The 57,671-nt window shown below is 61.9% G+C and carries 45 protein-coding genes, 1 tRNA gene and 1 pseudogene (2 of these 47 only partly in view); 29 read left to right on the top strand and 18 right to left on the bottom strand.

Going from position 1 to position 57,671, the window contains the following annotated elements:
* On the top strand, window positions 1–1,011 hold the 3' portion of the coding sequence (locus tag AC0Z5Z_RS04880) for a lactonase family protein (protein WP_485610785.1). 123 nt of this gene lie to the left of the window's left edge; 1,011 of the gene's 1,134 nt are visible here — the last part of the coding sequence; the start codon falls outside the window, past its left edge; its stop codon occupies window positions 1,009–1,011.
* A gap of 118 nt (window positions 1,012–1,129) precedes the next feature.
* Window positions 1,130–2,371: an MFS transporter gene (locus AC0Z5Z_RS04875; RefSeq protein WP_485610784.1), complete on the top strand. Its 1,242-nt coding sequence runs from the start codon at window positions 1,130–1,132 to the stop codon at window positions 2,369–2,371.
* A gap of 1 nt (window position 2,372) precedes the next feature.
* Here AC0Z5Z_RS04875 and AC0Z5Z_RS04870 read toward each other — a convergent pair whose 3' ends face one another.
* Together AC0Z5Z_RS04870 and rclC are read right to left on the bottom strand one after the other, a co-directional pair.
* On the bottom strand, window positions 2,373–2,600 hold the full coding sequence (locus AC0Z5Z_RS04870) for a DUF2790 domain-containing protein (RefSeq protein ID WP_130901253.1): 228 nt from the start codon (window positions 2,598–2,600) through the stop codon (window positions 2,373–2,375).
* A gap of 30 nt (window positions 2,601–2,630) precedes the next feature.
* Window positions 2,631–3,206, bottom strand: a complete 576-nt coding sequence (rclC, locus tag AC0Z5Z_RS04865; RefSeq protein ID WP_485610783.1) for a reactive chlorine resistance membrane protein RclC — start codon at window positions 3,204–3,206, stop codon at window positions 2,631–2,633.
* Between the two features lie 125 nt (window positions 3,207–3,331).
* Here rclC and AC0Z5Z_RS04860 point away from each other — a divergent pair, with 125 nt between their 5' ends.
* Window positions 3,332–4,237 carry an AraC family transcriptional regulator gene (locus tag AC0Z5Z_RS04860; protein WP_485610782.1) on the top strand — a complete coding sequence of 302 codons (906 nt, stop codon included), beginning with the start codon at window positions 3,332–3,334 and terminating at the stop codon, window positions 4,235–4,237.
* A gap of 155 nt (window positions 4,238–4,392) precedes the next feature.
* Window positions 4,393–5,169, top strand: coding sequence for an alpha/beta fold hydrolase (locus AC0Z5Z_RS04855; RefSeq protein ID WP_485610781.1), 777 nt, complete (start codon window positions 4,393–4,395; stop codon window positions 5,167–5,169).
* A gap of 27 nt (window positions 5,170–5,196) precedes the next feature.
* Here the strand turns inward: AC0Z5Z_RS04855 and AC0Z5Z_RS04850 are convergent, their stop codons facing one another.
* Both AC0Z5Z_RS04850 and AC0Z5Z_RS04845 read right to left on the bottom strand, forming a co-directional pair.
* Complete coding sequence (locus AC0Z5Z_RS04850; protein ID WP_016774781.1) at window positions 5,197–6,117, bottom strand: LysR family transcriptional regulator; 921 nt, start codon at window positions 6,115–6,117, stop codon at window positions 5,197–5,199.
* A gap of 368 nt (window positions 6,118–6,485) precedes the next feature.
* Window positions 6,486–7,115, bottom strand: coding sequence for a glutathione S-transferase family protein (locus tag AC0Z5Z_RS04845; RefSeq protein WP_252886230.1), 630 nt, complete (start codon window positions 7,113–7,115; stop codon window positions 6,486–6,488).
* Between the two features lie 285 nt (window positions 7,116–7,400).
* Here AC0Z5Z_RS04845 and AC0Z5Z_RS04840 point away from each other — a divergent pair, with 285 nt between their 5' ends.
* Both AC0Z5Z_RS04840 and AC0Z5Z_RS04835 read left to right on the top strand, forming a co-directional pair.
* Complete coding sequence (locus tag AC0Z5Z_RS04840; protein WP_460095368.1) at window positions 7,401–9,452, top strand: 2Fe-2S iron-sulfur cluster-binding protein; 2,052 nt, start codon at window positions 7,401–7,403, stop codon at window positions 9,450–9,452.
* 18 nt (window positions 9,453–9,470) lie between these two features.
* Window positions 9,471–9,683: a hypothetical protein gene (locus AC0Z5Z_RS04835; RefSeq protein ID WP_041480326.1), complete on the top strand. Its 213-nt coding sequence runs from the start codon at window positions 9,471–9,473 to the stop codon at window positions 9,681–9,683.
* Here AC0Z5Z_RS04835 and gabP read toward each other — a convergent pair.
* Together gabP and AC0Z5Z_RS04825 are read right to left on the bottom strand one after the other, a co-directional pair.
* Window positions 9,680–11,086: a GABA permease gene (gene gabP / locus AC0Z5Z_RS04830; protein ID WP_423519323.1), complete on the bottom strand. Its 1,407-nt coding sequence runs from the start codon at window positions 11,084–11,086 to the stop codon at window positions 9,680–9,682. The genes AC0Z5Z_RS04835 and gabP overlap by 4 nt on opposite strands.
* A gap of 235 nt (window positions 11,087–11,321) precedes the next feature.
* A complete protein-coding gene (locus tag AC0Z5Z_RS04825) occupies window positions 11,322–13,448 on the bottom strand; it encodes a TonB-dependent siderophore receptor (RefSeq protein ID WP_485610780.1) in 2,127 nt (708 codons plus the stop codon).
* A 266-nt stretch (window positions 13,449–13,714) separates the two neighbouring features.
* On the opposite strand from AC0Z5Z_RS04825, the gene paoC reads away from it, so the two are divergent.
* A complete protein-coding gene (gene paoC, locus AC0Z5Z_RS04820; RefSeq protein ID WP_485610779.1) occupies window positions 13,715–15,925 on the top strand; it encodes an aldehyde oxidoreductase molybdenum-binding subunit PaoC in 2,211 nt (736 codons plus the stop codon).
* Between the two features lie 25 nt (window positions 15,926–15,950).
* Entirely contained in the window at window positions 15,951–16,283 is a 333-nt protein-coding gene (locus tag AC0Z5Z_RS04815; protein WP_485610778.1) for a hypothetical protein, read from the top strand.
* Window positions 16,284–16,574: 291 nt separating this feature from the next.
* Here AC0Z5Z_RS04815 and AC0Z5Z_RS04810 read toward each other — a convergent pair whose 3' ends face one another.
* Complete coding sequence (locus AC0Z5Z_RS04810; RefSeq protein ID WP_041480321.1) at window positions 16,575–17,159, bottom strand: TetR/AcrR family transcriptional regulator; 585 nt, start codon at window positions 17,157–17,159, stop codon at window positions 16,575–16,577.
* Window positions 17,160–17,371: 212 nt separating this feature from the next.
* On the opposite strand from AC0Z5Z_RS04810, the gene AC0Z5Z_RS04805 reads away from it, so the two are divergent.
* The 3 genes from AC0Z5Z_RS04805 to AC0Z5Z_RS04795 all read left to right on the top strand — a co-directional run bounded on the left by AC0Z5Z_RS04805 (window position 17,372) and on the right by AC0Z5Z_RS04795 (window position 21,006).
* Window positions 17,372–18,049 (top strand): type 1 glutamine amidotransferase domain-containing protein, encoded by a 678-nt coding sequence (locus tag AC0Z5Z_RS04805; protein WP_485610777.1) that lies wholly within the window; start codon window positions 17,372–17,374, stop codon window positions 18,047–18,049.
* A 102-nt stretch (window positions 18,050–18,151) separates the two neighbouring features.
* Window positions 18,152–19,273: an alkene reductase gene (locus AC0Z5Z_RS04800; protein ID WP_485610776.1), complete on the top strand. Its 1,122-nt coding sequence runs from the start codon at window positions 18,152–18,154 to the stop codon at window positions 19,271–19,273.
* Window positions 19,274–19,467: 194 nt separating this feature from the next.
* Window positions 19,468–21,006, top strand: a complete 1,539-nt coding sequence (locus AC0Z5Z_RS04795; RefSeq protein WP_485610775.1) for a cryptochrome/photolyase family protein — start codon at window positions 19,468–19,470, stop codon at window positions 21,004–21,006.
* Between the two features lie 6 nt (window positions 21,007–21,012).
* Here AC0Z5Z_RS04795 and AC0Z5Z_RS04790 read toward each other — a convergent pair whose 3' ends face one another.
* The 3 genes from AC0Z5Z_RS04790 to AC0Z5Z_RS04780 all read right to left on the bottom strand — a co-directional run bounded on the left by AC0Z5Z_RS04790 (window position 21,013) and on the right by AC0Z5Z_RS04780 (window position 24,854).
* Window positions 21,013–22,515, bottom strand: coding sequence for a sensor domain-containing diguanylate cyclase (locus AC0Z5Z_RS04790; RefSeq protein WP_073476240.1), 1,503 nt, complete (start codon window positions 22,513–22,515; stop codon window positions 21,013–21,015).
* A gap of 130 nt (window positions 22,516–22,645) precedes the next feature.
* Window positions 22,646–23,560, bottom strand: coding sequence for a LysR family transcriptional regulator (locus AC0Z5Z_RS04785; RefSeq protein ID WP_485610774.1), 915 nt, complete (start codon window positions 23,558–23,560; stop codon window positions 22,646–22,648).
* Window positions 23,561–23,654: 94 nt separating this feature from the next.
* Complete coding sequence (locus tag AC0Z5Z_RS04780; RefSeq protein ID WP_485610773.1) at window positions 23,655–24,854, bottom strand: MFS transporter; 1,200 nt, start codon at window positions 24,852–24,854, stop codon at window positions 23,655–23,657.
* Window positions 24,855–25,152: 298 nt separating this feature from the next.
* Here AC0Z5Z_RS04780 and AC0Z5Z_RS04775 point away from each other — a divergent pair, with 298 nt between their 5' ends.
* The 4 genes from AC0Z5Z_RS04775 to AC0Z5Z_RS04760 all read left to right on the top strand — a co-directional run bounded on the left by AC0Z5Z_RS04775 (window position 25,153) and on the right by AC0Z5Z_RS04760 (window position 30,406).
* Window positions 25,153–26,421, top strand: coding sequence for a c-type cytochrome (locus AC0Z5Z_RS04775; RefSeq protein ID WP_485610772.1), 1,269 nt, complete (start codon window positions 25,153–25,155; stop codon window positions 26,419–26,421).
* Entirely contained in the window at window positions 26,418–26,891 is a 474-nt protein-coding gene (locus AC0Z5Z_RS04770) for a (2Fe-2S)-binding protein (RefSeq protein ID WP_236168780.1), read from the top strand. The genes AC0Z5Z_RS04775 and AC0Z5Z_RS04770 overlap by 4 nt, the downstream gene beginning before the upstream one ends.
* Window positions 26,888–29,122: a xanthine dehydrogenase family protein molybdopterin-binding subunit gene (locus AC0Z5Z_RS04765; protein ID WP_485610771.1), complete on the top strand. Its 2,235-nt coding sequence runs from the start codon at window positions 26,888–26,890 to the stop codon at window positions 29,120–29,122. Before AC0Z5Z_RS04770 ends, AC0Z5Z_RS04765 begins: the two co-directional genes overlap by 4 nt.
* Before the next feature lie 171 nt (window positions 29,123–29,293).
* Entirely contained in the window at window positions 29,294–30,406 is a 1,113-nt protein-coding gene (locus AC0Z5Z_RS04760) for an alkene reductase (protein ID WP_485610770.1), read from the top strand.
* Window positions 30,407–30,600: 194 nt separating this feature from the next.
* Here AC0Z5Z_RS04760 and AC0Z5Z_RS04755 read toward each other — a convergent pair whose 3' ends face one another.
* Window positions 30,601–31,188: a TetR/AcrR family transcriptional regulator gene (locus tag AC0Z5Z_RS04755; protein WP_485610769.1), complete on the bottom strand. Its 588-nt coding sequence runs from the start codon at window positions 31,186–31,188 to the stop codon at window positions 30,601–30,603.
* Between the two features lie 139 nt (window positions 31,189–31,327).
* Here AC0Z5Z_RS04755 and AC0Z5Z_RS04750 point away from each other — a divergent pair, with 139 nt between their 5' ends.
* The 13 genes and pseudogenes from AC0Z5Z_RS04750 (at window position 31,328) to AC0Z5Z_RS04690 (ending at window position 46,299) form a co-directional block, all read left to right on the top strand.
* Complete coding sequence (locus AC0Z5Z_RS04750) at window positions 31,328–32,116, top strand: SDR family NAD(P)-dependent oxidoreductase (protein ID WP_485610768.1); 789 nt, start codon at window positions 31,328–31,330, stop codon at window positions 32,114–32,116.
* 55 nt (window positions 32,117–32,171) lie between these two features.
* A complete protein-coding gene (locus tag AC0Z5Z_RS04745) occupies window positions 32,172–33,188 on the top strand; it encodes an NADP-dependent oxidoreductase (RefSeq protein WP_485610767.1) in 1,017 nt (338 codons plus the stop codon).
* A gap of 453 nt (window positions 33,189–33,641) precedes the next feature.
* Entirely contained in the window at window positions 33,642–36,047 is a 2,406-nt protein-coding gene (locus AC0Z5Z_RS04740; RefSeq protein ID WP_485610766.1) for a glucose/quinate/shikimate family membrane-bound PQQ-dependent dehydrogenase, read from the top strand.
* 97 nt (window positions 36,048–36,144) lie between these two features.
* Window positions 36,145–37,443, top strand: coding sequence for a carbohydrate porin (locus AC0Z5Z_RS04735; protein WP_095180070.1), 1,299 nt, complete (start codon window positions 36,145–36,147; stop codon window positions 37,441–37,443).
* 382 nt (window positions 37,444–37,825) lie between these two features.
* Window positions 37,826–39,331: a glycine betaine/L-proline transporter ProP gene (gene proP / locus AC0Z5Z_RS04730; RefSeq protein ID WP_041480305.1), complete on the top strand. Its 1,506-nt coding sequence runs from the start codon at window positions 37,826–37,828 to the stop codon at window positions 39,329–39,331.
* 165 nt (window positions 39,332–39,496) lie between these two features.
* Window positions 39,497–41,200: an amidase gene (locus AC0Z5Z_RS04725; RefSeq protein ID WP_485610765.1), complete on the top strand. Its 1,704-nt coding sequence runs from the start codon at window positions 39,497–39,499 to the stop codon at window positions 41,198–41,200.
* A gap of 200 nt (window positions 41,201–41,400) precedes the next feature.
* Window positions 41,401–42,696 (top strand): OprD family porin, encoded by a 1,296-nt coding sequence (locus AC0Z5Z_RS04720; protein ID WP_485610764.1) that lies wholly within the window; start codon window positions 41,401–41,403, stop codon window positions 42,694–42,696.
* Window positions 42,697–42,922: 226 nt separating this feature from the next.
* Complete coding sequence (locus AC0Z5Z_RS04715) at window positions 42,923–43,576, top strand: hypothetical protein (RefSeq protein ID WP_056786867.1); 654 nt, start codon at window positions 42,923–42,925, stop codon at window positions 43,574–43,576.
* Window positions 43,573–44,088, top strand: a complete 516-nt coding sequence (locus AC0Z5Z_RS04710; RefSeq protein ID WP_375122215.1) for a hypothetical protein — start codon at window positions 43,573–43,575, stop codon at window positions 44,086–44,088. The genes AC0Z5Z_RS04715 and AC0Z5Z_RS04710 overlap by 4 nt, the downstream gene beginning before the upstream one ends.
* Window positions 44,089–44,096: 8 nt before the next feature.
* Entirely contained in the window at window positions 44,097–44,606 is a 510-nt protein-coding gene (locus AC0Z5Z_RS04705) for a hypothetical protein (protein ID WP_016774812.1), read from the top strand.
* A 464-nt stretch (window positions 44,607–45,070) separates the two neighbouring features.
* On the top strand, window positions 45,071–45,430 hold the full coding sequence (locus tag AC0Z5Z_RS04700) for a DUF6124 family protein (RefSeq protein WP_150635198.1): 360 nt from the start codon (window positions 45,071–45,073) through the stop codon (window positions 45,428–45,430).
* A gap of 341 nt (window positions 45,431–45,771) precedes the next feature.
* Window positions 45,772–46,017 (top strand): type II toxin-antitoxin system ParD family antitoxin, encoded by a 246-nt coding sequence (locus AC0Z5Z_RS04695; RefSeq protein WP_016770738.1) that lies wholly within the window; start codon window positions 45,772–45,774, stop codon window positions 46,015–46,017.
* A pseudogene (locus tag AC0Z5Z_RS04690) lies at window positions 46,010–46,299 on the top strand (type II toxin-antitoxin system RelE/ParE family toxin). The gene AC0Z5Z_RS04695 and the pseudogene AC0Z5Z_RS04690 overlap by 8 nt, the downstream one beginning before the upstream one ends.
* A 100-nt stretch (window positions 46,300–46,399) precedes the next feature.
* Here AC0Z5Z_RS04690 and AC0Z5Z_RS04685 read toward each other — a convergent pair.
* The 7 genes from AC0Z5Z_RS04685 to fdnG form a co-directional block, all read right to left on the bottom strand.
* Window positions 46,400–46,495: transfer RNA gene (locus AC0Z5Z_RS04685), tRNA-Sec, on the bottom strand.
* A gap of 5 nt (window positions 46,496–46,500) precedes the next feature.
* Window positions 46,501–48,417: a selenocysteine-specific translation elongation factor gene (gene selB, locus AC0Z5Z_RS04680; protein WP_485610840.1), complete on the bottom strand. Its 1,917-nt coding sequence runs from the start codon at window positions 48,415–48,417 to the stop codon at window positions 46,501–46,503.
* Window positions 48,414–49,826 carry an L-seryl-tRNA(Sec) selenium transferase gene (gene selA / locus AC0Z5Z_RS04675; RefSeq protein ID WP_485610763.1) on the bottom strand — a complete coding sequence of 471 codons (1,413 nt, stop codon included), beginning with the start codon at window positions 49,824–49,826 and terminating at the stop codon, window positions 48,414–48,416. Before selA ends, selB begins: the two co-directional genes overlap by 4 nt.
* Window positions 49,827–50,741: 915 nt before the next feature.
* Window positions 50,742–51,668 carry a formate dehydrogenase accessory protein FdhE gene (fdhE, locus tag AC0Z5Z_RS04670; RefSeq protein ID WP_485610762.1) on the bottom strand — a complete coding sequence of 309 codons (927 nt, stop codon included), beginning with the start codon at window positions 51,666–51,668 and terminating at the stop codon, window positions 50,742–50,744.
* Between the two features lie 3 nt (window positions 51,669–51,671).
* Complete coding sequence (locus AC0Z5Z_RS04665; protein ID WP_305380834.1) at window positions 51,672–52,337, bottom strand: formate dehydrogenase subunit gamma; 666 nt, start codon at window positions 52,335–52,337, stop codon at window positions 51,672–51,674.
* Window positions 52,334–53,269 (bottom strand): formate dehydrogenase subunit beta, encoded by a 936-nt coding sequence (gene fdxH, locus AC0Z5Z_RS04660; RefSeq protein WP_039761499.1) that lies wholly within the window; start codon window positions 53,267–53,269, stop codon window positions 52,334–52,336. Before fdxH ends, AC0Z5Z_RS04665 begins: the two co-directional genes overlap by 4 nt.
* Window positions 53,270–56,335, bottom strand: a complete 3,066-nt coding sequence (fdnG, locus tag AC0Z5Z_RS04655) for a formate dehydrogenase-N subunit alpha (protein ID WP_485610761.1) — start codon at window positions 56,333–56,335, stop codon at window positions 53,270–53,272.
* Window positions 56,336–56,655: 320 nt separating this feature from the next.
* Between fdnG and AC0Z5Z_RS04650 the strand changes: the two genes are divergently transcribed.
* Window positions 56,656–57,671: the 5' portion of a MalY/PatB family protein gene (locus AC0Z5Z_RS04650; protein WP_460061464.1), read on the top strand. Its footprint extends 139 nt past the window's final position; only the first 1,016 of its 1,155 coding nucleotides appear in the window; it begins with the start codon at window positions 56,656–56,658; its stop codon lies beyond the right edge, outside the window.

Here is a 57,671-nt window from a genome sequence, read left to right as displayed (position 1 = left end):
CAGAACAACGGCGCACTCACCCTCGTTGAGCAGATCCAGGCCGGCGACCAGGTCAATCCCATGGCCCTCACCCCGGACGGCAAAGTGCTGTTTGCAGCGTTGCGGGTCAAGCCTTTCCAGGTTTTGGGCTATCAGATCGACTCCAAAAGCGGGCACCTGACAAAGTTTTCCCAAGCGCCCCTGGCAGAGAGCATGGCTTATCTGTCGACCGATCAAAAAGGTCGCTACCTGCTCGCCGCGTCCTACGGCGCCGATACCCTCAGCATTCAAAAGATCGGCGAGGATCATCAGCCTTCCGCCAACATCCTGCGTTATCCGACCGGCCTGCACGCGCATTCGATTCGCACCGAGCCGAGCAATCGCTTTGCCTACGCCGGCAACCTGGGCACCGACAAGGTGCTGCAATATCGCCTGGATGCCAAGACTGGCGAGCTCAGCCCGATCGGCAACGGCTCGGTCAGCGTCCCGGACAACACCGGCCCTCGGCACCTGGCGTTCTCGCCGAACGGCAAATTCCTTTACGTTGTCGGTGAAATGAGCGGCACCGTGACCGCGTTTTCAATCGACGACGCCAGCGGCGCGTTAACGCAAATCGCTGTGGCCAACGGCATTCCCGAACGTTTGCAACTGGCCCACGGCGAAGTCCGTGATGCGCGCAACAACGACCTCAAAGACGACCCGACCCCGCGCATCTGGGCTGCCGACCTGCGCATGTCGCCGGATGGAAAACTGCTGCTGATGAGTGAGCGCACCAGCAGCAGCGTGTCGGCATTTGCCGTGGATGCGGAAACGGGAGGACTCACGTTTCTCGACAACTACCCCGTGCAAGAACAACAACCGCGTAACATCGCCTTCTCCCCCGATGGCCACTGGCTGCTGGTGACGGGCGAGAAAAGCGCCAAGGTCGGTACGTACGCGGTGAGCAAGGATGGCGCGCTGAAGCGTGTCGGTGAAGCGGCATCCGGCAAAGGCGCATTGTGGATCGAGATACTGCAAACGCCTGACGCATGAATATCTGCGGAGCAGCAACTGCTCCGCCGTCCTGCAACTAATCCCCCGCCGCTTCGGTCATTAGGTTTGCCGAGGTTGATACATTTACGCAGACCTCACTTTCAAGAGACTGCCCCCCGTGATCAGCCATCTCGATCGCCGCAACAACCGCTCGCTGGACAGTCTGAATTTCTTTCTCGCCGATGTCCGCGACGGCCTCGGGCCGTACCTCGCCATCTACTTGCTCGCCGTACACCACTGGGACCCGGCCAGCATCGGCGTGGTCATGACTCTCGCCGGTATCGCCGCGCTGGTCACGCAGACACCGGCCGGTGCGCTGGTTGACAACAGTCGGGCGAAACGGGCGCTGGTCATCATCGCCGCGCTGTTGGTCACGGTGAGTTGTCTGGTGCTGCCGTTCATTTCGTCATTCAGTCTGGTGGCGTTGACTCAGGCTTTGAGCGCTGCGGCAGCATCTATTTTTGCCCCGGCCATTTCCGCGATCACCCTGGGCATCACCGGCCCACGAGCATTCACCCGGCGCACCGGTCGCAACGAGACGTTCAACCACGCCGGCAACGCGTGCGCAGCGTTATTAGCCGGTTTGTTTGCCTATCTGTTTGGTCCGGTGGCGGTGTTTTATCTGATGGCGGTCATGGCGCTGGCCAGCGTGATTGCCGTGCTGTTCGTCTCGGCCGAGGCGATTGATCATGACGTCGCACGCGGTTTGCAGCCTGGCGATCAAAGCCATCAGCCGTCCGGATTCAAGGTACTGCTGAGCAATCGCCCGTTACTGATGTTTGCCCTGTGCTGCGCGCTGTTTCACTTGGCCAACGCGGCGATGCTGCCGCTGGTGAGCCAGAAACTCGCCCAAGCCAACTTGCACATGGCCACACCGCTGACGTCGGCGTGCATCGTCGCCGCGCAACTGGTGATGGTGCCGATGGCGCTGCTGGCCGGCGCGAAAGCCGATGTCTGGGGGCGCAAACCGTTATTGCTGGCGGGTTTTCTGATCCTGCCGCTGCGCGGGTTGCTCTACACCTTCTCGGATGATCCGTATTGGCTGGTCGCCGTGCAGTTGCTCGACGGCGTCGGCGCTGGTTTGTTCGGTGCGCTGTTCCCGGTGATGGTCAAGGATCTGACCCTCGGCTCCGGGCATTTCAATGTCAGCCTCGGCGCGCTGACCACAGCATTTGGCCTGGGCGCGGCGCTGAGCAATGGGCTGGCCGGTTTTGTCGTTGAGGCCGCCGGTTACAGCGCGGCATTCCTGACCCTTGCCGGGGTCGCAGCGGCAGCGTTCCTGCTGCTGTTGATCGGTGTCCCGGAAACGCTGCAGCGGACTGAGAAAATCGAGTCCGCTGCGGTTATGGGCCAAACCTGAGCTAATCGCCACCGCAGCCATCGCCTAAAACGCTGTAAGTGGCGACATGCCGCTGACCGTGACTGTCTTCATAGACAACCTCCACCGGAACAATTCCGCAGGCGGCGCTGGTGTCGGTGATGCTGATGGTTTTGGCGATGTCCAGTGGCACGCCGGTCTGCGCAGGTTCGGTGGCGGCAAACACGTTGCCGGCGAGGATGGCCAGGGTCAAAGCAATAAACGTTTTCATGCTGTGATCTCTCTATAAAGGATGAGGAATTCAGGCCTGACGTTCGGTCAGCAATTGGCGCGCGGAATCAGCCATTACCGGCAGCGCTCCGGCGAGCATCAGGACGTCTTTGAGCACCAGGCGTCCGGCACCGGACAGATAGGGAAAACCGTGCTGACCATCACCCAGCGCAGCGACCCAGGCTTCCGGCGTGGTGACCAGAAAGCTCAGGGTCACCAGCGGCGTAGCGAACGCCAGCGCGCCACCGAGCAGGCCGGAGCGGCGGGAAAGCGGATTGGACAGGACCAGCAGACCGATGAGAATTTCCACCACGCCAAGCCCGGTGGAAAAGCCGTAGGTGTTGTTCGCGGTCTGCCAGGCGCGCTTGTCGGCGTTCAGCTCGCCCTCATGGGTCAGGTGCGCCTTGTAGTCCTGCGGGTGTTCGTAGAAGAACGACATCACCGGGCTGTTGGCGACGAAGGGCGTGATGCTGTCGGCTTCGTACGGGACGAATTTCAACGCGCCGATCCACAGGAACACGATGGCGATGGCCACGCGCATCAGCGGGATGCCGAGGCGATCGAGTTTGCCGAGCTGTTGTAGTCCGGCGTTGATTGAGGTGAACATGCGACGTCTCCAGATCAATGAAAGTGGAGTCAGTCTGCGGTGTTACCGAATCGCGCTTTTGTCGGTCATGCTCAACGTCTTGCTCAATCGTCTCAACTTTGCGGATTTCTTCGTAATGGGTGCCAATGAACTCGCTCGATAAGCTCATCAGCCTGGCCAACGTGCGCGGCAGTCTTGATCTGCGCTGCCAGTTTCAGGGCGACTGGGCGCGTGATCACCCACAGGAAGCCTTGGGCAAGGCGCCCTATCACGTCGTGCTCAAGGGTGAATGCCGGGTTGAGCTGGCCAGCGGGCAACGCCTGGCGATGCGCGCCGGCGATATTCTGCTGTTGCCACGGGGTACGCCGCATGTGCTGCACAGCGGCGGTAAAGATGTAGCGCCAATGCTGCCAACGCTGATTCCCGGCGGGGTGTTGCCGATCTATCGGCTGGGTGGCGCGAGCGCCGATCTGGACATGCTCTGCGGTGGCTTTCATTACAACCGCGCGTCGATGCTGTTCGCCGCCCTCCCCGATTACCTGTTGATTGCCAACGATGGTTTGCCGGTGGATGCGCCACTGACAGCCCTGGTCGCGCTATTGCGCAGCGAAGCCGACAGCGAACAGCCGGGTGCACGCTTTCTCCTCGACTCACTGTCCCAAGCCTTGTTCACCTTGATTCTGCGGGCGCACCTGGCCCGTGCGGAGCAGGACAAAAGCACCCTGGCGCTGCTCGGCGACCAGCGCCTGGGCCGCACCTGTCAGGCGATACTGGCCGACCCGGCGCACGAATGGACCATCGAAGCCATGGCCGACACCGCGAACATGTCCCGCGCGACGTTCATGCGCACCTTCGCCCGGGTCGCTGGCGTGTCGCCGTGGGTGCTGCTGACTCAATTGCGCATGGAGCTGGCGTTCAGTCTGCTCAGCCATTCGCATCTGGGCCTGAATGACATTGCCGTGCAGGTCGGCTACCAGTCGCAAGCTGCATTCAGCAAGAAATTCAAGGAAATCTACGGCGAGGCCCCGGGCAAAGTCCGCCGCGCGATCTGATTGAATGGATCGTTTTGTATCAGCGTGTAGCATTTGCCGACACAGATACATACGCATGCGAAGTTCGGCCGTGCGCACACACAACTGACACATTTAGCGCGCTAAATACCACTGTCGCTTCCATTTCTACCTTAATCAATCGACAGGACATCACGATGAACAAAGTCTTCGCTACCCTCGCCCTTACCGCCGCCATGTTCGGCGCCACCGCTGCGTTCGCCGCGCCGGTCAAACCTACCGTGGTGCTGGTGCACGGTGCCTTTGCCGATTCGAGCAGCTGGAACGGCGTGGTCAAGATTCTCGAGAAGGATGGCTATCCGGTGATCGCCGCCGCGAACCCGCTGCGCTCGGTCAAGAGTGATGCGCAATCAGTGGCGGATGTGCTGGCCAGCGTGAAAACCTCGGTGGTGTTGGTCGGCCATTCTTACGGTGGCCCGGTGATCAGCGAAGCCGCTTACGGCAATGCCAATGTCAAAGCGCTGGTGTACGTCGCAGCTTTTGCACCGGAAAAGGGTGAAACCGCCGCTGAGCTGTCCGGGCGTTTCCCTGGCAGCACCCTCGGCCCGACCCTGTCGGCCCCGGTTGAGCTGAGCGATGGTGGCAAGGATTTGTACATCCAGCAGGACAAATTCCATGAGCAGTTCGCAGCTGATGTTTCCCAGGCAGATGCGAAGTTGATGGCCGCCACGCAACGCCCGGTGACCGTCGCCGCGCTCAACGAAGCCGCCACCGAGCCTGCATGGAAAACCGTGCCGTCGTACTTCGTCTACGGTGACCAGGACAAGAACATCCCGGCGCAAGCCTTGGCGTTCATGGCCGAGCGCGCGCACTCCAAGCAGACCGTCGTGGTCAAAGGCGCTTCGCACGTGGTGATGGTGTCCAACCCGAAAGCCGTTGCCAGCCTGATCGAAACCGCTGCGGCCGCGAAGTGATTCATCGCTGAATTGAAACTTGAAGCCTTAGCCGTGAACCCTGTTCACGGCTTTCAGCGCTGGATGATGTTGTAGACGTTCGCTGAGGAAATCGACAAACGTGCGCACCTTCGCCGGTACGCGCGGATGTTTCAGATAGACCAGTTGCACCGGTAACGCCGGCGGCTCAAAGGCCTGCAACACCAATTCCAGTTCACCGGCCGCAACCTGGCTGGCGACTTGATAAGACAGCACCCGGGTAATGCCCCAACCGGAACTGGCGATGTTGATTGCCGCCTGATTCGCGGTGACCACCAGGCGCGGTTCGAAGCGAAAGCTCAACGGCCCGTCGGCATGGGCGAATTGCCAATCGCTGAGCAAATGACTGGCGGACGACATGACGATATTGGCGCGGCTCAGCTCGTTCGGATGTTGCGGTCGGCCATAGCGGGCGAAGTAATCGGGGGTGCCGCAGATCACCTGACGGACCTCGCCGACCTTGATTGCATGCTGATTGTTCTCGTGCAAATGGCCGATGCGCACGGCGACATCGATACCCTCTTCCGCCATGTTCACCACGCGATCAACCAGCAAAGCCTTCAGATGCACCGAAGGAAACGCATCGACGTATTGCGCCAGCAACGGCGCGATGAACAACTCGCCAAACAACACCGACGCGGTCACGCTCAAGTGCCCGCACGGCACCCGATAACTGCCGGCAGCGGCCTCTTCGGCTTCGTCGACGTCGCACAGAATTCTTCGGCAATCGTCCAGATAACGATGCCCGGCTTCGGTCAGGTGCAGGCTGCGCGTGGTGCGCGACAACAGACGCGTGCCGATGCGTTGTTCCAGCGCAGCAATGGCGCGGGTGACGCTGGGTGGCGAGGTGTTCAAACGCCGGGCCGCCGCCGCAAAGCCGCCCTCCTCGGCCACGGCCAGGAACATGCGCATTTCCTGAAAACGATCCATAGCTGGGGACCTGTAAAAAACCTCGAAAACACAGTGAAATCATGTGGGAGCGAGCCTGCTCGCGAAAGCTTTCCGTCAGTCAACATCACCGTTGCATGACACACCGCTTTCGCGAGCAGGCTCGCTCCCACAGGGTTTGGTGTACAGAGTTAAATTTGGGCAATGCTTCAACTCCCGCCAGTACGCCCGCACATTCGGATATTCCTCCAGCGAGACAGTGTCTTCCAATGCATGGATGGGACAGCTGACGCCAAACCCGTGGGAGCGAGCCTGCTCGCGAAGGCATTCTGTCAGTCAACATCACCGGTGAATGACACACCGCTTTCGCGAGCAGGCTCGCTCCCACAGGGGATGTGCATCGTTGTGAATCAAGCGCTTTGCAGGCCCACCGCTGTGCGCTGCATGCCAACGAATTTCGGCAGCGCCTCGACCCGCCCGAGCCACGCCCGCACATTCGGGTAATCCTCAAGCGAGACATTGCCTTCCGGTGCGTGGGCGACGTAAGTGTAGGCGGCCACATCGGCAACGGTTGCCTTGTCGCCGGCAAGGAATGCGCTGTTGGCCAACTCGTCTTCCATCACCTGCAACAACGCATGGGAACGCTTGATCGCATCAGCCGCGTCGTAACCGGCGCCGAACACAGTGATCAAGCGCGCCGTGGCCGGGCCGGAGCTGATCTGCCCGGCAGCCACCGATAACCAGCGCTGCACCTTGGCTTGCTCGACCGGATCGCTCGGCAGCCACTGGCCGTTGCCGTATTTGCTCGCCAGATAAACCAGAATGCCGTTGGAATCAGCGAGCACCGTACCGTTGTCGTCAATCACCGGTACTTGGCCGAAACGGTTGAGGGCGAGGAATTCAGGGGTTTTGTGTGCGCCTTTCATCAGGTCGACGAACACCAGTTCGGTCGGAACGTCCAGCAGGGACAACATCAACTCGACGCGGTGCGAGTGGCCGGACAACGGATGGCGGTACAGTTTGACGGCTGACTGGGACATGACGTGCTCCTGGATTATTTGAGGTCGACCCGCTGATCGTGTCGATGGGGCTCATCCTGCTCCCCTGCCGCAAATCGCGGAATCCTCAGCAAATACAATCGAGCATTTCAGCCAGTGAAATAATCACCCGCCTCCTTAGGCGCGCGCAGGGATCATTTCACCGAGTGAAACAGTGGATTGCAGTTTCTGGCCATTCCCACGCAACGGGCCGAGGGCGAACATGAGCCCACTTGAGCTTCAGCCCCTGGCGGCTCACCGGCCCGTTTGCACCCGAGGAGAATCGAAATGGACACAGCGTCGAAACCGCAGCCCTCGCCCTGGCATGAAGGTGAGCTGACCCTGCAACGTGCCGTCGGCGCGGTGGAGATGATGGTCGGTGTCGGCCAGCGGCAACTGGCCCGCGACTGGATGCCGGACCAGCACCGTGAGTTCTATGCGCAACTGCCCTTTGTCGTACTCGGCGCTGTCGACAGCCAGGGCGATCCGTGGGCAACGCTGCGCACCGGTCAACCGGGCTTCATGGATTCGCCGTCGCCGCAGGTGCTGAAGATCAAACTCGACGCCCAGCCCAATGACCCGGCCAATCAAGGTCTGCAGCCCGGCGACGCGATCGGCATGCTCGGCATCGAGCTGCACACCCGTCGGCGCAATCGCATGAACGGCAACATCAGCCGCCGCGATGACAACATTCTTGAGATCGGCGTGACCCAGGCTTACGGCAACTGCCCGCGCTACATCAATCTGCGCCATTACGCCTTCGTCGACGAGACCACCGACACCGCGCTCGACTTGCCTGTCAGCGAACCCTTGGTGCGCGACATGATCACTGCCGCCGACTCGTTCTACGTGGCCACTTACGTGGTGCGCGACGGCGAGCGCCAGGTCGATGTGTCCCATCGCGGCGGCAAATCCGGTTTCGTCCATATGGACGAAGACGGCACCCTTACCATCCCGGATTTCTCCGGCAATCTGTTCTTCAACACCCTGGGCAACATCCTGCTCAACCCGCGCGCCGGGTTGACCTTCATCGATTTTGAAAGCGGCGATCTGTTGCAGATGACCGGCAGCGCAGAAGTGCTGCTCGACGATCCGCAAATCGCCGCGTTCCAGGGCGCCGAGCGCCTGTGGCGCTTCAAGCCGCAGCGCATCGTTTACCGTCAGGCCGCATTGCCACTGCGCTGGGCCGAGCAGCCGGAAGGCGATTCGCCCAATTCGCAAATGACCGGCAGCTGGGAGCAGACCCGCGAGCGTCTGCAGGCCGAGGCGCTGCGCAACCAATGGCGCGCGCTGCACGTCACGCGGGTGGTCGATGAGAGTCCGCAGATCCGTTCGTTTTATCTGCAAGCCAACGATGGCTTCGGCCTGCCGCGCTTCGAACCGGGCCAGCACTTGCCGATCAAGGTCTTGCTCGACGGCCAAGATGCCGCGTCGATCCGCACCTACAGCGTGTCCAGCGCGCCGTCGGATGAATTCCTACGTATCAGCGTTAAACGCGATGGCTCGGTGTCTTCGCATCTGCATGATCGGGTCCGGGCACTGGATTTGATCGAAGCCCGCGCGCCGCAAGGCGATTTCACCGTCGACGCCACCGAACGCCGGCCACTGGTGCTGTTGGCCGCAGGGGTTGGGGTGACGCCGTTGCTGTCGATGCTGCGCGAGGTGGTCTATCAGGGCAAACGCATCAGCCGCATGCGCCCGACCTGGGTCGTGCAAAGCAGTCGCACCGTCGAGGATCTGGCCTTTCGCGAAGAAATCGACGCCTTGGCTGCACGCGCCGGTGACAAGGTCAAGGTGCTGCGCGTGGTCAGCCAGCCGCCGCTGGAAGCAACAGCGCAGGGTTACGATCATGCCGGGCGCATCGACATCGCCTTGCTGAAGAGCCTGCTGCCGCTGGATGACTACGATTTCTACCTGTGCGGCCCGGGCAGTTTTACCCAGGCGCTGTACGACGGCTTGCGCAAAATGCGCATTCCCGATGATCGCATCCACGCCGAAACCTTCGGCCCGTCGACGCTGATCCGCGATGTCGAAATCAGTACCCCGGCGCCGCCGCAAGTACCGGTCGCGGAAGAGCCGGTCAAGGTGCTGTTTGCCACGTCCGGCAAGGAAGCACGCTGGGAACCGGGCAGCGGCACCTTGCTGGAACTGGCCGAGGCGCGTGGCTTGAATCCTGAGTTCAGCTGTCGCGGCGGGTCCTGTGGCACCTGCAAAACCCGCCTTACCAGCGGCCAGGTGCATTACCTCACCCCGCCGGCCATGCGCCTGGCGGACGACGAAGTGCTGATCTGCTGCGCCGCCCCGGCGCAGGGCAGCGACACCCTGGTGCTGGATGTTTGAATTTTGAGGAGGTGTGCCATGAAGCCGTTTGCCGAAACCAGCGTCGTTTGGCCGCAAGAGAAAACCGGACTGTCCGCCAGCGAATGCGAACGCAGTTTTTTGCTGCCGCAACTGATGGGCTCGCTCGCCGGTGAAACCTGCGCGTTGACGGGCTCATTCAATCAACGTGAGCATCTGCCTTCGAGCCCGAACGGCTGGTTTTCCCGTGGGCTCAAGGCGTTGTTTGCTTAGGCTTTGCTCACCGCCGCCACTCTGCCCGCCGGCCCATGCTGGCGGCTGCTGATCAATCCGACGAAGGAAATCAGCAGCGCCAAGCCAATGGTCGAAGTCACTTCCAGGCGATGTTCAGGGGTGATCATCATCACTGCCAAAGCCGCACAGATGAAGGCGATGACCAGCCAGGTAAGCCAGGGAAACAGCCACATGCGCAGGGTCATTTCGACCTTTTCCCGTTCCAGTCGGCGGCGCATGCGCAACTGCGAAATGGCGATCACCAGATACACCAGCAAGGCGATTGCGCCGGAGCTGGCGAGCAGGAACTGGAACAGCCCGGCCGGCATGAAATAGCTGAGCAAGGTCACGCCTGCGCCGATCACCGTGCTGCCAATGACCGCCGCGCGTGGCACGCCGGCCGCCGAAGTCACCTTCAATGCCGGCGGCGCATCGCCGCGTCGGCCCAGCGAATAGAGCATGCGCGAGGAAATGTAGATCGAGGAGTTCATGCAACTGGCCACCGCGATCAACACGACCACGTCGACGAGGAATTTGGCGTTGGGAATGTTCATCAGTTCCAGTGCGCGCTGGTAGGAACCGACCGAGGCAAGTTGCGGGTCATTCCACGGCACCACGGAAATCACCACGAAGATCGACAGCAGATAGAAAATGCCGATGCGCCAGATCACCGAGCGCGTGGCCTTGGCGATGTTCTGCGCCGGATTGTTCGATTCCGCAGCGGCAATGGTCACCGCTTCGGTGCCGATGAAACTGAACATGATGGTGATGAACGCGCCAACCACCGCCGACATGCCGTTCGGCGCAAAGCCGCCGTGCTCGGCCATCAGCGTGCTCAAGCCACTGGCTTCACGCTCGGGAATCCAGCCCATCAGCACCGCAAAACCCAGGCCGATGAAACCGATGATTGCGATGACCTTGGCCATGGCGAACCAGAATTCGAACTCGCCGTATTTCGACACGCTGAACAGGTTGGTGATCACCAGCAGGACGATCGACAGCAAGGCGAACAACCAGGCATCGACCTGGGGAAACCACTGATTGAGCACGTGACCGGCGGCCAGTGCTTCGATGGGAATCACCAGCACCCAGAACCACCAATACAGCCAGCCGATGGTGAACCCGGCCCAGCGGCCAATGGCTTGATCAGCGTAGGTGGAAAATGAGCCGGTGTCGGGATGCGCGACAGCCATTTCGCCGAGCATGCGCATCACCAGCACGACCAGCAGACCGGAGAACAGATAAGCGAGCAGCACCGCAGGTCCTGCGGCGGCAATGGCGTGGCCTGAGCCAACGAAAAGTCCTGCGCCGATGATGCCGGCAATGGAAAGCATGGTGACGTGACGCGGTTTGAAACCTTGCGCCAACTGACCGTTGGAGTCCTTGGGGTTCAGGCTAGTCATGGGTTCTTATTGTTCTCATGATCGACGTTTGGGCCACTGACTGTGCGTCAGGCGATCATCATTTCCTTAGGTCGACTCGAGCGAAAGCAGCGACGCAGACGCTTTGCCGACGAAATGATGCTTCACCTTACGTGGCCCGACCGCCGCGCAACTAGCCTGAGTGCGGCATGCCGATGTCTGATTTCGACATGCCACTCTCAGGCCACCATGAGTCGGCGGCAACCGCTGCGGCGATTTACAGCGTGTAGGAAATCCCCACCTGCACGGTTCGCGGCGCGCCCGGGTAGGCGTAAACGTTGCCGAAGGCGCCTTCTTCGTAGTCGCGATCGAAGATGTTTTTCACATCGAGGTTGAGCCGCACTTTGTCGTTGACCTTGTAGAAGCTCAGCAGGTCGACCACGGTGTAACTGCCCATGGAAAACGCGGTGTTGGCGGTCTGCCCGGCGCGCTCGTCGACGTATTTCAGGCCGGTGCCAAGGCCAAGACCTTTGAGCGCGCCGTCCTGGAACTCGTACATGTTGAGCAGGCTGAAGCTGTTCTTCGGGATGTTCAGCAGTCGGGTGCCGGAGCGCAGCGTGTTGTCCTTGGTCACCTCGGCGTCGACGTAAGCGTAACCGCCGACTACTCGCCACTCCGGGGTGAGATTGCCGGTGACATTGACGTCGAAACCACGGCTGCGCACTTCACCGGCGGCGACGCTGAAGGTCGAATCCACCGGGTCGGTGGTCAGCACGTTGCGTTTTTCGATCTGGTAGATCGCCGCGTCGACGCTCAACTGCTGATCCAGCGCTTCCCACTTCACGCCCATCTCGTAGGACTTGCCTTTCTCCGGGGCGAAACTGCCGCCTTCGCGACTGGCGCCGGTGTTGGGCTTGAACGAGCGCGCGGTGTTGGCGTACACCGCTAGGGTATCGGTCAAATCGTAGGTGATGCCGATACGCGGGGTGACGGCATTGTCGCTGGCCTGCCAGCTCTTGCCGCCCGGCACGTAGGTTTCATAGTCATGCTCAAAGCGCTCGAAACGCGCGCCGGCCAGGACTTTGAGCTTGTCGGTCAGGGCGACCTGATCCTGCACGAACGCCGCATAGGTCTTGAGGTTTTCCTTGTCGTGAGTCGGTGTGCGGGTCAGCGCCGGACGTGGCTGGCCGTAAACCGGATTGAAGATGTCGATCGGGTAGGCACTGACCGCGCCGCTGGAGCGCTGGATGATCGACTTGTAGTCGTAATCTTCGTACTCGATGCCGGTGAGCAAGGTGTGCTGCAGACCACCAGTGTCGAAATGCCCGGTGAGGTTGAGCTGGGTGTCCTTGTCGGTCCATTCCAGCTTGCGGTAGTTGAAGTTGCGCCCCAGCGTGCGGCCGTCAGCGGCAATGCCGTTGGCCTCGATCGCGTTGCCCTTGAGCGAGCCGTCGAGCCACTGGAATCCACCGCCCAGGGTCCAGTCATCGTTGAGCATGTGCTCGAAACGCAGTTGCGCCATGTTGTTGTCGTTGTGCAGTTTGCCGACGTCCTTCTCGCCAAAGAAGGTATCGCGCGAGGCGGTGCCGATCTGCGCCGGGTAGCGCGTCACGCCACGATCGAGCGGCGCGTTGTTGCGCATGAAATCGCCTTCGAAAATCAGCTTGGTCGCATCGGTGGCCTGCCAGGTCAGCACCGGCGTGATGCCGTAGCGCTCGTTCTCGACATGATCGCGGAAGGTATCGCCGCCCTCGCCCACCACATTCAAGCGATAGGCCAGGCGCCCTTCTTCATCGAGCGGACCGGAAGCGTCGAGGGTGCCGCGCTTCATGCCTTGGTCGTTCAACTGGCTGCCTAACGTAACGGTGCGCTCGGGCAACGGCTGTTTCGACACCACGTTGAAGGTACCGCCTGGGTCGCCACGGCCATAGAGCATGGTCGCCGGACCGCGCAGCACTTCCAGGCGTTCTATGGTGTTGGCGTCGGGCATGTTCGGGTAGCCACGGTTGATCGGGAAACCGTTGCGGTAGAACTCACCCGTAGTGAAGCCACGCACGGTGAACGTGGTCAGGCCCTGCCCACCGAAATTGTTCGCCCGCCCGACGCCGCCGGCGTAATCCAGCGCATCCTGCAAACGCGTCGCGCCGAGGTCTTCAACGGCATCCTTGGTCACCACGCTGATCGATTGCGCGGTTTCATGAATCGAGGTGTCGGTGCGCGTGGCGCTGGCCGAACGGGTCGCGCGGTAGCCTTGCACCGGGCCGTCTGCCCGTTCGTAATCAGCTGTGCCGACCACATCGGTGGCTTCCAGCTCAAGCGTTGAAGAAGTCGGTTCGGCTGACTCAGCCCACGAGGAAGAAGACAACGCCTGCAGCACACAAATGGAAAGCAGAGTTCGACGCATGAGGTGAAAACCTTTACGAATAGGCCAGAACGAAGGGCAAAACCGCCAATGAAAACGCGGCGCATGGTATACGGTCGCATTAGTAATTGAAACGTATTCTTATTTGTAATGTTGATCAGGATTGGTGAGCGGGATTCATCACTCCATCCTGAAACCGCGCATTATCAGCAGCGCGTCGATGGCCTAGGCTCGTAGAGATCCGACGTCAATCGATGGCTGCGCCGAGCTACGTGGGCGTCGCCAGCCTGTCTGAAAGGAATTTGCAGATGAAATTCGACACCCCGGCCGGCTCCAATCCGATCGACCAACTGAACGTCATCGGCCAACCTGCCAACCGCATCGACGGCAAGCTGAAAACCACCGGCACCGCCCCCTACGCCTACGAGCAAAACGCAGCGGTGCCGGACGCCGCTTACGGCTATATCGTCGGCGCCGGGATCGGCAAGGGGCGCATCGCCTCGATTGATTCGACGCAAGCGCGGGAAGCGTCCGGGGTGATTGCCATCGTCACTTACGAAAACGCCGGGCCATTGGCCAAAGGCGAGTTTTACGTAGCCAGGGCCTTGGCCGGGCCGCAGGTCGATCACTATCACCAGGCCGTGGCGATTGTCGTCGCAGACACTTTTGAACAGGCCCGCGCGGCCGCCGGCTTGCTCGACATCCGCTACGTGGCCGAACCAGGTTCATTCGATCTGGCGGCTGCGAAAGACTCCGCAACCCCACCGCCACCGGCCGGTTTCGGCCCGCCGCCGCAGACCAGCGTCGGTGACTTCGAAGGCGCCTTCAACGCTGCGCCAGTGCAAATCGATCAGCACTACAGCACGCCTGACCAGGCCCACGCGATGATGGAACCGCACGCAACCATTGCCCGTTGGAGTGGCACGCAGTTGACCTTGTGGACATCGATCCAACAGATCAACTGGGGCGTGCGCGATCTGGCGAAAACCCTCGGTATCGCCAAGGAAGATGTGCGCCTGATCTCGCCGTATATCGGCGGCGGTTTCGGCGGTAAGGGCACGATTCTTTGCGACGCAGTGTTGGCATCCCTGGCGGCTCGACATGCCGGGCGACCGGTGAAAGTCGCGCTGCCGCGGCCGCTGATGTTCAACAACCTGACCCATCGTCCGGCGACGCTTCAGCGCCTGCGCATCGGTGCCAACCGTGACGGCGTGATCACGGCGATCGGCCATGAGAGCTGGTCGGGCAATCTGCGCGGTGGTCGCGCCGAAGCGGCCACCGCGTCAACCCGCTTGCTTTACGCCGGGGCCAATCGCATGACCCGTTTGAATCTCGCCGTGCTTGATCTCGCCGAGGGTTCGGCGATGCGCGCGCCGGGCGAGGCACCGGGGATGATGGCGCTGGAAATCGCCATGGATGAACTGGCCGAAAAGCTGCAGATGGATCCGCTGCAGCTGCGCATCCTCAACGATTCGCAGGTCGATCCGGAGCAACCGGCGCGGCCGTTCTCCAAACGGCAGTTGGTGGAATGCCTGAACACTGGGGCCGAACGCTTTGGCTGGCGTCAGCGCAACCCTCAACCCGCTCAGCGCCGTGAGGATGGCTGGCTGATCGGCATCGGGCTGGCCTCGGCGATTCGCGGCGCACCGACCACCGCTTCGGCGGCGCGGGTGCGACTCGATCGTCAAGGCGTCATCACCGTGGAAACCGACATGACCGACATCGGCACCGGCAGTTACACCATCATCGCCCAGACCGCTGCCGAAATGATGGGCGTGCCGCTGGAGCGTGTCGTGGTGCATTTGGGCGATTCGCGGTTTCCGGAATCGTCGGGCTCCGGCGGCCAGTGGGGCGCAGCCTCCTCCACTGCCGGCGTGTATGCCGCGTGCGTGAAACTGCGTGAAGCCGCTGCTCGCGCCGTCGGGTTTGACCCGCAGCAAGCCGAGTTTATCGACGGACAAATTCGCGCAGGCTCGCAGCAGGTTGGCTTGGCTCGGGCCGCAGCCAATGGCGAGCTGACGGGCGAGGACCGCATGGAATACGGTGACCTTGCCCAGCGCTTCGCCCAGCAGACCTTCGGCGCGCATTTCGCCGAAGTCGCGGTCAATGCGGCGACCGGCGAAATTCGCCTGCGTCGACAACTGGCCGTGTGCGCCGCCGGGCGCATCCTCAATCCGAAAACCGCGCGCAGCCAGATCATCGGCGGCATGACTATGGGCGCAGGAGCGGCATTGATGGAAGAGCTGGCGGTGGATCATCGAATCGGCTTTTTCGTCAATCACGATCTGGCCGGATACGAGGTGCCGGTGCACGCCGACATTCCCCATCAAGAAGTTATCTTTCTCGATGAAGTCGACCCGTATGCCACCCCGCTGAAGGCCAAAGGCGTCGGCGAGCTGGGTATCAGCGGCGCGGCGGCGGCCATCGCCAACGCGATCTATAACGCCTGTGGCGTACGGGTGCGCGATTATCCGATTACGCTGGATAAACTCATCGGCGAGTTGTCCTACCCGGTCTGAGACTTGATCGCGCAGGATATCGCCCATGTACCCCACCACCCCCGATGGCCGCTATTTTGTGGTCAAGCAACAGCTGTGGCGTTGCAGCAATCCATCGTTGCCAGCCGCCGAGCGTGAGGCGTTTGTAGCCGAACTCATGTCAGCGCGGCGTGCGGTCAAAGAGGCGAAGCGTGCGGAGGATGCACAGGCGTTGAAGTCAGCGAGAGCTCGCGTCAACGAGGCGAAGATTGGGCTGGGTGAACGCGGGCCGGTGTGGTGGGATGACGGCAGCCCGGATTACAACCGTTTCAAGGTGAGCAATACGCCGTATGCGCAGTGGTTTGCCCAACTGCTTGAAGAGGACAGCAGTTCTGCCTGAGTTTTGAATGGCCTGCTGATCTCCAATCCCACCAATCAACACAGATCTCCTGTGGGAGCGAGCCTGCTCGCGAATGCATTGGGTCAGGCAATGAAGATGTTGAATGTGCCGCCGTCTTCGCGAGCAGGCTCGCTCCCACAGGATTGTGGATTGAATGAAGATCGATGGTTCAGCACGAAGCAGTGTAGGTGTGAGCCTGCTCGCGATTGCGTTGGATCAGGCAATGAAGATGTTGAATGTGCCGCCGTCTTCGCGAGCAGGCTCACTCCTACAAGGGATCTGCGGCGAGGCTCAGACATGAAGCAAATGCCGGGTCATCGCCATCGAGGTTTCCAGCGACTGCCCGGTGCGCTGCAGTTTGTTCAGCAGACTCGCGCCGAGCCAGAGCTGATACAGCGTCTCTGCCAACTTCCGCGCATCGCCCTCGGGCAGGCTTTTGTCATTTTGGCCTTGTTCGATGCATTCGGTGATGCGCGCGACGATGCGTTCGGCGCCGTCGCGCAAGGTCAAGCGCATTGATTCGGACAGGTCGGCGACTTCGGCGCTGAGTTTCACCACCAGGCATTCATCGCCGTGGCCTTCGAGGGTGCAGCGGTTCTGCCAGCCCTGCCAGTAATCCATCAAACGCTCGAACGCAGTCAGCCCAGGCAATGTCAGGCGGCGCTCCATGTCGGCGAGGTAGTCGACGAAGTAATCCTCGAGCAGCGCCTGGCCATACAACTCCTTGGATTTGAAGTAGTGATAGAACGAGCCCTTGGGCACGCCAGCGGTCTGCAGGATCTCGTTGAGGCCGACGCTGGTGAAGCCCTTCTCGGCCATCATCCGGTGGCCGGTGTCGAGCAAGTGTTGGCGGGTGTCGTCAAAGGTCGGCTTCATGGTGCGCAAAATTCCAGACAATAGACCAGTCGTATACTTCTCAAGGCCGGGAGTTTGCCATAACCGACGAGCAAAAACATTTTCTGAAAAAATTACTAGACGACTGGTCTAATTGGAACCTATGCTGCGCCCCGAGACACAAATTCATGCGGTGCCGACGCTGAGCGAATTCCTCGCCCTGTGCCGATGCCTGACCAAACCAAGGGTGCTCTATGAAAATCTTGATGGTTCTGACTTCCCACGATCAACTCGGCAACACCGGCAAGAAAACCGGCTTCTGGCTGGAAGAGTTCGCCGCGCCCTACTACGCCTTCAAGGACGCCGGCGCCGACGTCACGCTGGTATCGCCTGCCGGCGGCCAGCCGCCGCTCGATCCGAAAAGCGATGAGCCAAGCGCGCAGACTGCCGAAACCGATCGCTTCCGCGCTGATCCGGCTGCACAACAGGCACTCGCCACCACTGGCCGTTTGGCTGACGTGAAGGCCGAAGATTTCGACGCCGTGTTCTACCCAGGCGGCCACGGCCCGCTGTGGGATCTGGCCGAAGACAAGGCCTCGATTGCACTGATCGAAGCCTTCGACCGCGCCAACAAACCTCACGGTTTTGTCTGCCACGCACCCGGCGTGTTGCGTCATGTGGTGCGCGCTGACGGCCAGCCGATCGTCAAAGATCGCGACGTCACCGGTTTCACTAACGCCGAAGAAGCTGCTGTTGGTCTGACTGACGTGGTGCCGTTCCTCATCGAAGACGAATTCCAGCGTCTGGGCGGGCGCTATTCGAAAGTCGCCGATTGGCAGGTGCATGTGGTGGCTGACGGTCAACTGGTCACCGGCCAGAACCCGGCCAGCTCCGCCGCCGTTGCCGAAGAGCTGTTGAAGATGCTCGGCTGAATCCCTCGCTCTACCCCGATCAACGCCGCGTGCGTACCGCCCGGCGTTGTTTTTTTGCCCAGTCACTAGTCGACTGGTCTAATCAGATTCCAGGCTTACTCCATGAAAAACGCTTTCTTCACGCCTGCCAAATTGGGCGCACACACCCTGAAAAACCGCATCGTCCTGCCACCTCTCACCCGCCAGCGCAGCACGCAACCGGGCAATGTCGCCAACGAATTGATGGCCGAGTATTACCAGCAGCGCGCCGGTGCCGGTTTGCTGGTCACCGAAGGCACGCAGATCGAACCGCGTGGCCAGGGTTATGCGTGGACGCCGGGCATTCACACGCCGGAGCAGATCGCCGGTTGGCGCAAAGTCACCGAGGCGGTGCACGCGGTGGATGGCGTGATCTTCGCCCAGCTTTGGCACGTCGGTCGGGTCTCGCACACGGCGTTGCAGCCTAATGGTGATGCGCCGGTGTCGGCCTCTGCGATGGCGACGGACCGCGTCAGCGTGTTCATCGAAACCGCGCTTGGTGTCGGTGAACTGGTGCCACCGTCTGCTCCGCGCGCGCTGAGCACCGATGAAGTGCAGGAACTGATTCAGCTGTATATCCAGGCCGCGCGCAACGCGATGGATGCGGGTTTCGATGGCATCGAACTGCACTGCGCCAACGGTTATCTGGTCAACCAGTTCATCTCCGCCCACAGCAACCTGCGCACCGATCAATACGGTGGCTCGCTGGACAATCGCTTGCGCTTCTTGCGCGAAGTGGTGGCCGGTGTTGCCGAATGCATCGGCAAGGACAAGGTCGGTGTGCGTTTCGCGCCGTTGTTCACTACAACCGATGAAGCGCGGACGTATCTGGGCCTGGTCGAGGAAGATCCGCACACAACTTACATTGCGGCGATCAAGATTCTTGAAGACGTCGGCATCGCCTACCTGTCGATCGCCGAAGCCGACTGGGACAACGCGCCAGCGATGCCGCAGACCTTTCGCCGGGCCGTGCGCGACACGTTCAGCGGCGCGATCATTTATGCCGGTCGCTACACCGCCAAAACCGGCGCGCAATTGCTTGAGTCGGGGCTGGCCGATCTCGTTGCGTTTGGCCGGCCGTTCATGGCCAACCCGGACCTGCCGGCGCGGATTGCCAATGACTGGCCGTTGAACCAATTGAATCCGGCGACGGTGTATGGCGGTGGTGCCGAGGGTTATATCGACTATCCGACCTACCCCGCCTAAGAACCCAAAACAAGTTCCTGTGGGAGCGAGCCTGCTCGCGAAGGCGGTGGGTCAGTCAGCACTTGTATTGACTGACAGGACGCTTTCGCGAGCAGGCTCGCTCCCACAATAGGATGTCAGTGGCCGCTAAACCTATACATAACAAACAATCTGTATAACTATTGGAGTTCGAATCGTTCACCGGACTTAGCTCCATGCCCCCTGCCCACCGCTTGCTCCTGATCCTCGGCGACCAGCTGTCTTTCGACCTGGCCTCCCTGCAGCCACTCGATCCCCAGCAAGACCTGCTGCTGATGGTCGAGGTCATGGAGGAAGCGACCCACGTCGCCCATCATCCGCAAAAGATCGCTCTGATCTTCAGCGCCATGCGCCACTTTGCCGAGGCGTTACGCGATAAAGGCTTCCGCGTCCAGTACGTCAGCCTCGACGACCCGGACAACCGCGGCTCCATCCCCGGCGAATTGCAGCGCTGGCAAACCCTCACTGGTGCCGACGAAATCCACATCACCGAATGCGGCGACTGGCGCCTTGAGCAGTCAATCAAACATTCGGGCTTGCCCGTGCACTGGCATTCAGACAGCCGCTTCCTCTGTTCTCGCGAAGAGTTCTCCAACTGGGCCAGCGGCAAGAAGCAGCTGCGAATGGAGTTTTTCTACCGCGAGATGCGGCGCAAGAGTCGGCTGCTGCTGAACGGGGACGGTACGCCGGTCGGCGGTGCGTGGAATTTCGATGCGGAGAATCGCAAGGCGCTGCCCAAACACGCCAAACCGCCCTACCCGGCACGTTTCGCCAATGACGCAATCACCCAAGAGGTGCTGGCGTTGGTCGGCGAGCGCTTCGCCAGCCATTACGGCACGCTGGACGACTTCAACTACCCGGTGACCCACGCCGATGCTCAGGCCCTGTGGCAATACTTTCTCGACTATGCGCTGGCCGGCTTCGGTGATTACCAGGACGCCATGGCCAGCGAAGAGCCGTTCCTGTTTCACGCGCGGATCAGCGCGGCGCTGAACATCGGCCTGCTCGATTTGCGTCAGCTGTGCAGCGATGTCGAGGCGGCTTACTGGTCAGGGAGCATCGGCCTCAACGCTGCCGAAGGCTTCATTCGGCAACTGATCGGCTGGCGCGAATACGTGCGCGGTGTGTACTGGCTGAAGATGCCGGATTACGCCGAGGGCAATGTGTTTGGCAACACGCGCCCGCTGCCGGAGTTCTACTGGACCGGGCAGACACAGATGAACTGCATGCGCCAGGCCATCGGCCAAAGCCTGCAACATGCCTATGCGCACCACATCCAGCGGCTGATGGTCACCGGCAACTTTGCCTTGCTCGCCGGGATTGCGCCGAAGGAAATCTGTGAGTGGTATCTGGCGATCTACATGGACGCCTTCGACTGGGTCGAACTGCCCAACACCCTGGGCATGGTCATGCATGCCGACGGCGGGTATCTCGGCTCCAAGCCTTACTGCGCCAGCGGCCAGTACATCAATCGAATGTCGGATTACTGCGGCGACTGCGCCTACAAGGTCAAGGAAAGCAGCGCGGACGATGCCTGCCCGTTCAATGCGCTGTACTGGCATTTCCTCATGCGCCACGGCGATATCCTGCGTGGCAATCAGCGCATGGGCATGATGTACAAGAACCTCGACCGCATGCCGCTGGCCAAGCAGGATGCACTGTGGCAACGCGGGCAGATGCTGTTGGCGAAACTGGATAACGGCGAAGCTTTCTAGTGCACCTCAGGCCTGCCCGGCCATCCCGTTGCGCCCCGCCGCTTTGGCGCGGTACAGCGCCTGATCGGCGGTCTGGATCAACGCCGGCAGCGAATCCAGCTGCGCGCCCGTCCCCACCGCCATACCGATACTCACCGTAATCCGAGCAAACGGACTGCCCGGATGGGCGATGTTCGCTTGCTGCAAACGCTCGAGCATCAGTTGCGCCACCACCGTCGCGCCGGCGCTGTCGGTGGCCGGCATGATCACCGCCATTTCCTCGCCACCGTAGCGCGCGACCAGATCCGAGGGGCGTCGCACGCAGCCTTCCAGGATCTTGCTGACCGCTTGCAGACAAGCATCGCCGGCAACGTGGCCCAAGGCATCGTTGAACAATTTGAAGTGATCAATATCAATCATCAGCAAGGCCAGCGAGGTCCCGTCACGCTGCGCCCGCCGCGCTTCCACCGTCAGGGTTTCATCGAAACAGCGGCGGTTGGCCAGGCCGGTCAGCGCGTCCTTCAGCGCCAGTAATTCCAGCTGCCGATTGGACGCGAGCAATTGCTGCTGGGCATCGCGCAAGGCTTCTTCGGCCTCGGTGCGGCGGCGGATATCAAGGATCAGGAACCAGCCGATCAACCCGGTCAGCCCCAGCAGCCCGATCACCACCACCGCCGACAGCGCCGCTTCGATGCGCCACGCCGCTAGCGCTTCGTCCTTGCCCAGGGCCACGGTGGTGATCAGCGGCAGCGTTTCGCTTTTGCGGAACGCGTACAGCCGCTCGACACCGTCGAGGCTGGAGGTGTAGGAGGCAGTGCCGACCGAGCGGTCAACGAGGTATTTGGCGTAGATCGGCGATTTGGAGAAGTTGCGACCCATGTCCTGCTCGCGGAACGGATAGCGGACCAGCAGCGTGCCATCGGTGTACGACAGGCCTATCGCGCCGTCCTGGCCAACGTCGAGTTTGCCGAACACCCGCAGGAAGTTTTCCACCCCCAGCGTCACCGCTACCACGCCAGCGAACTGCCCGCCATCGTCGTTGAAGCGCCGACTGATGGTCACCACCCATTCGTGATTGGCACGGCTCTGGATCGGCGGGCCAATGAACGGCTCGCGGCTCGGGCTGTCACGGTGATGTATGAAATAGGCGCGGTCGCTGCTGTTGGCGCCTTCCGGAATCGGCCGATTGGAGGACATCAGCCAATGCCCGTTCCGGTCATAGATGATGATGCCGCTGAGCTGTGGCATCAGCGGCTGCTGGCGGTCGATCAGGCTCTGGATGCGCTGAATCTGCGCCGGGCCGTTGCCCTCGGTTTCCAGGCGCTCGACCAACCCGAGCAAAAGCAGCGAGCTTTGCCGGACAATGCCTTCGGTGTAGGTGTTGAGCGCCTGGGTCAGGTTCAGGCCATGCACGTCGACCTCGGCCAGCGCACGCTCGCGCGAAGACCAGACTTTCCAGATCGTCAGTGAAGTCAGGGAACAGCCAATCACCAGCAGCAGGAGCATTACAAGGCGAGTATCACGCTTCACGTCAGTACCTTAAGGAAGTCCGGTATCCATTCCAGCCATCATTCGAACGTCGGCACTCACGGCGGCCACGTGTTCCGGGGCGCAAGCATACAAGCAGTGTGCAGCGGCTGCAGCAACAGAGTGTGCAGCGCTAAGCGGCAGGTGCGGCGGGTTTGAGGATTTCCACGAGAAAATCGATGAACACGTTGATCCGGCTCGAACCACGATGGTTGGGCAAGTACAGCGCGTTGATGCAACTGCTGGCACTGCCGGGATTGACCTCGTAGTGCTCAAGCAAGCGCGTCAGGCGCCCGGCGGCGACGTCGTCGCGCACCAGCCAGTCGGCCAGCAGCGCCACCCCGCCACCGCCAATCGCCGCTTCGCGCAGAATGTCGGCGTTGTTGCTTTGCAGGCGTCCCGCAACGTTGAGCTGAATCGGCTCTTCGTCGCCCTGAAAGGTCCAGTGATGATGGCTGCCGCCGTAATCGAAACGCAGGCATTGGTGCTCAAGCAGATCCCGCGGATGTTCGAGCACGCTGCTGCGCGCCAGATAATCCGGGCTGGCGACAATCCAACGCTGAAACTGCCCGACGCGTTTGCTGACGATGTCTTCACTGACCACCGTGGAACCGAGCCGCACTGAAACGTCGATCTGCTCGCTGAGCAAATCGCTGACCTGATCGCTCAACGACAGGCTGATCTCCAGCCCGGGATGGCGTTCAAGCAAGCGGCTCAGGTGCGGCGCGATCAGCCGGCGGCCAAACTCCACCGGCACGCTGATGCGCAAGCGGCCTTGTGCTTCACTGCCACGATCGGCGACCACCGCATCGGCTTCGTCGATAGCATCGAGAATGGCCACGGCCTTCTCGAAATAGGTCTGGCCGGCGACGGTCACGCTGGTATTGCGCGTGGTGCGATTGAGCAGGCTGGCGCCCAACTCGTTTTCCAGCCCCGCCACTTGCCGTGTCACCGAAGACGTCGAAATCCCAAGCTTGCGCGCCGCCGAGGAATAGCCCCCGCAGCGCACGGTTTCAACAAACATCTTCAAGGCCAGCAATTTGTCCATAAGCGGGATCCGGTGGTGAGGGAACGCCGCTGATTGTGCATCAGTGCTCGCGACACGTCTTGTATCGTCGTGCTTGCCGGGCCTCATCGCGCCCTCAGCCATCAGCCTTGCGGCTCAGGAACAACGCCAGCGCCAGCGCCGGCAACACCGCTACGGCGACGGCCGAGAGGTTCCAGCCGAAGTGTTCGTACAGCGGGCTGGCGACCAGTGAACCGAGGGCGCCGCCGACGAAGATGCTGGTCATGTACACCGCATTCAGGCGTGCGCGGCTGTGCGGGTCGAGGGCGTAGACCTCGCGCTGGCCGAGGACCATGTTCAGTTGCACGGCAAAATCCAGCAGCACCGCACACACCACCAGCCACACATAACCACTGCCCGGTAACGCGGCGATCAACAGCGACAGCGGCGCCAGCAGCAACGCCACCAAGGTACCGCGACGACCGTGCCCGGCATCGGCCAGACGCCCGGCAATCGGCGCAGCAATCGCACCCACCGCGCCGACCAACGCAAAGATCGCCACCTGCGCCTGGCTGAAACCGTGGTGACGCATCAGCTCAATCGGCGCGAGCGTCCAGAACAGGCTGAAACTGGCGAACAGCAAACCCTGATACAGCGAACGCTGGCGCAACACAGGAAAGCGTCGGGCCAAGGCAAACACCGAACCGATCAACGCGACATAGGTGGCTTTGTGCGTCGGCACCCGGCGTGGTAATGCCACAGCGGTAATCAACGCAATCACCGCCATCAGTGCCGCCGCGCTGTAAAACACCCCGCGCCAGCCGAATACTTCAACCAACAGGCTCGACAGCGGCCGCGACAGCAGAATCCCCAGCAGCAAGCCGCTCATGATATTGCCGACCACGCGGCCCCGGCTGGCTTCCGGTGCCAGATGCGCGGCCAGCGGCACAAGGATCTGCACCGCAACCGACGTCAGGCCGATCAGCAAAGAGAGCAGCAGAAACAGCGACGGCGAATGAGTCAGGCCAGCGCACAACAGCGTCACGCTGGCGGCGAGGGTGAAGCCGACCACCAGACGGCGGTTTTCCATCAGGTCGGCCAGCGGCACCAGCAGCAACAAGCCCACCGCGTATCCGAACTGCGTCAGCGAGACGATCAGGCTGGCATTGGCGCTGGAGAGGCCGATCTGCGGCGCGATCAGTTCGACGATGGGTTGTGCGTAATACAGGTTGGCGACGACCGCGCCGCAGCAAAATGCCAGAAACGCGACCATCAGGCCGGAGAGTGAAGCAGGCTGTTCGGCGGGGGCCGCAACGGCAGGGTTGCCCGTAAGCATGGTGACACCTCGTTGAGTTCGGGAAAGTTGTGCCAAGGCTACGGTGAGCCGGCGGGGGCGAGAATCCGTGCCACTGGCAACGCACTGATGCGCGGCGCGCAACGTTGCTTGTGGCGCAACGCGCTGTTGCGCGGGCCAGTGATTCTCCACTGCAAGGGTCTTCTCTACGCTTTGGCCCTGGCGCAGACGTCCGCATCGGCGCCCTTCCCCCGGCTGCTACAAGGAGCGTTTCCATGACCCGCACTGCACTCGTCCTGCCACTGTCCGCCGCGTTTTTCTGCCGACCATGAACAGCCATTTGCTCAAATCCAGAACCCTGTGGATCAGCGTCGCCGTGCTCGCGGTACTCGGCCTGATCGTCGCCGTCGCGCTGATGTGGCGCCCGGCGATCGCGCCAATCAAACGGCCGACGTCATTCGATACTGCGCAATTGCAACGCGGCGCACGGGTGGTCGAGGCCGGCGACTGCGCGGTGTGCCATACCCGCCCCGGCGGCGAATACCTGGCCGGCGGGCTGCCGCTGGTGACGCCGTTCGGCACGCTGTACAGCACCAACATCACTCCAGATGCGCAGACCGGGATCGGCGAGTGGTCATTGCCGGCCTTCGAGCGGGCGATGCGCGAAGGCATTGCCCGCGACGGCCACTTTCTCTACCCGGCCTTTCCTTACGTGCACTACCGGCGCATGAGCTCCGAAGACATCGCCGACGCCTATGCCTACTTGATGAGCGGCCCCGCCGTACACGCGCCCGCCATGCAGAATCAGATGAACTTCCCGATGAACATCCGCCCGCTGGTGTCGTTCTGGAACCTGCTGTTTCTGCACGGCGAGCCACTGACGCCGCTGGCCGAACACAGCGCGGCATGGAATCGCGGACGTTATCTGGCCGACGGCCCGGGCCACTGCGCCGGCTGCCATTCGCCGCTGAACCTGATCGGCGCGGAGAAATCCTCGGAGTATCTGCAGGGCGGCAGCGTTGATGGCTGGGAAGCGCCGGCACTGGTCGGCCTCCAGCAACGCGCCAATCCATGGAATCGCGAGCAATTGGTCGGCTACCTGCGCGCTGACGTGGTCGATGGTCACGGCACACCCGCCGGCCCGATGCGTCCGGTCAGCCTGAGTCTGGCGCGCTTGCCGGCCAGTGAAGTCGAGGCGATTGCCGACTACCTGCTGAGCCTGCAAAGCCCGCACGCGGTGACCGAAATCACTGCGCAAAAGCCGCCGAGCAGTCCAGCGGATCACAGCAGCGGCGCCCTGCTCTTCAGCAGCGCCTGCGCCGGATGTCACGCACCCGCCGCGCCGATGCGTGAAATCGACGGCCGCCCAGGCCTGCAAAGCACTTCGGCGCTGCAAGCGGCCAGCCCGCGCAACTTTCTCAAGACCGTGCTCGAAGGCGTGCCCGCCATTCCCGGCGCGCCCGGCCCGGTGATGCCGCCATTCGCCGCCAGCCTCGACAACGCCCAGCTCGGCGCACTGGCGGCGTATCTGCGCGAGCAAGCCAGACCCGAGCAGCCATGGACTGACCTTTCTTCCACTATTGAAGCGTTACGTCAGGAGACGAAATGAGCCAGATCACTCTCACCGTCAATGGAGCCACCCAAGCGCTGGAGCTGGAAGCGGACATGCCGCTGCTGTATGCGCTGCGCAATCACCTGAACCTCAACGGCGCCAAGTACGGCTGCGGCCTGGGCCAGTGCGGCGCGTGCACGGTGATCGTCGACGACCAGCCGGTGTTCGCCTGCCTGACGCCTTGCGCAGGCCTTGAAGGAAAAAAGATCCGCACCGTGGAAAGCCTCGGCAGCGCAGAGAAACCCGGCCCTTTGCAAGCGGCGTTCATCGACAAGCAGGCCGCGCAATGCGGTTACTGCATCGCCGGCATGCTGATGCGCGCGCAGGCGTTGCTCGAACGTGATCCGCACCCGGACGAACAAACCATCCGCGAGCACATGGCCGGCAATCTGTGCCGTTGCGGCACGCACTTGCGCATCATCGAGGCGATCAAACAGGTGGCCGGGCATAACGGGAGCCTGACATGAGCGAAGCAAACGGCTTGAACCCCAGCCGCCGGGCCTTCCTGCGCGGCGGCGCGTTGCTCATGGCTTTTACCCTGATGCCAATGGCGCGGCGGGCCTTGGCCGACACCGAAGTCGACACCCTCGGCACCGTAGTGCTGGCCCCCGATCTGCCCGGCAGCCTGCGCACCAACCCTTACTTGGACGCGTGGATTCGCATCGGCGCCGACGGCATCACCGTGTACACCGGCAAAGTCGAATTGGGCACTGGAGTAAAAACCGCGTTGCTGCAAATCGCTGCCGAGCGCTTGCAGGTGCCGGCCAGCGCGATCAACTTGCTAACCGCCGACACCGCACTGACGCCCAACGAAGGCTACACCGCCGGCAGCCACAGCATTTTCGACAGCGGCACCGCGCTGTACAACGCTGCCGCGCAGGTGCGGGAAATGCTCGTCGATGCCGCTGCGCGCAGTTGGCAAGTCGATGCTGCGCAACTGAGCACTCGCGACGGCATTATCGAAGGGCCAGCCGCTCAGCGCATGGCTTATGCCGAAGCAGTCCAGCATGTCGATGTGCACCAATACGCCAAGGCGCAATCACCGGCGATGGCAGCGGCCGACTTCAAGCTGATCGGGCACAACCTGCCGCGTCTGGACATTCCGGCCAAGGTCAGCGGCGGCGCGGCGTTCGTGCAAGACATGCGCCTGCCGGGCATGCTGCATGCGCGGGTGATTCGCCCGCCGCGTCCCGGCTGCACGCTGCAGGCATTCGATACGGCATCGATTGAAGCGCTCAGCGGCGTGGTCAAAGTGATTCGCGACGGCAACTATCTGGCCGTGGTCGCCGGTGATGAGTGGCAAGCGATCAAGGCCATGCGCGCCGGCATGGAAAGTGCCAAGTGGAGTGGTGGCGAGGCGATTCCCGAAGCCGCCGGGATTCACCATTTGCTCAAGCAGCTGCCCTCCAAGCGCTATCCGATCAGCAACAACGGCAATCCCGGCGGCGCGACCGAAACGCGCTTCAAGGCGCGGGTCACCAAGCAGTATCTGATGCACGGCTCGATCGGCCCGTCCTGTGCGGTGGCCTGGTTCAACGACGGCGTGCTCACGGTGTGGACGCACACCCAGGGTGTCTATCCATTGCGCGCTGGTATCGCCGAGATGCTGCGTCTGCCGCCGGAGCGTGTGCGCTGCATTCATACCGAAGGCTCGGGTTGCTACGGCCACAACGGCGCCGATGATGCCGCCGCCGATGCCGCGCTGATCGCGATGCGCCTGCCGGGCACGCCGGTGCGCGTGCAATGGATGCGCGAGCAGGAAAACCTTTGGGAGCCATACAGTTCGGCGATGGTCACCGAAGTCGATGCCGGCATCAGTCAGGGCCGTTTGCAGGACTGGAACTACGAGCTGTGGACCACGCCGCACAACGAACGCATCGTCAATGCCGGGCGTTTGCTGCCGGCACGTCTATTGGCCAGACCCTTCGCCTCGGCGCCGTCGGTGCCAATCGCTCAGCCCGAAGGTGACGGTGATCGCAACGCGGTGCCGCTGTATGAACTGGGCGCGACGCGGATCAACATGAATTTCGTCACCACCATGCCGTTCCGCACTTCGGCCATGCGCTCGCTCGGTGCGCACATCAATGTCTTTGCGATCGAGGCGGGTATTGATGAGTTGGCGATCAAGGCCGGACTCGATCCCGTGGCGTTGCGCCTGGCCCATCTGAGCGATCCGCGTGCCCGCGCCGTGATCGAGCGCGTGCGTGATGAAATCGGCTGGCCCCACAAGAGCAACGAGCCCGGCGCGGGGATCGGTTTTGCCTTCGCCCGCTACAAGAACATCATGGGTTACTGCGCCCTCGCGGTGAAACTGCGGGTGCATCCGCAGACCGGCGAAATTCGCGTCGATCATGTGGTCACGGCGGTCGACGTCGGCCAGATCGTCAGCCCCGATGGCCTGCGCAATCAGGTCGAGGGCGGCATTGTCCAGTCGGCCAGCTGGACGCTCTACGAACAAGTCGCCTACGACGCGGGCGGCATTCGCAGCTACGACTGGAGCGGTTATCCGATTCTGCGTTTCACCCAATTGCCGAAAAAAGTCGATGTGCATTTGCTTGATCAACCGGGCGAACCCTTCCTCGGCGCTGCCGAAATCGTCCAAGGGCCAATGGCTGCTGCCCTCGGCAACGCGGTCAGCAATGCCACCGGCCGGCGCTGGCTGAATCTGCCGCTGACTCGCTCGACCCAACCCGCCTGAACCACGCCCGCGTTCGTCACCGATGAGCGCGGGTGCCGTTGCGTTGCGCGCAAAACTGCGTAGCGCCGGCCACGGATTATCAGCCCCGCCGCCCCCGGTTAAGTTACCTGCACAGCGCGCGGCACTTGGCTGCCGCGCTTGAACCCTAGTCATCGACATCCGGAGCTACCCATGACCCGTCGCCTGTTCCAACCCATCGCACTCGGCCCTTACACCCTTGCCCATCGCGTGGCGATGGCGCCCTTGACTCGCTCGCGCGCTGGCCAGCCGGGCGACGTGCCGACTGCAATGAACGCCGAGTACTACCGCCAACGCGCCAGTGCTGCGCTGATCATCACCGAGGCCACGCAGATCTCCCAACAGGGCCAGGGCTATGCGTGGACGCCGGGGATCTACACCGATGCGCAAGTCCAGGCGTGGCGCGAAGTCAGCACGGCGGTGCACGCAGCGAACGGTCTGATCTTCATGCAGCTGTGGCACGTCGGCCGGGTCTCGCATCCCAGCTTCCAGCCGGACGCCGGTTTGCCGGTGGCGCCGAGCGCCCTGCCTGTGCCGGGCAAGACGTTTATTGTTGATGAACAAGGCAACGGCGTGTGGGGCGATGTGCCGGTGCCGCGCGCCCTCGAAACGGCGGAAATCGCCGACATCGTCGAAGACTACCGCCGCGCTGCGCGCAACGCGTTGAACGCTGGCATGGACGGCGTGGAGATCCATGCCGGCAACGGTTATCTGCTCGACCAGTTCCTCAACAGCAACAGCAACCAGCGCGACGATGCTTATGGTGGCAGCGTCGAGAATCGTGCGCGGTTTCTGCTCGAAGTGGTCGCCGCCGTCGCTGATGAAGTCGGCGCCGAGCGCGTCGGCGTGCGTCTGACGCCAATGGGCCGCTTCATGGGCATGGGCGATGACACGCCCGAAGCGACCTTCGGTTATCTGGTCGAAGCGCTCAACCAGTGGAATCTGGCCTACCTGCACCTGGTCGAGCCGGCCATGGTCGGCACGGTCAAGGACGAAAACTTCGACCCGCGCTGGGACGCGATCATCGCCCAGTTGCGCCAGACCTGGAACGGCGTGCTGATCCTCGCTGGCGGTTACGACGCCGAGTCCGCCGAACAGGCGTTGAACGCCGATCGCGCCGACATCATTGCCTTTGGCCGGCCATTTTTGGCCAACCCGGACCTGCCGCGTCGGCTGCACGGCGGGCTTGAACTGAACACGCCGGATCCGAGCAGTTTCTTCGGCGGCGATCAGCGTGGTTATGTCGATTATCCGTTTCACGCTTGAGTTTCTGAGGCGAAGTGCTGGCGTTCGGCTTTGGTATCGCGCCGGATTCACCCCTCATCGGAACGCCGCCCGCCCAGCCCTCTCCCCAGGGAGAGGGAGCTGATCTATGGAGCATTCAGAACCGGAGTTCGACCCGATATCAGCGTCTGGCGTAAATCGCCCAAACAGCTCGGTCAGTCCCCTCTGGGAGAGGGTTAGGGTGAGGGCGCCTCGATGACTGGCAACGATGCCGTCATCGAAGCGTGACACACCGTCAGAATCTCATCGGCCAGCGCCGAGTCATCCGGACAGGCCCGCGACAGCATGATCGCCCCGACCGCGCGGGCCAGCAGATCGATCATCCGGGTTCGGCCCTCACCTTGCGGTGCATCCGCTGCCTTCGGGTATTTCTCGCCGAGCGTCTGTAACGTGCGCTCGATGCCTTCAGCGAACGCCGCTTTCACGTCCCCGGACTGCCGCGCCGCATCGCCGCACAACGCCGCCATCGTGCAACCGGTGGAACGGCCGTCGCGATGGTCGCGCGACACGTACACGTCGATGAAATCCTGCACGCTCATGCTTTCGGCGGCGGCCGTGGACTGCGCCAGGCTATTGGCCGAGGCTTCGGCCATCAGGTCGGCCTTGGAGCCGAAGTGTTTGTAGAAACCGCCGTGAGTAAAACCGGCGGCCGCCATCAGGTCAGCCACGCCGACCCCGTCATAACCGCGTTCGCGGAACATCACCGAAGCCGTTTCGACAATGTGCTCGCGATTGGCCTGAGCCTGGGCTTTGGATACGCGCATATTGAATACCTCCGGCGCTGAAAAATCATGCGCAGATGATACATAGATGTTGGCCATAATCAAAACCGTTGACAGTTTAGATTTGGGTCATCATCCTAAAGGCCCGCAATCAGTCTTCAACTGACAAAGAGCCCACACCATGACTACTCGCCCTACTGTTTTGATCACTGGCGCCTCCACCGGCATCGGCGCGGTCTACGCCGCACGTTTCGCCCAACGCGGGCACGATCTGCTGCTGGTCGCCCGTGACCAGGCGCGCCTGGACACCCTCGCCGCCGGTTTGCGCGCTGAGCACAACGTCAATGTCGAAGTGCTACAGGCCGACCTGACGCAACTGAGCGACCTGCAAACCGTCGAGGCGCGTCTGCGTGGCGACGCGCGCATCGGTATCCTCGTCAACAATGCCGGCGCCGCGCAGTCCGGTACCTTCATCGAGCAGAGCACCGACAGCGTGGCGCAACTGGTCGCGCTTAACACCACCGCGTTGGTGCGGCTGGCTAGCGCCATCGCCCCGCGCTTGGCCAAGGCCGGCGACGGCGCGATCATCAACATCGGCTCGGTGGTGGGCCTGGCGCCGGAGTTCGGCATGTCGGTGTATGGCGCGACCAAGGCGTTCGTGCTGTTCCTCTCTCAAGGCCTGAGCCTGGAACTGTCGCCACAAGGCGTGTATGTGCAAGCGGTCCTGCCCGCCGCCACCCGCACGGAAATCTGGGACCGCGCCGGTATCGACATCAACACCCTCACCGACATCATGGAAGTCGGCGACATGGTCGATGCCGCGCTGGTCGGCTTCGACCGTCGCGAAGTCGTGACCATCCCGCCGCTGCACGAGGGCGAGCGCTGGGATGCCCTGCAAACCGCGCGGCAGGGCCTGTTGGGGCAGATCCGCCAGTCGGCTGTTGCGCAACGTTATCTGACTCAGGCCTGACCTCATTCAAACCCGCCGCTATGCCGGCGGGTTTCTACCGACAAGAGCATCCGCAATGAAGGCATTTTTCATCGAGCGCTACGGCAAGCAGAACGGCCGGATTGGCGACCTGCCCGAACCGCTGGTTGGCGCTCACGACGTGCTGATCGAAGTGCGCGCGAGTAGCGTCAACCCGCTGGATCTGAAGATTCGCAGCGGCGAATTCAAGATGATCCTGCCCTATCAAATGCCTTTGATATTGGGCAACGATGTCGCCGGTGTGGTGCTCAGCACCGGTGCGGCGGTCAAGCGTTTCAAGCCGGGCGATGAGGTTTATGCGCGTGCGCCTGATAACAGGATTGGCACGTTTGCCGAACGCATCGCTGTCGATGAAACAGCGGTCGCGTTGAAACCCGCCAATCTCGCCATGACCGAGGCGGCTTGCATGCCGCTGGTGGCGTTGACGGCGTGGCAGGCATTGGTCGAAGTCGCCAACGTGCAAAAAGGCCAGAAGGTGCTGATTCACGCCGGCTCCGGTGGCGTTGGCACGGTCGCCATTCAACTGGCTAAACACCTCGGCGCTTTTGTTGCGACTACGACCAGCACGGCGAATGTCGCGTGGGTCAAAGCGCTGGGCGCTGATGTGGTGATTGATTACAAACAGCAGGATTTCGCCATTGAGCTGCGCGACTACGACGTGGTGCTCAACAGCCTCGGCGGCGATGTGCTGGAAAAATCGTTGAGGGTGTTGAAACCGGGCGGGCAACTGATTTCCCTGTCAGGGCCGCCGACTGCGCAGTTCGCTCAGGAGCAGGGTTTGTCGTGGCTGCTCGGGGTGGTGATGCGCCTGCTCAGCAGTGGTATTCGGCGCAAGGCGCGCAAGCGTGGGGTGGGTTATTCGTTTCTGTTCATGCGTGCCGACGGCATCCAGTTGCAGAAAATCACTGCGTTGATTGAGGCCGGGGTGATCAAACCGGTGATCGATCGTACTTTTCCGTTCGATCAGATAGCTGACGCCTTGCACTACGTTGAACAAGGCCGGGCCAAGGGCAAGGTTGCCATCGCGGCCAACCTCAAAAGCCCCTCACCCTAGCCCTCTCCCAGAGGGAGAGGGAACTGACCGAGCTGAATGCGCGAGTAACGCCGACCTGAGATACCGAGGCGAACACAGGTCTCAAAAAGCCCACAAATCGGCTCCCTCTCCCAGAGGGAGAGACGACTGACCGAGTTGAATGCGCGAGTTACACCGACCTGAGATACCGAGGCGAACACAGGTCTCAAAAAGCCCACAAATCGGCTCCCTCTCCTCGGGGAGAGGGCTGGGGTGAGGGGTGAATCCAGCGCGGTGTCCAAGCATGTGCATTGCAATACCACGCTCAATCCGCCCCTCCTGCTGAAACCTCGAGAAACCCCTCTCAACTTGCGTTTTGCTAATCCTGCACCACGCTTGATTCACAGAAGTGCACGTTTTCATGGCAAAACTGCGGTTAACTGAATGGTTAGTTACCGCTATAATCCCGCGCTTCATTCAAACGGGACTTTCAATGTGAACCACAGTCAACGCGTCTCAGGCGTTTCAACGTTCATCCTGGTCGGCCTTGGCGTGATCATCGCCCTGCTCGGTCTGGCGCTCGCGGCCGGCGGTGTGAAGCTGGTCAGCCTGGGCGGTTCCTGGTACTTCCTGGTCGGCGGTCTGGCGATGACCGTTTCCGGGGTGCTGATCGCACTGAAGAAAACTGCAGGCGCCTGGCTGTTCGCCGCATTTCTTGTGGCGACCGCGATCTGGGCCGTGGCTGACGCCGGGCTGGTGTTCTGGCCGGTGTTCTCGCGGCTGTTCATGTTCAGCGCCATCGGTATGGTCGTCGCTCTGGTCTACCCGCTGCTGGCGCGCGCCAATGGCCGCGTGGCCGGTCGTGGCGCGTATGCCGTGGCCGCTGTGCTTGCGGTCGGTGTGGCCGTTGCGGCGGGCAACATGTTCGTCGCCCACCCAACCGTTGCCGCCACTGGCACTGGCCCGGGCCTGACTCCGGTCGAGCCGGCCAAGGCGCAGAAAGACTGGGCGCACTACGGCAACACCGAAGGTGGCAGCCGCTTCGCCGCGCTCGACCAGATCAACCGCAACAACGTCGACAAGTTGAAAGTCGCGTGGACCTACCACACCGGGGACGTCGCCGAGAGCGATGGCAACGGCGCCGAAGACCAGCTCACCCCGCTGCAGGTCGGCAACAAAGTATTCATCTGCACCCCACACAACAACCTGATCGCCCTTGATGCCGACACCGGCAAAGAGCTTTGGAAGAATGCGATCAACGCGCAATCGAAAGTCTGGCAGCGCTGCCGTGGCATGGCCTATTTCGACGCCACCGCGACCATCGCTCAGCCGAGCAACTCTTCGATCATCGAAGCCAAACCGGCGCCGGCTGCCAACTGCCAGCGTCGTCTGCTGACCAATACCATCGATGCTCGCCTGATCGCGGTCGACGCTGACACTGGCGAGTTCTGCCAGGGTTTCGGCAACAACGGCCAGGTCGATCTGAAGGCCGGTCTGGGTGATGTTCCGGACAGCTACTATCAGTTGTCGTCCGCGCCATTGATGGCTGGCACCACCGTAGTGGTTGGCGGTCGTGTTGCCGACAACGTGCAGAGCGACATGCCGGGCGGTGTGATTCGCGGTTTTGACGTGATCACCGGCGCCATGCGCTGGGCGTTCGACCCGGGCAACCCGCAGGACCGCAACGCACCGGCCGACGGCAGCACCTATGTGCGCAGCACGCCGAACAGCTGGGCACCGATGTCCTATGACGCGGCGACCAACACGGTGTTCCTGCCGATGGGCAGCTCGTCCACCGACATCTATGGTGTCGAGCGCAGCGAACTGGACCACAAGTACGGCGCTTCGATCCTCGCGCTGGACGCCAGCACCGGTGAAGAACGCTGGGTGTTCCAGACCGTGCACAACGATCTGTGGGACTTCGACCTGCCGATGCAGCCGAGCCTTATCGATTTCGACAAGGACGGTCAAAGCGTTCCGGCGCTGGTCATCGGCACCAAGGCCGGGCAGATCTATGTGCTCGACCGCGCCACTGGCAAGCCGCTGACCGAAGTCAAAGAAGTACCGGTGAAAGCTGCGAACATCCCTAACGAGCCGTACTCGCCGACTCAGCCGAAATCCGTGGGCATGCCGCAGATCGGCGCGCAGCACCTGACCGAATCGGACATGTGGGGCGCCACGCCGTACGACCAGTTGCTCTGCCGTATCGACTTCAAGAGCATGCGCTACGACGGCCTGTACACAGCGCCGGGTACCGACAAATCGCTGAGCTTCCCGGGTTCGCTGGGTGGCATGAACTGGGGCAGCATCTCCACTGACCCGGTGCACGGTTTCATCTTCGTCAACGACATGCGCCTGGGTCTGTGGATCCAGATGATCCCGTCGCAGAACAAAGGCCAGGCCGCTGGCGGTGGTGAAGCGCTGAACACCGGCATGGGCGCTGTTCCGCTCAAAGGCACGCCGTACGCGGTGAACAAGAACCGCTTCCTGTCGGTGGCCGGCATTCCGTGCCAGGCGCCGCCGTTCGGCACCTTGACCGCGATCGACATGAAGACCCAGAAAGTCGCATGGCAGATTCCGGTCGGCACCGTTGAAGACACCGGTCCCCTGGGCATTCGCATGCACTTGCCGATCAAGATCGGTCTGCCAACCCTCGGCGGCACCCTGTCGACCCAGGGCGGCCTGATCTTCATTGCCGGCACCCAGGACTTCTACCTGCGCGCCTTCAACAGCGGCAACGGCGAAGAAGTCTGGAAAGCCCGTCTGCCAGTCGGCAGCCAGGGCGGCCCGATGACGTACGTTTCGCCGAAGACCGGCAAGCAGTACATCGTCGTCACCGCTGGCGGCGCACGCCAGTCGACCGATCGTGGCGATTACGTGATGGCTTACGCCCTGCCGTAACTCGCTGCCGCACAACCAACCTCCTCCAAGCGCGCGGTGCCCCAAAGCACCGCGTCGCCGTTTTATTGCGTTAAAGATTTCAGCAGGAAGGATTCACATGTCATCGGCTGTTCGCTTTTCTCGTACCAAGCTTTCCACTGGCCTGTTGCTGGGCCTGAGCTGCGCTACTGCCCTACCCGCGCTGGCCGCCAGCGATTCCGGTCTGCTGACCCGCAGCACCCTGACCGGTGACTGGGGCGGCTTGCGTCATCAACTCGATGAAGACGGCATCAAGTTCACTGGCGATTACAGCGGCGAAACCGCTTACAACGCCGACGGCGGCCTGCACCGTTCGGCGCGCTACTCGCAGAACATCAAGCTCGGCGTGCAGTTTGATCTGAGCAAACTCTACGGCGTCGACAACGCCGGCAAAGTGCAACTGACCATCAACGACCGGCGCGGCAACAGCGCGTCGGAAGATCTGGTCGGCAACCGCTTGCCGATTCAGGAAAACTACGGCGGCCTGTACACGCGCCTGACTGAACTGAGTTACGAGCGCAGCCTGTTCACCCCGGCGCTGAATGTGAAGCTCGGTTACATGGCCATGGGTAACGACCTCGGCGGCCTCGACAGCGGCATTCTGTGCAACTTCATGAACGCCGGTTTTTGCGGCCATCCGCTGAACATGTCCGGCGGCAGCGGCTGGACCAACTACCCCAACGCGCGTTTGGGCGTGCGGGTCAAATACGACCTGTCGCCGTCCTGGCAACTGCGTGTGGCTGCGTTCAACGTCGACCCCGAGAGCAACGGCAATTCCAGCCGCGCCTGGCATCTGGGGCCGAAGCACACCACCGGCACCGTCGTACCGATCGAGCTGGTGTACAAGCACGCCGGCGAGCTGCCGGGTGAGTACAAGCTCGGCTATTACTACGACAGCTCCGACGTCAAACGCATTGGCAGCGACGACGAAGTGTCCGGGCGTGGCGGACATTATTTGTTGATCGATCAGGCCGTATGGCGTTCGCCGACCTCCGAGGGCCGCAGCCTGCATGCGTTCGGTCAGTATTCGGCGGCCAGTGAAGCCGCCTCGCCGTTCAGCAAGTGGTACGGCACCGGCGTGGTTTTGTACAAACCGTTCGAAGGCCGCCCGCGTGACACCGTGGCGCTGGGCTATGGCCGCGCCGTGCCGAACCCGCGCAGCCGCGATGTGCAACAGGATGCCGCGCTGGCCAATGGTGCTGCGTTTCCGAACCTCGATAGCGCCGAGCAGTTGATCGAGTTGGGCTACGGCTACCAGGCCACCCCATGGCTGACGCTGCGCCCGAACCTGCAATACATCATCGAACCGGGCGCGTTTTCCGGGCAGGACATCGACAATGCGTTGGTGGTGGGTCTGCAGGTGAAGGCTGCGCTATAAGTCCCTGCGAAACACAAAACCACTGTGGGAGCGAGCCTGCTCGCGAAAGCGCCGGGTCAGGCGACTGCGATGTTGAATGTGTCGCCGCCTTCGCGAGCAGGCTCGCTCCCACAGGGGATTTGTGTTGGATCAGGGAATTGTGATTCGCCGCGCGAAACTGTAGGAGTGAGCCTGCTCGCGATGGCATTGGTTCAGACAACCGCTATCTTGAATGCTCCAACCAAGCCCTTCAGAGCACCGACCACCAGCCCCACCTGTCGAAATTAATTCCAGCCCATCGGTGAATTATTTCGTGTCCGCATGTATCTGAGCCAGAAGAGCCGGCGCCATCATGGAGATGGCATCGCAGCGGTAATCTGGATCAGCGAGCGGGAACAGCGCAATGAAATCACGCAAGAACACCGTCAAACCGATCGGTTTGAAAGACATCACCATTGTCGACGACGCCAAGATGCGCAAGGCGATTACCGCCGCCGCACTGGGCAACGCCATGGAATGGTTCGACTTTGGCGTCTACGGCTTTGTCGCCTATGTGCTCGGCAAGGTCTTCTTCCCCGGCGCCGATCCCGGCGTGCAAATGATCGCCGCGCTGGCGACCTTCTCCGTGCCCTTCCTCATCCGTCCGCTTGGCGGTTTGTTCTTCGGTGCGCTCGGCGACAAATACGGACGGCAGAAAGTCCTCGCCGCGACCATCGTCATCATGTCCCTGAGCACCTTCGCCATCGGCCTGATTCCGTCCTATGCCTCGATCGGCATCTGGGCGCCGATCCTGCTGTTGCTGGCGAAAATGGCCCAAGGCTTCTCGGTCGGTGGTGAATACACCGGCGCCTCGATCTTCGTCGCTGAATACGCGCCGGACCGCAAACGCGGCTTCCTCGGCAGCTGGCTGGATTTCGGCTCGATCGCCGGTTTCGTCTTCGGCGCCGGTGTCGTGGTGCTGATCTCGACGATTCTCGGTGAACAGCGCTTCGAAGAATGGGGCTGGCGGATTCCGTTCTTCCTCGCCCTGCCGCTGGGCATGATCGGCCTGTATCTGCGCCACGCCCTGGAAGAAACCCCGGCGTTCCAGCAGCACGTGGAAAAACTCGAACAAGGCGACCGCGAAGGCCTCGCCGGTGGCCCGAAAGTGTCGTTCAAGGAAGTCGCGACCAAACACTGGCGCAGCCTGATGACCTGCATCGGCGTGGTGGCGGCGACCAACGTCACCTATTACATGCTGCTCACCTACATGCCGAGTTATCTAACGCACAACCTGCACTACAGCGAAAACCACGGTGTACTGATCATCATCGCGATCATGGTCGGCATGCTCTTCGTGCAGCCGCTGATCGGTTTCATCAGTGACAAGATCGGCCGCAAGCCCTTCATCGTCGTCGGCAGCATTGGCCTGTTCATCTTCGCCATTCCGGCGTTCATGCTGATCAACAGCGGCAGCATCGCCCTGATCTTCTCCGGCCTGCTGATCCTCGCGGTGCTGCTCAACTTCTTCATCGGCGTGATGGCCTCGACCCTGCCGGCGATGTTCCCCACGCACATCCGCTACAGCGCGCTGGCCAGTGCCTTCAACGTCTCGGTGCTGATCGCCGGTTTGACCCCGACCGCCGTGGCCTGGCTGGTGGAAAGCACCAACGATCTGTACATGCCCGCCTATTACCTGATGGTCATCGCCGTGGTCGGTCTGGTCACTGGCGTGACCATGAAGGAAACCGCCAACAAGCCCCTGCGCGGCGCGGCCCCGGCGGCTTCCGACCTGGAAGAGGCCAAGGAGTTGTTGCAAGAACACCACGACAACATCGAGCAGAAAATCGAAGACATTGATGCCGAGATCGCCGAGTTGGAGGCCAAGCGCAAAGTGCTGGTCCAGCAGCATCCGCGCATCAATGAATGATCCGCTGGACGCAGAAAAAATCGGCGGGGCCGTCACCCCGCCGATTACTCGAAGCGCGGCTTGGTGTTAAATAGGCGCCAGTCTTGACCTTGTCGCTTAAAGCCGTGCAACGAGAACCGCTATGAATACCCCTGCCCCAAACAACCACGCTCAACAGGTGACCCAATGATCGAAGTCACCGAAGTCTCCATCGCCCAACTGCGCGCCGCCCTCGAATCCGGCCAGACCACTGCCGTGGAGCTGGTGCAGGCCTATCTGGCACGCATTGATGCCTACGATGGCGCCGACACTTCGACGGCACTCAACGCCGTCGTCGTGCGCAACCCTGAAGCGCTGAACGAAGCCCGCGCCTCCGACGCCCGCCGCGCCAACGGTGAAACCCTCGGCCCGCTCGATGGCATCCCCTACACCGCCAAAGACAGTTATCTGGTCAAGGGCCTGACCGCCGCTTCCGGCAGCCCGGCATTTGCCGATCTGGTCGCCCATCGCGACGCCTTCACCATCGAACGCCTGCGCGCTGCCGGGGCGATCTGCCTGGGCAAGACCAACATGCCGCCGATGGCCAATGGCGGCATGCAACGCGGCGTCTATGGCCGCGCCGAAAGTCCGTACAACGCCGCTTACCTCACCGCCCCGTTCGCCTCCGGCTCGTCCAACGGTGCCGGCACCGCGACCGCTGCGAGTTTCGCTGCCTTCGGCCTGGCTGAGGAAACCTGGTCGAGCGGCCGTGGCCCTGCGTCGAACAACGGCCTGTGCGCCTACACCCCGTCGCGCGGGGTGATTTCGGTGCGCGGCAACTGGCCGTTGACCCCGACCATGGACGTCGTCGTGCCGTTCGCGCGGACCATGGCCGACCTGCTCGAAGTGCTCGACGTGGTCGTCGCCGAAGACCCGGACACCCGTGGCGACCTCTGGCGCCTGCAACCGTGGGTGCCGATCCCGCGCGTCAGCGAAGTGCGCCCGGCTGCGTACAGTGAACTGGCCGCCGATGCCAAAGCCCTGGCCGGCAAACGCTTCGCCATCCCGCGCATGTACATCAACGCCGACCCCGACGCCGGCACCAGCGAAGCCCCCGGGATTGGCGGCCCGACCGGCCAGCGCATCAACACCCGCGCGTCCGTGATTGATTTGTGGAAGCAGGCGCGCCAAGCCCTCGAGGCCGCTGGCGCCGAAGTCGTCGAAACCGACTTTCCGCTGGTCTCCAACTGCGAAGGCGACCGCCCTGGCGCGCCAACCGTGTTCACCCGTGGGCTGGTGTCGAAAGAGTTTCTACATCATGAACTGTGGGATCTGACCGCGTGGGCGTTCGACGACTTCCTGCAAGCAAACGGCGACCCGAAGCTTAATCGTCTGGTTGACGTCGACGGGCCGAAGATCTTCCCGCACGACCCCGGCACCCTGCCAAACCGCGAAGGTGATCTGGCCGCCGGCATGGACGAATACGTGCGCATGGCCGAACGCGGCATCACGCCGTGGAATGAAATCCCAACCGTGCCTGATGGCTTGCGCGGTCTGGAGCAGACCCGACGCATCGACCTTGAAGACTGGATGGACAACCTCGGCCTCGACGCCGTGCTGTTCCCGACCGTCGCCGACGTCGGTCCGGCCGATGCGGATGTCAATCCTGCTTCGGCCGACATCGCCTGGAGCAACGGCGTCTGGGTGGCCAACGGCAACCTCGCGATCCGCCACCTCGGCGTTCCGACCGTCACCGTGCCCATGGGCGTGATGGCCGATATCGGTATGCCGGTCGGCCTGACCTTCGCCGGCCGCGCCTACGACGACTCGAACCTGCTGCGCTTCGCCGCCGCCTTCGAATCCACCGGCAGCAAACGCCAGATCCCACCGCGTACACCGCCGCTGGCTTAATGCACTGTGTCAGCTCCCACAAACCCTGTGGGAGCTGGCTTGCCAGCGATGGCGGCCTGACGGCCGCCACAGTTCTAATTGACTACCCCCGACTCCCACAGGTTTTGTGGTGAAAGCTGCCAACTCAGCACATCAACCCAATCCTCTTTGTTCCCGATCTTCGATCATCAGCGCCATTCGAATCACCACCGGCCCTGACCATGATCAACCGCGCGCCCTCCCGCCTCACCCTGCTTGCCATGCTCTGCGGTCTGACCGGCACCGCCCATGCCAGCGGATTTTTCGACGATGCCAAAAGCGATGTCCTGCTGCGCAACTTCTACCTCAGCAACGACTACCGCTCGCCCACGCCCTCCGGAAAAAACTACAAACAGGAATGGGCACAGGGCTTTATCGGCAACTTCTCATCCGGTTTCACCGAGGGCACAGTCGGTTTCGGCATCGACGCCCACGCTTTCGCCGGCCTGAAACTCGACGGCGGCAAGGGCCACTCCGGTACTGGTCTGCTGCCCGTCGACAGCGATGGTCGCAGTGAAAACAACTATTCCAGCGCTGGCGGTGCGTTCAAGCTCAAGGTCTCGCGCACCACTTTGGCCTTCGGCGAAATGACCGTGGAAACCCCGGTCTTCGACACCTCCGACAAACGCCTGCAACCGGAATACGCCACAGGCTTTTTGCTCAACAGCGCCGAGCTCGACAACGTCAATCTGGTCGCCGGGCATTTCACCGCGTTCAAGAATCAGGACAGCTCTTCTGGCCAAGGCGATTTCTACGGTTACGGCGCCAACACCGAAGCGGGTGGCATCAGCTTCGTCGGTGCCGATCTGTTCAGCTCAAGCCCGATCGGCGGCGCACTCTACGCCTCAGAACTGAGCGACACCTGGCATCAGTATTACGGCAACCTGCATTTTAAACAGTCCGGCGTGCTGCTCGACGCCAACCTCTACCACACCCGCGACACCGGCCGCGCAGTGGCCGGCGAGATCGACAACACCGCCTTCAGCCTCTCCGGCAAATACAACTTCGGCCCACACGCGGTGATGCTCGGCTGGCAGCGGATCAATGGCGACACGCCGTTCGATTTCGTCGGCGGCGACTCGATCTACCTCGCCAACTCGATCAAATACGCCGACTTCAACGGCGCCAACGAACGCTCCTGGCAAGCCCGCTACGACCTCGACCTCGGCGCCTTCGGCATCCCCGGCCTGAACTTCATGACCCGCTACGTCAGCGGCAGCCACATCGACGGTACGCACGCGCCCAAGGGCGGCGCCTACAACCCGTTCGACGCCGACAGCGGCGACTATCAACCGCAACAAGGCAGCGGCGGCAAACACTGGGAACGCGATATCGACCTGAAGTATGTCGTGCAATCCGGCGCAGCGAAGGATCTGTCGGTGCAGCTGTCGCACGTCACCCACCGCGCCAACGAAGCACAGGCTGGCGATGATATTGACCGGATTTACGTGGTCGTTCAGTACCCGCTGGGTTTTTGAGGTAACACGATCAACCCGCCCACAGGTTCCTGCGTCGGCCACAAACCATGAGTTTGCTCCTTGAGATCAAAATCAAATGATTTCAGCGTACCGCAGCGCCTACAGTAGCTAGCCAAGTGCCATCACCTCGTTTATTCTGCGCCCCCGCATAAAAAGCCAAGCCAGGAAGGCATTGATTGACCTTCCTGTTTGTAGTCAATCAACGCAAGCAGATTCAGGGATGTACATGTTTCAGCTATTCAAACTCGGAGCGGCCGTCGTGCTCGCCGCGACGCTCAGCGGCTGCATTACCGAAAGCGCTTCCTGGGTCAGCGAACCCTTGCAACCCAAGGCAAGCGAGCCAGTCAGTTATCTCGTTGGCTCAATCGGGCCGCAATCACTCAAGCAATCAGCCGCTGACAACCAGCGAATCTTTTTCCGCAAACGCGGTTCCGAATACGGTGCGGCCGGCGTCTGGAAAATGGCCGGCGCTTACTCCACGCCGCAGGATGTTCAGGACGGTGTCGGCGCAGCGAGCGTATTCGTGCTTCCCCTGAAGCCGGGCGATTACGAGTTCTATGATTTCCAGTTCTTTTCCGCACGTTATCAACCTGGGCTAGGCACTGTTTTCACCTCGAGAGAGGCGCGGGAGAAATTCAACCTGCCGATGCGCCTGGAACCCGGCAAGGCCTATTACATCGGCGAGTTCCGTTCGTTCTGCCTGACCGCCGGTTTCTGCGCGTTCCGCTGGAGTGATCAGAACGCCCGCGATGCGCTGATTGCGCAACGTCTGGCGCCAGGATTGCCAACGCTGCAACCGCTGAAACTCGACCTGAACAGTGCTCAGCCCTACATCTTCACCGGCCCCATTCCGGGTATTGCCGTGGACGCCAAACCATGAAAAAAATCATCGCCCTCACTGCCGCCGCTCTGTTGACCGGTTGCGCGGCGACCAACACCTTGCCCGAGCGCACGCTTACGGACGGTCAGGATTATCTGCAGCCGATTCACGTTATGGTCGATGACCCGGAAAACGGCTCCAGCCTGCGCAACCACCTGCGTCAGACCGGTGTGTTCCGCACCATCGAAACCGGCAGCGGTAAAGCTGACGAGTACAACGTGCAGGTCAAACTTAATGTGGAACGTCACCTGCCGCCGTTTCCGGTGATTCTGCTGAGCACCGCGACGTTGTTCTTGCTGCCGCTGTCGAACGAATTCGACACGCAAACCGAATTCACCGTGTTCCAGGGTGACAAGCGACTGAAGCAATACACCTATCGCAACATCACTCAAAAATATACGTGGCTACTGGATCAGGGCGGCGAGATGCGCGAACAGAACCTCGGCCGCATCGCCCGCGCCTTCGCGCAGGATGTGCAGCAGGACCGGCTGATCCCGGCAGTCACGCAATGAACCGCGCGATGATAAAAGTCGCCGGCCTGCTCTGTGCCTCACTGATGCTGGGCGGCTGCGCCAACACCTTGCAACCGCTCGATTACCATGCCGATCAGGCCTACGTGCCGGTCACGCTCGGAATGGGGCCGGCGTATACGCGCATCGACGAGCAGCATCAGCGCGAAACCGTCAGCGTCCTGAAAAAGACCGGCGCGTTCTCGATGCTCGACGGCGGTTACACCCGCAACGGCTACAGCCTGTTGATCACCGAACCCAGCGACGGCAAGGTCAATTGGCTGGCGCTGGTCAACGTTTTCACCCTGTTCACCTTCCCGATGCCCTACCACTACCAGGACAACCTGCGCGGCTCGGTCTTCAAGGATGGCCAACTGCTCAAAACCTACAACTACTCCCGCGAAGGCTGGAGCGTGATGACGTGGTATGTGCCGATTCCCGGGGTCGAGAACAAACGGCAGATGCTCGACCAGTTGTTGGTGGAAATGGACCGGGACAAGGTGATTCCGTATCAGCCGTGAGGTTGGGTGATGGGGGCTGGTGCGGTGGACTGCGGCGCAATGAATTGCAATGTGTGAGCGAGCCTGCTCGCGAAGAGGCCATCAGGTTCGGCGCAATTCTTTGATTTAAACGAAGCTGTTTAAAAGACACCTGCGGATACGGTCTCAAGGCTACAAATCCTTGCGCCGTTGCCTACAGCTACGCCAGAATCCGCCGGCTTGTGCGCCTTGGGGGCGGGTTCTATTGTGGTGCGGTCGCTGACGAATCAGCGATCGGGTTTAGCGATCCGACTCATTACAGACGCACCAATGCCCAGTCTCAATTGCATTTTTCGATCTGCACTTGATGTCATGGTGGCTGTGCGTGGGAGACCTTCGGGTCTACCCGGGGTTTCTGTGACCCGGATCGCTAACCTGCGTACAGCCGCCACCTTTACTTGTTTAGCGATGAGCCGTGGCGGCTAAATCAACCACGGAGTCTCACCATGATCAAACCAACACCCAACCCACCCGAAACCGATCCCACCTCCCCCTACGAATCCCTCGACTCCAAAAAACTCCACGAAGCCGCCGATCGCGCCCTCGACCACTACCTCTGCCCACCCGGCTCCACCCCGCCACCCTTCAGCCCCCGCGCCATGTACGCCGTCACCGCCGACACCAAAAACGAAGACTTGCTGGCCAATGCCTGCGAAACCCTCGCCTCCGCCAAAACCATCGCCCAGGAATTCGCCGGACTGGTCAAGCCATCGCAGCGCCGGACGCTGATGGGGATTGCGCAACTGATCATGCTCGGGGAACTGGCGGTGAATCGGGTGCTGGATAATCTGGAATTGCCGGGGTAATGCGGGCCGGCTGAGTTATGCGATGCCCGTGCCGGCCTCTTCGCGAGCAGGCTCGCTCCCACATTGATCCTGGTCGGACGCAAACTTTGCGACCACTGAAGGAACCTGTGGTAGCGAGCCTGCAAGCGATCACAAAGGGGAAGGATTATTTAACCCGATGGATGTGCTCGGGCAGCAGATTCGGTTGCGGGTCTGAAAATGCAGCCTGCGGCAGTTCGAGTGATATACGCATGAGCTGCCGAAGGCTGTGATTCGTTCTTGTAACGGCTAGGCTCATACTCGTTAGCGCACCATTAGTATGATAATTTGCGCAAAGTTCGCCATCCGCAAAGGGCCCGATCATGGCTACCGTACGCAAAACCATAACCGTGACTGACCAGCAAGACCATTGGATCAAAGCTCAAATAGAAGCGGGACATTACACCAACGACAGCGAATATATCCGCGATTTGATCCGTCGAGAGCAAGAGCGAAACGCTGAACTGGAAACCGTCCGCGCAGCCCTTCGAGAAGGAGAATCCAGTGGTGCCCCCCGGCCATTCGATGCTGATGCTTTCAAAAAGAGAATGTTGAGAGCACATGGCTGAATACCGACTTCCCCCGCCGCCGAAGTGGATCTTGAGGCTATCTGGGCCTATACAGCTCAACAATGGGGTTTGGATCAGGCCAATCGCTACATCGACATCCTGACTGCGTCTTTCGAGCAGTTGGCTGATCGTCCCAAAACAGCACCCGCATGCGACGCGATCCGCCCCGGTTACCGACGCTGCAGCGTGGAGAGTCACGTGATTTATTTTCGAATCACCGCCTATGGGATCGCGATAATCAGAATTTTGCATGACCGGATGGAAGCGCAGCATAATCTCTAACCTTCTCGTATCACCGAAAATCAAAAGATCGCAGCCTTCGGCAGCTCCTACAAATCGATGTAAGAGCTGCCGAAGGCTGCGATCTTTGCTTTTGAGAAACTGGCGGAAGACAGCCGGAGTCGAACCTGCCCGGGAACGGATGCCGTCCCCAACCGGGTTTGAAGCCCGGCCGCGCCACCGGGCGCGATTGTCTTCCTGAACTCAGGGTGCGCAGGCGTCAGCCAGCGCGTTGTCGGGGCGGATCTGGCGGGATTCGCCGAGCCGGCGGGTCAGGCCGAGTCGGTCGAAATATTCCAGATACTGAATACAGCGTTTGCGTCCCAAGCCTAGCGCATCACGGAAAGTTGTCACCTCAATCGCTGGATTTTCTTCGGCGAGTTTCAGCAGTAGCGCCGCCATTTGCCGCAGGACGATGTCGCTGATAAACAGGTCGCGCACCACCTGGTGCATCAGGCCCAGCCGTGCGAGTTTGCGCAGCAGCAGGCGGACGCTGGCGTCGTCTTCGCCGAGCATTTTCGCGGCGTCGCGTACCCACGGCGGGTCGAAACCGGCCTCTTCGAACAACGGCTGTAATTGCTGCCAAAGGATTTCGTCGTCGGCATTCAGGCGCACCTGATGGTCGGGCAGGTGCAGCCAGGGGCCGCTGGCGAGGATGGAGCCGGCGTTGAGCAGTTCTTCGAGCAGGCTGATGAACGTCGAGCGTTCCAGTGCCAGCGCGCTGAAGCGGCGCAGGCGATCGCGGTCCGGCCCCATCTGGTCGGGTTCCTGTTCGTGGAATCGCGCCAGTTGCTCGAGCAAGGTGAATTTCAACTGGCCCCAGCGCTGCACGTTGAACAGCAGCGGGCCTTGGCGGGTGTCGATCAGACGGATGTTGTCCGCCAGCGTCCACTGCGCGCGCGGGCGGTTGAACTGGCGTTCGAGGCGTTGCGGGTCGAGGCCGCCGGGGCTGTGATTGAGCAGTGCCGGCAGGGCCTGTTCGAGGCTGACGCTGAGGCCGAGGGTTTGCAGTTGCGCGAGGCGTTCCAGGCTGCGGCGTTGGCGTGCCGGAGCGAATGGGTCGAGCACAACACCGCCGCCCAATGTGCGCTGGGCGCTGGCGTCGCGCAGGATCAATCGATCGCCATTCATTGCGTGCACCGGCGCGTTGATCAGCAGTTGCGCGAACATGCGCTCGCCGGGGCTCAGGCGCGGGCCTTGCAGCAAAGCGACGCGGGCGATGACATCTTGGGTGCCGAGGTGCAGATGCACCGGGTGGAAGTGTTCAAAGGTGCGCTCGCCCGGCAACAGCTGAAAGTCGATGTCGACGCGCTGGGTCGGGGCGTGCAGCCAGTCCGCCAGCAGCCATTGGCCACGGTGGATCTGCGTCAGTTCCAGACGTTCGCCGCTGAGGTTCAGCGCCACGCGCTGGCCGGCGAAGGCCTGTTCGGCGGCCTGGTTTTGCGCGTGCAGGCCACGGATGCGCACCGATTTGCCGGCAGGCGCCAGAACCAGTTTTTCGCCGACCGCAACTGTGCCCGACAGCGCGGTGCCCGTGACCACGATCCCCGCACCCGCGACGCTGAAAGCCCGATCAATCGCCAGACGAAAGCCGCCTTCGCAACCGCGCGCCTGCACCTCGTTGTGTGACTGCAATAACGCCGCGCGCAACTCATCGACGCCCTGCCCGTTCAAGCTCGACACGGTAAAAATCGGCGCATCAGCAAATGGTCCGGGCGCGAGCAGGTCCAGGACCTGGCGCTGCACCTCTTCCACCCTGCCCGCTCCCGCCCGGTCGCATTTGGTGATCGCCACCAGGGCGCGGGGAATGCCGAGCAGTTCGACGATTGCCAGATGCTCGCGGGTCTGCGGCATCACGCCGTCGTCGGCCGCGACCACCAGCAACACCAGATCGATGCCCTGCGCACCAGCGAGCATGTTGTGGGTGAATTTTTCGTGGCCGGGCACGTCGATGAAGCCGGTCAGCCCGGAGCCCGCTGCGAGTTCGGCGTAGAGATAACCGAGATCGATGGTCATGCCGCGTTCGCGCTCCTGCGGGCGGCGGTCGCCGGTTTGCCCGGTCAGCGCCTGCAACAGCGAAGTCTTGCCGTGGTCGATGTGCCCCGCCGTGCCGACGATCACGGATCGACCTGCAATTGCGGCAACTGCGCCAGCCACGCTGGCTCATCGTCGAGCTGGCGTAGATCCAGCCACAGCGCATCGTCGCCGATTCGCCCGAGCACCGGGATCGGCAAACCGCGCAACGCTGCTTCGAGATTGAGCAGATAACGCCCGCGCCAGCGCTTGGACACTTGCGGGCGGCAACACAGCGCTGCACTCGGCAAGCGCGCCACCGGTTGGCTGCCGCTGCCGATCATGCCCAACGCCTCGACCGCGCTGACCTGCCAGACCTCGCCCAACACATCGGCGAGCAACGGTTGCAAACGCAGAGCCTGAGCATGAATGTCGGCCTGGGGCCGGGTCAGCAGGCGCAGACTCGGCAGACGCTCGGCGAGGCGATCCGGATCGCGGTACAGACCGAGCACCGCCTCCAGCGCGGCCAAGGTCAATTTATCGACCCGCAGTGCGCGCTTCAGTGGATTCTTCTTGATCTTCGCGATCAGTTCTTTGCGCCCGACGATCAACCCGGCCTGCGGCCCGCCGAGCAATTTGTCGCCGCTGAAGGTGACGATGTCGGCGCCATCGAGCAATGCCTGACGCACCGTCGGTTCCGCCGGCAGGCCCCAGCGCGTCAGGTCGAGCAGACTGCCGCTGCCCAGATCTTCCAGCAACGGCAAGCCATGGGCGTGCGCCAGTTCAGCCAACTCGGCGGTCGCCACTCGCGCGGTGAAGCCTTCGATGCTGTAATTGCTGGCATGTACGCGCATGATCAAACCGCTGCGCGGACCGATTGCCGCTTGGTAATCCCGGGCATGGGTGCGGTTGGTGGTGCCGACTTCGTGCAGGCGCACGCCGGCCCGGGCCATGATGTCGGGGATGCGGAAAGCGCCGCCGATTTCGATCAGCTCACCGCGCGAGATGATGCCTTCCTTGCGCGCGCCGAGGCTGTTGAGGGTCAGCAGCACGGCGGCGGCATTGTTGTTGACCACGGTGACGGCTTCGGCGCCGGTCAGTTCGCGGATCAGGCCTTCGATCAGGTCGTCCCGATCACCGCGCTTGCCGCTGCCCAGATCGAATTCGAGATTGAGCGGATAGCGTGCGGCGGTTTGCACTGCTTCGATGGCTTCTTCGGGCAGCAGGGCGCGGCCGAGATTGGTGTGCAGCACCGTGCCGGTCAGGTTGAACACCCGGCGCACCTGACTGCGCTGCTGTTGCGCCAAGCGTTCGCCGACGCGGCCGGCGAGCACTTCGGGGCCGATCTCCACGGCCGCCAATTGCCCGCTCAATACGCCGGGCCGCAGCTCATCAAGCAACTGACGCAGGCCAGTCAGCAACGAATCCCGGCCGTAACGCTCGGCCAACGGCGCGCACGCCGGATGACGCAACAACCCATCAATGGACGGCAACCGCAGGGCAACGCTGGAAGACATCAGCCACTCCTGATTTCACTGAAACAATCCCTTTTGAGAGCAAGCTTGCTCCCAAAAGGGTTTCAGAAGTGTAGACGCACTGCCGGAGCTAGCCTGCTCGCGAATGCGGTGTGTCAGTTGGTGTGGATGTGGCTGACCTTACGCCTTCGCGAGCAGGCTCGCTCCCACAGGGAAATCCGGGGCTGACCGGGCTTTGTGATTCGGCACATAGACTTGTGGGAGCTGGCTTGCCAGCGATTGCGGTGGGTCCGTCAAAGAAGGTGGTGGATGTGCCGACCAATCGCTGGCAAGCCAGCTCCCACAGGGATTCGGGGCGGAATGAACATTGTTGGTCACCACAAAAACCTGTGGGAGCGAGCCTGCTCGCGAAAGCGGTGTGTCAGTCAATGTGGATGTGGCTGACCTGACGCCTTCGCGAGCAGGCTCGCTCCCACAGAGAAATCCGGGGCTGACCGGGCTTTGTGATTCGGCACAGAAGTCTGTGGGAGCTGGCTTGCCAGCGATTGCGGTGGGTCCGTCAAAGAAGGCGGTGGATGTGCCGATTGAATCGCTGGCAAGCCAGCTCCCACAGGGATTCGGGGTTGAATGAACATTGTTGGTCACCACAAAAAACTGTGGGAGCGAGCCTGCTCGCGAATGCGGTAAGTCAGTCAAAGATGATGTGTCTGAAACGACGCCTTCGCGAGCAGGCTCGCTCCCACAGGGAAATCCGGGGCTGACCGGGCTTTGTGATTCGGCACAGAAGTCTGTGGGAGCTGGCTTGCCAGCGATTGCGGTGGGTCAGTCAAAGAAGGCGGTGGATGTGCCGACCAATCGCTGGCAAGCCAGCTCCCACAGGGATTCGGGGTGGAATGGACATTGTTGGTCACCACAAAAACCTTTGGGAGCACACCCCCTTCCACAGTTTTGCTCTCGTCATTCGTCCCCCGGCGCCAGCAACAGATTGGGCGCCAGACGCTGATAGCCGTCCTGGGCCAGACGCATGTCCAGCAGCAAACTGCCGAGATCCGCCGACAACGCCTCGGCTTCGGCGTCGTTCTCCAGATAGAGCAATTTCAGGTAGCTGTCGCAGCTCGGGCAGACTTCGGCGCGCAGCGGTGCCTGCTCGGCGCTGTGCCGGTCGTCTTCCTGGCTCAGATATTCAAGGCCCTTGCTCTGCTCGCAATACACGCACTTGACCCGCACCACATGCCATTCGCAGGCGCACAGCGAACACACCAGATAGCGCAAACCGTTGTGCTTGCCGCGATGGCGAATCACCCCGGCCATGGCCGGCGAACCACAGGCCGGGCATTGGCTGAGGCTGTCGCCAGGCTTGAGTTGCAGATTTGGCACACTGAGCAGCCAGTGGCTCCATGCGGTTTGCAGCGCCGCGCCGAGAAACGGCACCAGCGCCGCCGGCACCAGCGAATACTGACCGCTGACCAGCGCCACCGCCCACGCGCGCAACTGGCCGGGGCTTGCGGCGCGCAGACTGTCCAGCGCGTCGATCACTGCAGGTTGACGCGCTGGCGCATCGTGCTGCAGCAAGGCGTCGAGCCACGGCTGCCAGGCATCTTCGCGCACCAGGGCATCTGCCGCGAATGGTGGCAGACCGTGCTGCTGACAGGCTTCGAAACGCTGCGCATCAAACGGCGCGGTGAGCGGCGGATCGTCGAAGACCTGCTGCTGCGCCCGGCACAACTCGGCCATCAGCCGCAGATAATCCGCCAACCCATTGCCCTCGGCCAGACGCTCGAGGCGCTCAGCGCGCAGGGCAAACAGGTTACGTGGCGGCAGATGCAGAAACGGCGGCGAACTGGCCGCCGCCTCGATTTCCCCAGGTTCAAGAATGCTTGCCAAAAGTCAGCCCTTTTTCGTCAGCGGTCGCTCGGACACGTCCCGAGGCTGTTCGTCGCGGGTCACCTCGCGGTACCACAGTGCATGGTGTTTCTTCGCCCACGGCCGGCTGACCCAGCCATGCAGCATGGCGTCGACCGAACCCTTGATCCACAAACCGGCGTAGATGTGCACGATGATGCTCAGCACCAGCACGAACCCGGCCAGCGCATGCAACAGCATGGCCCAGCGGATGGTGGTGATGCCGAAGTACGCGCTGAACCACGCGCGCCAGATCACCAGCCCGGTGAACAGCAACGCGAGCATGCACAGCAGTAAAGTCCAGAACAGCAACTTCTGCCCGGCGTTGTATTTGCCTACCGGCGGCACGCTTTCTTCGTCGTTGACCATCACCCGGTTGATCCGCCGCAGCCACTGGCGATCATTGGCGATGAAAAAGTTGGTGCGCCAGAAGCTGAACACCAGGCCGAGAAACAGCACGAACATGGCGATGCCCATGTACGGGTGCAGGATCCGCGTCCAGGTGCCGCCGCCGAACAGGTTACTGAGCCAGAACAGCGACGGATGAAACAACGCCAGCCCGGACAACCCGGCCATGAAAAACAGAATCGCCACCAGCCAGTGATTGGTGCGCTGGTTGGCGCTGTAACGCAAGATCGTCTTGTTGCTCATGGCCGCTCCTCCCCGCGTGGATCGAAGGTGTGCACCGCCGGGTCGACCACGTGCACCGAGGTATCGGGTGGCGTCGGGTGTTCATCCTCCTCGACACGGTTCGGGCCGATGCGCACATAGTGGAAGAACCCGGCCAGCACCGCCGCACCCATCGCCAACAGGCCGAGGGGTTTGCTGATGCCTTTCCACAAATCCACCAGCGGACTGATCGCCGGATGGTCCGGCAAACCTGCATAGATTTTTGGCGTGTCGGCGTGATGCAGCACGTACATCACGTGGGTGCCGCCCACGCCAGCGGGGTCGTACAGACCGGCGTTTTCAAAACCACGGCTTTTCAGGTCGACGATGCGTTCGGCGGCGTGTTCTTTCATGTCTTCCTTGGTGCCGAAGACGATCGCGCCGGTCGGGCAGGTTTTCACGCAGGCCGGCTCCAGCCCGACCGCCACCCGGTCGGAACACAGTGTGCATTTGTAGGCCTTGTGATCCTTCTGCGAAATGCGCGGAATGTTGAACGGGCAACCGGTGATGCAATAGCCACAACCGATGCAGTGGTCCTGATCGAAATCGACGATGCCGTTGGCATGCTGAATGATCGCCCCGGGGCTCGGGCACGCGGCCAGACAACCGGGCTCGGCGCAGTGCATGCAGCCGTCCTTGCGGATCAGCCATTCGAGGTTACCGGCGTCGGTTTCGTGCTCGGTGAAGCGCATCAGCGTCCACGAATCCGCCGTCAGATCCTGCGGATTGTCGTAGGTGCCGTGGTTGTGGCCGACCTCGTCGCGCAGCTCGTTCCATTCCGAGCAGGCGACCTGGCAGGCCTTGCAACCGATGCATTTGGTCGTGTCGATCAGCTTGGCAACGCCCTGCTGGGTCCTCACCGACGGCGGCACGGTGGTGGTGGCCGAGCGGGCAATGATGTCTTGGCTGGCCATTTACAGTTTCTCCACGTTGACCAGGAATGACTTGGATTCCGGGGTCTGAGTGTTGCCATCGCCGAGGAACGGCACCAGGGTGTTGGTCAGGTAACCGTGATGGGTCAGGCCGGTGAACCCCCAGTGCAGCGGGATGCCGATCTGATGCACGACCTGGCCGTTGACCTGCAGCGGCCGGATCCTTTTCGTCACCACCGCCACCGCTTCGATAAACCCGCGCTTGCAGCTGACCCGCACCCGATCACCGGCAGCAATGCCCTTCTCGTTCGCCAGCACCTCGCCGATTTCAACGAACTGCTCAGGCTGGGCAATCGCGTTCAACTTGCAGTGCTTGCTCCAGAAGTGGAAATGCTCGGTAAGCCGATAACTGGTGCCGGCGTACGGGAAGTCCTTGGCTTCGCCGAGGGTTTCCCAGACCGAATCGAAGATCCGCGCCGCCGGGTTGCTGGTGGCCTTCTTGTTCTGCGGGTGCAGCGGGTTGATGCCGATCGGCGTTTCGAACGGCTCGTAGTGTTCGGGGAATGGGCCTTCGTTCATCTTGTCGACGGCGAAGAACCGCGCGACGCCTTCGGGGTTCATGATGAACGGGTTCATCCCGGCTTCCGGCGGCACGTCGGCCTTGTAGTCCGGCACATCGGTGCCGGTCCAGGCCTTGCCGTTCCACCACACCAGTCGTTTTTTCGGGTCCCACGGTTTGCCCGCCGGGTCCGCCGAGGCGCGGTTGTAGAGAATCCGCCGATTGGCCGGCCACGCCCACGCCCAGCCCTGATGCTGGTGCATGCCGAATGGGTCGGCGTTATCGCGCCGGGCCATCTGGTTGCCGGCCTCGGTCCAGCTGCCGGCGAAAATCCAGCAACCGGACGCGGTGCTGCCGTCATCCTTGAGCAAACCGAAGCCGGCCAGTTGCGTACCGGCCTTGACCGTGACGCCGCTGGCATCGGTGAAATCGCTGACGGCGGTGCCGTTGATCTCCCGCGCCAGTTCTTCCGGCGAAGGCTCGTCGGGGATCTTGTACGGCCACGACAGTTTCAGCAGCGGATCAGGAAACTTGCCGCCCTCGCTCTGATAACGCTGGCGCAGGCGCAGGAACAATTCGCTCATGATGCGAATGTCGGTCTGTGCTTCGCCGGGGCCGTCGGCACCCTTCCAGTGCCATTGCAGCCAGCGGCTGCTGTTGACCAGCGAGCCGTCTTCCTCGGCAAAACAGGTGGTCGGCAGGCGAATGACTTCGGTCTGGATTTCAGCGGTTTTCACGTCGTTGTACGGCCCGACGTTCTGCCAGAACTCCGAGGTTTCCGTGGCGAGCGGGTCCATCACCACCAGCCACTTGAGTTTGGCCAAGGCACCCATCACGCGGTTCTTGTCCGGTAACGCAGCGATCGGATTGAAGCCTTGGCAGAAGTAGCCGTTGACCTTGCCCTGGCTCATCAGATCGAACATTTTCAGCACGTCGTAGTTGGGGATGTCGAGCTTCGGCAAATGGTCGAACAGCCAGTTGTTCTCGGCGGTGGCGTTGGCGCCGTACCAGGATTTCATCAGGCTGACGTGGAATTTGCTGTAGTTCTGCCAGTACGAAAGCTGCCCCGGTCTGAGCGGAACCTGCGTGCGTTTGAAGATGAACTGACCGTAATCCTGCTCGCTGTCGCTGGGCAGCGTGAGGTAGCCGGGCAAGGCGTTGGACAGCAGGCCGAGATCGGTCAGACCCTGGATGTTCGAGTGCCCGCGCAGCGCATTGACGCCACCGCCGGGCATGCCGACGTTGCCCAGCAGCAATTGCACCATCGCCGCGCTGCGAATGATCTGCGCGCCAATCGAGTGCTGCGTCCAGCCGAGCGCGTAGAGAATCGTCATGGTCTTGCCCGGTGTCGAGCAGGTGGCGATCTCTTCCCAGATTTTCTGCATCGCGTCGACGGGCATGCCGCAGATCTGGCTGGCCAGGTCGATGTTGTAGCGGCTGTAATGCTGCTTCATCAGTTGATAGACGCAGCGCGGGTCTTGCAGGGTCGGGTCGACGCGGACGAAACCGTCCTCGGCGAATTCGTAGCCCCAGCCGGACTTGTCGGTGTAGCTGCGTTTTTCCGCGTCATAGCCGCTGAACAGGCCGTCTTCGAAGCCATAACCGGCTTTGACGATGAACGACACGTCGGTGTAATTGCGCACGTATTCGTGCTGGATCTTGTCCTCGGTCAGCAGGTAATTGATCAACCCGCCCATGAAGGCGATGTCGGTACCGGTACGGATCGGCGCGTAATAGTCGGCCACCGAAGCGGTCCGGGTAAAACGCGGATCGACCACGATCAGCCGCGCGGCGTTGTGCGCCTTGGCCTCGGTCACCCATTTGAAGCCGCACGGATGCGCTTCTGCTGCGTTGCCACCCATCACCAGGATCAGATTCGCGTTGGCGATATCGGTCCAGGTGTTGGTCATGGCACCACGGCCGTACGTCGGGGCAAGACTTGCCACCGTCGGGCCGTGTCAGACACGCGCCTGGTTATCGAACCCCAGCAGACCGAGGCTGCGAATCACCTTCTGAGTGATGTAGCCGGCTTCGTTGGATGCCGCCGATGCCGCGAGAAAACCGGTGGTCAGCCAGCGATTCACCGTTTGCCCGTTGGCATTTTTCTCGATGAAGTTGGCGTCGCGGTCGGCCTTCATCAGGTCGGCGATGCGATCGAGGGCTTCGTCCCAGCCGATGCGCGTCCATTCATTGCTGCCGGGCTTGCGCACTTGCGGGTACTGCAAGCGGCCGGGGCTATGAATGAAGTCGAGCAGGCCCGCACCTTTCGGGCACAGCGTGCCGCGATTGACCGGGTGGTCGGCGTCGCCTTCGATGTGAATGATGTTTTGCGCCACGTTCTTGCCGGCATCGCCCTGGCTGTACATGATCAAACCGCAACCGACCGAGCAATACGGGCAAGTGTTGCGGGTTTCACGGGTGTGGGCGAGCTTGAAGTGACGCACCTGCTCGGCGAAGGCCGCCGTCGGGGCCATGCCCAACGCGCCCAGGCTTGAGCCTGCAAGGCCGATACCGGCGACCTTGAAGAACTGACGACGGCTGAGATCCATCGTGCACTCCTGATCAGGTGGAACCCGGTACTTGCGCCGGGCTTTATCTGGACAATCACGGTTGCGACGCCTTGACGCCGACTTTTTCACTGTAGACAAAGACCTTGCCGATTGTGTGAAAACCGACCGTCGGGTGTCTGGCCCGGATTTCCAGCCAGTGCACACCCCCCCCTGTGGGAGCGAGCCTGCTCGCGAAAGCGCTGGGTCATCCAACTCGATGCTGCCTGACCCGACGTATTCGCGAGCAGGCTCGCTCCCACACAGGTCGCGTTGCGCATAGAATGTCCGGCAGAACCAAACCCGCCTCGACGAGACCGCGCATGACTTTCGATTTTGATCAGCTGTTCGACCGCCACCACACTGGCAGTACCAAGTGGAGCCGCTACCCGGCCGATGTGTTGCCGATGTGGGTCGCTGACATGGATTTCGCCGCGCCGCCGGTCATCGTTCAAGCCTTGCAACAGCGCCTGCTGCACCCGCTGCTCGGTTACAGCGTGGCCCAGGACAACCTGCGCGACGCCATCGTCGCCGACCTGTGGAACAAGTACGCATGGCAGGTCAAACCGCAGGAGCTGATTTTCCTGCCGGGCGTGGAATCGGGCTTCAACATGGCGCTCAAGGCGTTGGTCCAGGCGCAGCAGAATGTCGTCGTGCAAGTGCCGAACTATCCGCCGCTGCGCCATGCGCCGGGGCATTGGGGCCTGAACAAGGTCGAGCTGCAATTCGAAGCCCAGGCCGATGGCACTTACGCCACGCCATTGGACGCACTGCGCGAGTCACTGAAAGGCGGCGGCGCCCTGCTGTTGAGCAACCCGCACAACCCGATCGGCAAGGTCTTCGCCCGCGAAGAATTGCAGGCAGTCGCGGACATCTGCGCAGCGCAGGACGCGTGGATCATCTCCGACGAAATTCACGCCGAACTGTGCTTCGACGGCCGCGTGCACATTCCCACCGCATCGCTGAGTCCGGAAATTTCCAAACGCACGATCACCCTGATGTCGGCGAGCAAGGCCTACAACATCGCCGGTCTGAAGACCTCGTTCATGATCATTCAGGACGCCGCGCTGCGTGAACGCGTCAACCACGCCCGCTGCGGCATGGTCGACAGCGTCAACCCGCTGGGCATGGAAGCCACCCGCGTCGCCTACAGCGAAGCCGGGCCTTGGCTCGCGGAATTGAAAATCTACCTGCAGGCCAACCGCGACTGGCTGGTGAACGCCGTACGCACGCGGTTGCCGGGCGTGACCATCAATGTGCCGCAGGGCACGTATCTGGCGTGGCTCGATTGCACCGCGCTGGACCTGCCGGATCCGCAGCGGTTCTTCCTCGAACAGGG

The organism is Pseudomonas sp. 1L-E-NC-VB-C3 (assembly GCF_057291535.1).
This window is presented reverse-complemented; position numbering and strand designations above follow the sequence as displayed.

Bases quoted from the DNA above. Each gene is read 5' to 3' on its own strand.
- paoC (WP_485610779.1), top strand. From the start codon at position 13,715: ATGAAATTCGACACCCCGGCCGGCTCCAATCCGATCGACCAACTGAAC.
- fdxH (WP_039761499.1), bottom strand. From the start codon at position 53,269: ATGGCCAGCCAAGACATCATTGCCCGCTCGGCCACCACCACCGTGCCG.
- AC0Z5Z_RS04760 (WP_485610770.1), top strand. From the start codon at position 29,294: ATGACCCGTCGCCTGTTCCAACCCATCGCACTCGGCCCTTACACCCTT.
- AC0Z5Z_RS04715 (WP_056786867.1), top strand. From the start codon at position 42,923: ATGTTTCAGCTATTCAAACTCGGAGCGGCCGTCGTGCTCGCCGCGACG.
- AC0Z5Z_RS04795 (WP_485610775.1), top strand. From the start codon at position 19,468: ATGCCCCCTGCCCACCGCTTGCTCCTGATCCTCGGCGACCAGCTGTCT.
- AC0Z5Z_RS04735 (WP_095180070.1), top strand. From the start codon at position 36,145: ATGTCATCGGCTGTTCGCTTTTCTCGTACCAAGCTTTCCACTGGCCTG.
- AC0Z5Z_RS04835 (WP_041480326.1), top strand. From the start codon at position 9,471: ATGAAGCCGTTTGCCGAAACCAGCGTCGTTTGGCCGCAAGAGAAAACC.
- AC0Z5Z_RS04840 (WP_460095368.1), top strand. From the start codon at position 7,401: ATGGACACAGCGTCGAAACCGCAGCCCTCGCCCTGGCATGAAGGTGAG.
- AC0Z5Z_RS04725 (WP_485610765.1), top strand. From the start codon at position 39,497: ATGATCGAAGTCACCGAAGTCTCCATCGCCCAACTGCGCGCCGCCCTC.
- proP (WP_041480305.1), top strand. From the start codon at position 37,826: ATGAAATCACGCAAGAACACCGTCAAACCGATCGGTTTGAAAGACATC.
- AC0Z5Z_RS04800 (WP_485610776.1), top strand. From the start codon at position 18,152: ATGAAAAACGCTTTCTTCACGCCTGCCAAATTGGGCGCACACACCCTG.
- AC0Z5Z_RS04700 (WP_150635198.1), top strand. From the start codon at position 45,071: ATGATCAAACCAACACCCAACCCACCCGAAACCGATCCCACCTCCCCC.
- gabP (WP_423519323.1), bottom strand. From the start codon at position 11,086: ATGACTAGCCTGAACCCCAAGGACTCCAACGGTCAGTTGGCGCAAGGT.
- AC0Z5Z_RS04745 (WP_485610767.1), top strand. From the start codon at position 32,172: ATGAAGGCATTTTTCATCGAGCGCTACGGCAAGCAGAACGGCCGGATT.
- AC0Z5Z_RS04755 (WP_485610769.1), bottom strand. From the start codon at position 31,188: ATGCGCGTATCCAAAGCCCAGGCTCAGGCCAATCGCGAGCACATTGTC.
- AC0Z5Z_RS04750 (WP_485610768.1), top strand. From the start codon at position 31,328: ATGACTACTCGCCCTACTGTTTTGATCACTGGCGCCTCCACCGGCATC.
- AC0Z5Z_RS04705 (WP_016774812.1), top strand. From the start codon at position 44,097: ATGATAAAAGTCGCCGGCCTGCTCTGTGCCTCACTGATGCTGGGCGGC.
- AC0Z5Z_RS04780 (WP_485610773.1), bottom strand. From the start codon at position 24,854: ATGCTTACGGGCAACCCTGCCGTTGCGGCCCCCGCCGAACAGCCTGCT.
- AC0Z5Z_RS04815 (WP_485610778.1), top strand. From the start codon at position 15,951: ATGTACCCCACCACCCCCGATGGCCGCTATTTTGTGGTCAAGCAACAG.
- AC0Z5Z_RS04785 (WP_485610774.1), bottom strand. From the start codon at position 23,560: ATGGACAAATTGCTGGCCTTGAAGATGTTTGTTGAAACCGTGCGCTGC.
- AC0Z5Z_RS04805 (WP_485610777.1), top strand. From the start codon at position 17,372: ATGAAAATCTTGATGGTTCTGACTTCCCACGATCAACTCGGCAACACC.
- AC0Z5Z_RS04850 (WP_016774781.1), bottom strand. From the start codon at position 6,117: ATGGATCGTTTTCAGGAAATGCGCATGTTCCTGGCCGTGGCCGAGGAG.
- AC0Z5Z_RS04710 (WP_375122215.1), top strand. From the start codon at position 43,573: ATGAAAAAAATCATCGCCCTCACTGCCGCCGCTCTGTTGACCGGTTGC.
- selA (WP_485610763.1), bottom strand. From the start codon at position 49,826: ATGTCTTCCAGCGTTGCCCTGCGGTTGCCGTCCATTGATGGGTTGTTG.
- AC0Z5Z_RS04665 (WP_305380834.1), bottom strand. From the start codon at position 52,337: ATGAGCAACAAGACGATCTTGCGTTACAGCGCCAACCAGCGCACCAAT.
- AC0Z5Z_RS04870 (WP_130901253.1), bottom strand. From the start codon at position 2,600: ATGAAAACGTTTATTGCTTTGACCCTGGCCATCCTCGCCGGCAACGTG.
- AC0Z5Z_RS04825 (WP_485610780.1), bottom strand. From the start codon at position 13,448: ATGCGTCGAACTCTGCTTTCCATTTGTGTGCTGCAGGCGTTGTCTTCT.
- rclC (WP_485610783.1), bottom strand. From the start codon at position 3,206: ATGTTCACCTCAATCAACGCCGGACTACAACAGCTCGGCAAACTCGAT.
- AC0Z5Z_RS04860 (WP_485610782.1), top strand. From the start codon at position 3,332: ATGAACTCGCTCGATAAGCTCATCAGCCTGGCCAACGTGCGCGGCAGT.
- AC0Z5Z_RS04765 (WP_485610771.1), top strand. From the start codon at position 26,888: ATGAGCGAAGCAAACGGCTTGAACCCCAGCCGCCGGGCCTTCCTGCGC.
- AC0Z5Z_RS04770 (WP_236168780.1), top strand. From the start codon at position 26,418: ATGAGCCAGATCACTCTCACCGTCAATGGAGCCACCCAAGCGCTGGAG.
- AC0Z5Z_RS04695 (WP_016770738.1), top strand. From the start codon at position 45,772: ATGGCTACCGTACGCAAAACCATAACCGTGACTGACCAGCAAGACCAT.
- AC0Z5Z_RS04845 (WP_252886230.1), bottom strand. From the start codon at position 7,115: ATGTCCCAGTCAGCCGTCAAACTGTACCGCCATCCGTTGTCCGGCCAC.
- AC0Z5Z_RS04720 (WP_485610764.1), top strand. From the start codon at position 41,401: ATGATCAACCGCGCGCCCTCCCGCCTCACCCTGCTTGCCATGCTCTGC.
- AC0Z5Z_RS04810 (WP_041480321.1), bottom strand. From the start codon at position 17,159: ATGAAGCCGACCTTTGACGACACCCGCCAACACTTGCTCGACACCGGC.
- AC0Z5Z_RS04855 (WP_485610781.1), top strand. From the start codon at position 4,393: ATGAACAAAGTCTTCGCTACCCTCGCCCTTACCGCCGCCATGTTCGGC.